This window comes from Pseudoalteromonas luteoviolacea, from assembly GCF_021654285.1.
Lineage (GTDB): Bacteria > Pseudomonadota > Gammaproteobacteria > Enterobacterales > Alteromonadaceae > Pseudoalteromonas > Pseudoalteromonas luteoviolacea_J.
The window spans coordinates 1-57671 of the sequence record NZ_JAKFZS010000031.1; the positions used below are offsets into that span (position 1 = coordinate 1).

Annotated in this window: 41 protein-coding genes (1 of these 41 running past the window's edge); 31 read left to right on the forward strand and 10 right to left on the reverse strand. The window is 39.8% G+C overall.

Translation table 11 applies throughout. From position 1 onward, the window contains the following. Both L1077_RS22255 and L1077_RS22260 read right to left on the reverse strand, forming a co-directional pair. Window positions 1–1288 (reverse strand): DUF5690 family protein (locus tag L1077_RS22255; RefSeq protein WP_237139058.1); only part of this gene is annotated, 1288 nt, incomplete at its 3' end. Between the two features lie 112 nt (window positions 1289–1400). After that, window positions 1401–2114: a UTRA domain-containing protein gene (locus L1077_RS22260; RefSeq protein ID WP_237139059.1), complete on the reverse strand. Its 714-nt coding sequence runs from the start codon at window positions 2112–2114 to the stop codon at window positions 1401–1403. 209 nt (window positions 2115–2323) lie between these two features. On the opposite strand from L1077_RS22260, the gene L1077_RS22265 reads away from it, so the two are divergent. The 9 genes from L1077_RS22265 to L1077_RS22305 all read left to right on the forward strand — a co-directional run bounded on the left by L1077_RS22265 (window position 2324) and on the right by L1077_RS22305 (window position 12599). Further along, complete coding sequence (locus tag L1077_RS22265; RefSeq protein ID WP_237139060.1) at window positions 2324–4675, forward strand: TonB-dependent receptor; 2352 nt, start codon at window positions 2324–2326, stop codon at window positions 4673–4675. Window positions 4676–5035: 360 nt separating this feature from the next. Then, complete coding sequence (locus L1077_RS22270; protein ID WP_237139061.1) at window positions 5036–6091, forward strand: alkaline phosphatase D family protein; 1056 nt, start codon at window positions 5036–5038, stop codon at window positions 6089–6091. Window positions 6092–6178: 87 nt separating this feature from the next. Next, complete coding sequence (locus L1077_RS22275) at window positions 6179–7735, forward strand: alkaline phosphatase (RefSeq protein WP_237139062.1); 1557 nt, start codon at window positions 6179–6181, stop codon at window positions 7733–7735. 110 nt (window positions 7736–7845) lie between these two features. Continuing rightward, on the forward strand, window positions 7846–8085 hold the full coding sequence (locus L1077_RS22280) for a hypothetical protein (protein WP_237139063.1): 240 nt from the start codon (window positions 7846–7848) through the stop codon (window positions 8083–8085). A 127-nt stretch (window positions 8086–8212) separates the two neighbouring features. Beyond that, window positions 8213–8806, forward strand: a complete 594-nt coding sequence (locus L1077_RS22285; RefSeq protein WP_237139064.1) for a pentapeptide repeat-containing protein — start codon at window positions 8213–8215, stop codon at window positions 8804–8806. Window positions 8807–9149: 343 nt separating this feature from the next. Beyond that, window positions 9150–10334 carry a S1 family peptidase gene (locus L1077_RS22290; protein ID WP_237139065.1) on the forward strand — a complete coding sequence of 395 codons (1185 nt, stop codon included), beginning with the start codon at window positions 9150–9152 and terminating at the stop codon, window positions 10332–10334. An 8-nt stretch (window positions 10335–10342) separates the two neighbouring features. Beyond that, entirely contained in the window at window positions 10343–10954 is a 612-nt protein-coding gene (locus L1077_RS22295) for a hypothetical protein (RefSeq protein ID WP_237139066.1), read from the forward strand. A gap of 323 nt (window positions 10955–11277) precedes the next feature. Further along, the gene (locus L1077_RS22300) at window positions 11278–11883 is read left to right on the forward strand and encodes a hypothetical protein (protein ID WP_237139067.1); all 606 of its coding nucleotides are present in this window, start codon (window positions 11278–11280) and stop codon (window positions 11881–11883) included. Between the two features lie 110 nt (window positions 11884–11993). After that, entirely contained in the window at window positions 11994–12599 is a 606-nt protein-coding gene (locus L1077_RS22305) for a hypothetical protein (RefSeq protein WP_237139068.1), read from the forward strand. Window positions 12600–12855: 256 nt separating this feature from the next. On the opposite strand, the gene L1077_RS22310 is transcribed toward L1077_RS22305, so the two are convergent. Together L1077_RS22310 and L1077_RS22315 are read right to left on the reverse strand one after the other, a co-directional pair. Continuing rightward, the gene (locus L1077_RS22310; RefSeq protein WP_237139069.1) at window positions 12856–16131 is read right to left on the reverse strand and encodes a TonB-dependent receptor; all 3276 of its coding nucleotides are present in this window, start codon (window positions 16129–16131) and stop codon (window positions 12856–12858) included. 1016 nt (window positions 16132–17147) lie between these two features. After that, on the reverse strand, window positions 17148–18725 hold the full coding sequence (locus L1077_RS22315) for a S8 family serine peptidase (RefSeq protein WP_237139070.1): 1578 nt from the start codon (window positions 18723–18725) through the stop codon (window positions 17148–17150). Between the two features lie 590 nt (window positions 18726–19315). On the opposite strand from L1077_RS22315, the gene L1077_RS22320 reads away from it, so the two are divergent. From L1077_RS22320 to L1077_RS22335, 4 genes are all read left to right on the forward strand, one after another. After that, window positions 19316–21355: an alpha/beta hydrolase family protein gene (locus L1077_RS22320; RefSeq protein ID WP_237139071.1), complete on the forward strand. Its 2040-nt coding sequence runs from the start codon at window positions 19316–19318 to the stop codon at window positions 21353–21355. Between the two features lie 883 nt (window positions 21356–22238). Next, window positions 22239–23294 carry an efflux RND transporter periplasmic adaptor subunit gene (locus tag L1077_RS22325; RefSeq protein ID WP_237139072.1) on the forward strand — a complete coding sequence of 352 codons (1056 nt, stop codon included), beginning with the start codon at window positions 22239–22241 and terminating at the stop codon, window positions 23292–23294. Next, window positions 23291–26365, forward strand: a complete 3075-nt coding sequence (locus tag L1077_RS22330) for an efflux RND transporter permease subunit (protein ID WP_237139073.1) — start codon at window positions 23291–23293, stop codon at window positions 26363–26365. Before L1077_RS22325 ends, L1077_RS22330 begins: the two co-directional genes overlap by 4 nt. 190 nt (window positions 26366–26555) lie before the next feature. Then, a complete protein-coding gene (locus L1077_RS22335) occupies window positions 26556–27629 on the forward strand; it encodes a S41 family peptidase (RefSeq protein WP_237139074.1) in 1074 nt (357 codons plus the stop codon). Between the two features lie 101 nt (window positions 27630–27730). Here the strand turns inward: L1077_RS22335 and L1077_RS22340 are convergent, their stop codons facing one another. After that, entirely contained in the window at window positions 27731–28105 is a 375-nt protein-coding gene (locus tag L1077_RS22340) for a hypothetical protein (protein WP_237139075.1), read from the reverse strand. Between the two features lie 912 nt (window positions 28106–29017). Here L1077_RS22340 and L1077_RS22345 point away from each other — a divergent pair. Further along, window positions 29018–29863: an alpha/beta hydrolase gene (locus L1077_RS22345; RefSeq protein WP_237139076.1), complete on the forward strand. Its 846-nt coding sequence runs from the start codon at window positions 29018–29020 to the stop codon at window positions 29861–29863. A gap of 52 nt (window positions 29864–29915) precedes the next feature. Here L1077_RS22345 and L1077_RS22350 read toward each other — a convergent pair whose 3' ends face one another. Beyond that, window positions 29916–30101, reverse strand: coding sequence for a hypothetical protein (locus L1077_RS22350; protein WP_237139077.1), 186 nt, complete (start codon window positions 30099–30101; stop codon window positions 29916–29918). Window positions 30102–30360: 259 nt separating this feature from the next. On the opposite strand from L1077_RS22350, the gene L1077_RS22355 reads away from it, so the two are divergent. Next, on the forward strand, window positions 30361–30876 hold the full coding sequence (locus L1077_RS22355; RefSeq protein WP_237139078.1) for a DUF2867 domain-containing protein: 516 nt from the start codon (window positions 30361–30363) through the stop codon (window positions 30874–30876). A gap of 62 nt (window positions 30877–30938) precedes the next feature. Here L1077_RS22355 and L1077_RS22360 read toward each other — a convergent pair whose 3' ends face one another. Further along, window positions 30939–32234 (reverse strand): alkaline phosphatase, encoded by a 1296-nt coding sequence (locus tag L1077_RS22360; RefSeq protein ID WP_237139079.1) that lies wholly within the window; start codon window positions 32232–32234, stop codon window positions 30939–30941. A gap of 128 nt (window positions 32235–32362) precedes the next feature. Here L1077_RS22360 and L1077_RS22365 point away from each other — a divergent pair, with 128 nt between their 5' ends. The 3 genes from L1077_RS22365 to rnd all read left to right on the forward strand — a co-directional run bounded on the left by L1077_RS22365 (window position 32363) and on the right by rnd (window position 36189). Beyond that, entirely contained in the window at window positions 32363–33238 is an 876-nt protein-coding gene (locus L1077_RS22365) for an alpha/beta fold hydrolase (protein WP_237139080.1), read from the forward strand. Window positions 33239–33356: 118 nt separating this feature from the next. Next, window positions 33357–35006, forward strand: coding sequence for a long-chain-fatty-acid--CoA ligase FadD (fadD, locus tag L1077_RS22370; protein WP_237139081.1), 1650 nt, complete (start codon window positions 33357–33359; stop codon window positions 35004–35006). A gap of 52 nt (window positions 35007–35058) precedes the next feature. Continuing rightward, entirely contained in the window at window positions 35059–36189 is a 1131-nt protein-coding gene (gene rnd, locus L1077_RS22375; protein ID WP_211037221.1) for a ribonuclease D, read from the forward strand. Between the two features lie 53 nt (window positions 36190–36242). On the opposite strand, the gene L1077_RS22380 is transcribed toward rnd, so the two are convergent. From L1077_RS22380 to L1077_RS22390, 3 genes are all read right to left on the reverse strand, one after another. Then, entirely contained in the window at window positions 36243–37337 is a 1095-nt protein-coding gene (locus tag L1077_RS22380) for an MBL fold metallo-hydrolase (protein WP_063361684.1), read from the reverse strand. A gap of 403 nt (window positions 37338–37740) precedes the next feature. Then, window positions 37741–38691 (reverse strand): carbohydrate kinase family protein, encoded by a 951-nt coding sequence (locus tag L1077_RS22385; protein ID WP_237139082.1) that lies wholly within the window; start codon window positions 38689–38691, stop codon window positions 37741–37743. Further along, on the reverse strand, window positions 38691–39881 hold the full coding sequence (locus L1077_RS22390; RefSeq protein WP_237139083.1) for an AGE family epimerase/isomerase: 1191 nt from the start codon (window positions 39879–39881) through the stop codon (window positions 38691–38693). The genes L1077_RS22385 and L1077_RS22390 overlap by 1 nt, the downstream gene beginning before the upstream one ends. A gap of 235 nt (window positions 39882–40116) precedes the next feature. On the opposite strand from L1077_RS22390, the gene L1077_RS22395 reads away from it, so the two are divergent. The 13 genes from L1077_RS22395 to asd form a co-directional block, all read left to right on the forward strand. Beyond that, entirely contained in the window at window positions 40117–41388 is a 1272-nt protein-coding gene (locus L1077_RS22395; RefSeq protein WP_440589559.1) for a sugar MFS transporter, read from the forward strand. Window positions 41389–41573: 185 nt separating this feature from the next. Next, window positions 41574–43901 carry a GH92 family glycosyl hydrolase gene (locus tag L1077_RS22400; RefSeq protein ID WP_237139100.1) on the forward strand — a complete coding sequence of 776 codons (2328 nt, stop codon included), beginning with the start codon at window positions 41574–41576 and terminating at the stop codon, window positions 43899–43901. 2 nt (window positions 43902–43903) lie between these two features. Beyond that, window positions 43904–44665, forward strand: coding sequence for a basic secretory family protein (locus tag L1077_RS22405; RefSeq protein WP_237139084.1), 762 nt, complete (start codon window positions 43904–43906; stop codon window positions 44663–44665). Between the two features lie 177 nt (window positions 44666–44842). Next, on the forward strand, window positions 44843–46732 hold the full coding sequence (locus L1077_RS22410; protein WP_237139085.1) for a methyl-accepting chemotaxis protein: 1890 nt from the start codon (window positions 44843–44845) through the stop codon (window positions 46730–46732). Window positions 46733–46917: 185 nt separating this feature from the next. Next, window positions 46918–47670 (forward strand): DUF3450 domain-containing protein, encoded by a 753-nt coding sequence (locus tag L1077_RS22415; protein WP_237139086.1) that lies wholly within the window; start codon window positions 46918–46920, stop codon window positions 47668–47670. A 60-nt stretch (window positions 47671–47730) separates the two neighbouring features. Continuing rightward, window positions 47731–49050: a MotA/TolQ/ExbB proton channel family protein gene (locus tag L1077_RS22420; protein WP_440589560.1), complete on the forward strand. Its 1320-nt coding sequence runs from the start codon at window positions 47731–47733 to the stop codon at window positions 49048–49050. Between the two features lie 2 nt (window positions 49051–49052). Continuing rightward, window positions 49053–49580 (forward strand): MotA/TolQ/ExbB proton channel family protein, encoded by a 528-nt coding sequence (locus L1077_RS22425; protein WP_237139088.1) that lies wholly within the window; start codon window positions 49053–49055, stop codon window positions 49578–49580. Between the two features lie 18 nt (window positions 49581–49598). Further along, window positions 49599–50009 (forward strand): ExbD/TolR family protein, encoded by a 411-nt coding sequence (locus L1077_RS22430; RefSeq protein ID WP_039610430.1) that lies wholly within the window; start codon window positions 49599–49601, stop codon window positions 50007–50009. Window positions 50010–50018: 9 nt separating this feature from the next. Then, a complete protein-coding gene (locus tag L1077_RS22435; protein ID WP_063361694.1) occupies window positions 50019–50624 on the forward strand; it encodes an energy transducer TonB in 606 nt (201 codons plus the stop codon). Between the two features lie 17 nt (window positions 50625–50641). Further along, window positions 50642–51946: a tetratricopeptide repeat protein gene (locus L1077_RS22440; protein WP_237139089.1), complete on the forward strand. Its 1305-nt coding sequence runs from the start codon at window positions 50642–50644 to the stop codon at window positions 51944–51946. Window positions 51947–52120: 174 nt separating this feature from the next. After that, the gene (locus L1077_RS22445) at window positions 52121–53773 is read left to right on the forward strand and encodes a hypothetical protein (RefSeq protein WP_237139090.1); all 1653 of its coding nucleotides are present in this window, start codon (window positions 52121–52123) and stop codon (window positions 53771–53773) included. Window positions 53774–53853: 80 nt separating this feature from the next. Next, window positions 53854–56568: a TonB-dependent receptor plug domain-containing protein gene (locus L1077_RS22450; protein WP_237139091.1), complete on the forward strand. Its 2715-nt coding sequence runs from the start codon at window positions 53854–53856 to the stop codon at window positions 56566–56568. 672 nt (window positions 56569–57240) lie between these two features. Next, on the forward strand, window positions 57241–57671 hold the start of the coding sequence (gene asd / locus L1077_RS22455) for an aspartate-semialdehyde dehydrogenase (RefSeq protein WP_237139092.1). 679 nt of this gene lie beyond the right edge of the window; 431 of the gene's 1110 nt are visible here — the first part of the coding sequence; the start codon lies at window positions 57241–57243; its stop codon lies off the right edge, out of view.

A 57671-nucleotide genomic window follows, 5' to 3' on the forward strand; every position in this document is an offset into this window, starting at 1 on the left:
GACTTTGATTGTTTTTTCGCTCTTTATGTAGAAAAAAGCCGAGTGAGAGGAGCGTTAAAACAGTACCTACCATGCCAGTAAAATATCCTAAATCTCGCAAAAAGACATTCCAATTAATAGTGTGGTTATAAGTGCTTTGATAAACCATGACACCGACCGTACCTAAATAACCAAATGAATCAGCCAAATAGGTTAAAAACCCTACATTAGCAGGTCGATTAAATGTGGCGATGAGTCGTTCAAATAACGACGTTGTGAATGGTACGTAAGCTAGATAAAGACCTATGCCGTTAAATACTATCCAACTGATAGGGCCGATTTGATGGTGTTCGTACGCAGTTGAGCTTAGCAGCGTGATAACAAAACCAAGGCATATCAAAAAGTGATTAATTATCATGGCCGTATGGTTATTTTTTACAAGCTTTAGTAGTGCTATTATGACTAACACAACCACCGCGATTGGTAATTCTGTTAGCGTGAATAGTGCAGGTTCGCCGCTAAGTCCTGTCGCTTGCCAGACATCGGCTGCAAAGCTGTCGCGTAAATCGCGTAGAATAGTCAATAGGATATAGCCTAAAATGAGCATAGTGATCCCAAAGCCGAGTAACTTGAGCAGCTCTTTACGACTAGCTTTATTCATTGGCACACGTTTACAGCGTTGTTTAATATCGTCTTGATTTGGTGGCGGCAGCTGGTCCAGCATCCATACTGACACACACAAAAAGGGTAAGAACATGGATGCAGTAACAAATGGCATCCATATTTCACTCACGTTAAAGTCAAGCAGTAAGATGCTGGCCACTGTTTTAACTAGGCCTGATGCAAGAATAAAGCTGGTACAAAGGCCTGCGGCGAGTATTTCTGTAACACGGCGCCCTTCTAAATAGTTGAACACTATGCCCCAAACCATACCCAAGGGAAGACCATTTAATAACATAAACACGGCGTTCCATGGAGAAGGGGTAACGGCAAACCCTAAAAGTGCGAACCATGCAAACAATACCAAAGCGAGGGTTGCTTTGGCACGGCCATGACTTTGTAGCTCTGATATAACTTTAATTCCGATAAATTTAGAGAGCGCATAACCTAAAATTTGTGCGGTTAAATACACGGTCTTTAAAGATAGGCCTAACCAAGTAATGTCTTGATAAAGACCAACTGCAACAGGCTTTCTAAAGCCATACATCAATGCATAGGTACTACATGCGGCAACAATGGCGTATATACAAAAAAGAAGGGTATTTGTACTAAGTCGGTTTTGGATTTGCTTGCCCAATCGGTAAAACATTTGACACTCATAGTGGAACGCGCATATTTGGTATGGACCAAATGACGGCTGTCTTGAATTTGTTTACAGTTTAATTGGGCTATATTGCAGTTATTTTACAATGTGTTTCAGTTTAAAAATGGAGCTTAGCTTTGTTTTCTATCATCAATGCGTCATGGCGCCAATATTCGCGGTCAAACTCGAAGGCTGTTCCCTCTAAATCTCTCACTATACGGGTTACTTTAAGCCCCAAAGCGCCGTCATATGTATTTAAATATTGAGCAATAGGATTGAATAAACAGCATGATTCAACGGCAATATCATATAGAACATTGTGATGGTGATACGTATTTTTAAGTAACACGCTAATAGATAAAGACAGGTCATGTTTATCAATGTTGGGCAGGTGTTTGTTACTAAAATTGAGCTCTTCGACGACAACGGTTCGACCGTCAACAGAACGGACGCGCAATATGCTTGTCAGGCTAGTTCTACCATCTAACTCGAGTGCGTTGGCTATTTCTTTGCACGGCTTTTGCTTTTTTTGCTCAACTAACTTTGTACTTGGTTGAAAGCCTTGAGCAGTTGTGTACTGCAAGAAAGAAGTGTGTTGCATTGGGTCATATTTGAGCTTGCGAGGGCAAACATACCAGCCGCTGCGGTTTTTTCTGTAGATCAGACCCATATGCTCAAGCTGGCCCAGCGCTTGCCTTAAAGTCGAACGTGCCACGTCGTACGTGGCACATAATTCGCGTTCAGAAGGCAGGTTGCCTGTTAATTTTTGCTCAGCAATTTGTTGGCTGATGGTTTCCCGAACTTGGGCATAGGCATAACTCGTGTCGCTCATAGGGGACTTATTCTTGGCAATATGTTGATGTTATTTATTGTTATCACATTACAACAAACTTCACAAAATGAAAACTTACCTTACTAAATTTTGGTCCATACCAATCAAATTAAAACTTAAATATTTCTGTAAAGTCCCTGTAATGATACGTAACTAAGATTTGCCCCGTTCGTAATTTTGGTATGTACCAATCACTTTCGGGAATTATAATGAAAACTTTATACTCTACAGGCTCTACAAAAATATCTATGCTGGCAATGGCGGTCGCTGCGGCTTTATCGGCACCAGCTTTTGCAGAGGATGATCAAGCAAAAGCGGACCAGCAAATCGAAGAGATCATGGTTGTTGGTAAAAGTGTTTCTTACGCAAATAATGCAACGTCTGAAGAAATGTTTAAGCAACAGTCATCAATGACCAGCGCGATGGCGATGATTGACAACTTACCGGGTGTGCTTATCAACGAGGGTGATACATTTGGCTCTGACGATTGGTCAACAACAGTGTCAATACGCGGCTTTCAACTGAGTTTAGATGAGCAGCAAGTTGGTATTACCATTGATGGGATCTCAAACGGTAACTCAAACTACGGTGGTGGCGCTAAAGCAAACCGTTATATTGATACAGAAAACTTAATGGCGGTCGAGGTATCTCAAGGTACAGCCGATATTGGCTCTCGTTCTAACGAAGCACTTGGCGGCACGTTAAATTTTACGACCATTGACCCAAGCACTGAACAAGGCATTGTCGCAAGTCTATCGTTAGCGAATTTTGATGCGCAGAAATACTATATGCGTATTGAAACTGGCGAGGTGATGGATGACACCTTTGGCTGGTTGAGCTATTCAAACTCAAGTAACAGCGATTGGATCACCGGTACAGCAGAAAATACCCGTGACCATTTTGCTGCTAAGTTTGTTAAAGGTATGGATAGTGATTTAGAGATCACTGCGTACTTATCATATGACGATGTACACGAAGACAACTACCAGCGTGTTTCATTAGAAAGTTTTAAGCAAAACCCTGAATCAGATGGCCTAACCGGTGAGTGGACAGGTATTCCTTATATTGACCAAGTTTATCGTCGCGGTTGGTCAACACTGCGTGAAAACTTATTTGGCTACATTGAAGTGGATACGATGGTTGGCGAAGTGGAAGTAACTGCAAATGCCTACTTCCATAAAAACCAAGGCCGTGGTGACTGGGTACCGCCTTATATCGTCGATGTGAATCACGATGGCGCTAAAGGCCATTCTGAACTTGTGTCTGGCACGACGTATCAAGGTGGTAGCTCTCTAGGTAAGATTTATTTTGTTGATGCAGATGGTAAATCACTTCAGCCAATGAAAGGCTGCGAAAGCTCAATTACTTTCCCATACGGCGGTGCAGATGCGGAGTATGATCCAAATTGCTATGAGTCAACAGCACGCCCAGTTGGTTCCTATCGTAACAGCCACTATGAAAAAGACCGCTTTGGTATCAATGCAGACCTGACATGGGAAACCAAGATTGGTGATTACAACAACATCTTACGTGGTGGTATTTGGTATGAAGATTACGAGCGTTCTGAGTACCGTGACTGGCACAAAATTATCGATTCGAAAAGCAGCTTTGACTTTGACCACAACCCATATTGGATCCAGTACGACCGCACATATCCAGTAGAAACAACCATGTTATATCTTGAAGACTCAATTGAGATGGATACGGTAACATTGCGTGCAGGTGTGAAAAAGTATTTGGTCGATTTAGACAGCCATGACAAGTTCACAAGCACGAATAAATCAGTTAATTCAGATTCAGATACGCTGCTATCAGCGGGTGCTGTATGGTACACGCCAGTTGAAGGCTTAGAAGTATTTGCAGGTTACGCTGAAAACTTTGCGGCAATTAAAGACCAAGTACTTGAAGCAGATGCATCGGCACTGGGTAACATTGAGCCTGAAACTGCAGAAAACATGGACTTTGGTATTCGTTATGACAACAACGATTTTGATGCGAGTGTTACTTTATATAGTATTGACTTTCAAAACCGCCTAACGTTTGTTGCACCTGAGTCTGCGTCTGGTAATGATTACTTGGTTGGTACGAGTGGCCAGTACATCAATACGGGTGGTATTGAATCATCAGGTGTTGAAGCGTCATTGACTTACTATCCAACTCAATCACTGTCTGTGTATATGTCATATACAAGCAATGACTCAGAGTACACAGATGGTACTGTTGATATCAAAGCGGGCAATACTGTATTTGGCTCAGTTGAAGACATGGCTGTGCTGTCGCTTGATTGGCAATCAGAAATTTACTCAGCGGGTCTATCGACTAAGTGGATTGGCGAGCGTTGGATGGACTCAGACAATTCTCAGCGTATTGACGCTTATGCAGTCAGCGATTTGTATGTTGCTGTCGATTTAGAAGAAGTTGGTGCACTAAAAGGTGCCTCAATTCGCCTAACAGTGAACAACCTATTTGATAAGAGTTATATCGGCAGTGTTGCAGGTGGTTGGGGTGGCTGGATCGGCGCACCGCGAACTGCAGCAATCAACTTCCAAACACGTTTTTAATCTTATCTTTGGCGAGCGATGAACTGCGTTCGCCATCAACTTTTGCCAAGTATTGCGGTAAAAATGGATATTGATAGTGGTTTATAGAGGGGTTGATTATGCGTTGCGCGCAAGCATGGAACAATAAGCATAATACACTCTAAAGCACTATGCCGTAAGAGCTGAGAGATCCCTTTCCCCTGATTACTTAGCTCTTTTTTCTGGCAAAAAGTAAATGCAAGAAATCTACTAAATAATTTTTACTATCTGCCTTTTACACGACCTGTGTTTAATAAAAACAAACTCGGTTCTAATGAGCGTTTGCTTAGTCAATATAAGTCTGTTTTACAGGTAGGTGGTCCAAAAAGAGAACATCAAATCATGAATGTTAAACGCCCCATACTAGCTACTTTATTTGTTCTAGGTTGTGTAGCAGCCAATGTGCAAGCGACAGGTTCTATTGATAAAATCTTATTTGGCTCATGCAGTCACCAAGATAAGGATATTCCAATTTTTGATGCAATTAACAAAGAGCAGTCAGATCTTTTTGTATTCCTTGGCGATAATGTCTATGGCGACACTGAGAATATGACTGAGCTAGCGGCTAAGTATCAAAAATTGGGTAGCAAAGAAGGGTTTAAAACGCTGCGCTCAACGACACCAACCATCGCTATTTGGGATGACCATGATTATGGTGAAAATGACGCGGGGAAAGAGTACCCATTCAAAGAGCAGTCTCGTCAAATCATGCTTGATTTTTGGCAAGAGCCGAAAAATAGTCCGAGACGCACGCGTCCGTCGGGTATTTATACATCTTACATGTATGGGGAGCAGCATCAAAATGTGCAAGTGATCTTGCCTGACTTACGTTGGAATCGTCCTGAACTGAACTCAGTTGGTGCATTGAGCTATTGGGTTGGCAGTTTCTTCAATAATAAAGGCCCGTATCGACCAGTTGATAACGATAGCTCTATGCTGGGAGAAGCACAGTGGCAGTGGCTTGAGAAAGAGCTTTTAAAACCAGCAAAAGTGAAAATAATTGCGTCAAGCTTGCAACTGATCCCAGATTTTACTGGATGGGAAAGTTGGGCTAACTTTCCAGCTGACAGGCAAAGGCTATTGGACTTTATCGAAAAGCACAAGATTGGCGGTGTGATAATGATCAGTGGCGACACGCATTGGGGTGAGTTATCTAGGTATGATACTCAACATGGTTATCCACTTTGGGAGGTAACAAGTTCAGGGTTAACGCAAAAGTGGAAAGACGTGAGTCCGAACCGCCATCGTATCGGTGATTACACTGCGCAAGTGAATTATGGCTTTGTTGAAATTGATTGGGAGCAAGCTGATCCGAAAATTCAATTTGGCCTCAAAGATATCCATGGAGATATCACGCACCAGCAAAGTATGACGCTTTCTTCACTGCAATTTAAATAGTCGTGGAGGGTATTTAGCATGTTGTTAAAATTTAAAAAACACTTGCCAATTTTCGCTGTTTTACTTTTAAGTCTATCGGGATGCAAAATGCTTGAAAGCAATGTTGATGATAAAACGGCTAAACCATCACGGATTAAAAATATAATCTTGTTGATTGGGGATGGTATGGGTCCCCAGCAAGTTGGTTTATTGGAGGAGTATGCGACGCGTTCACCCCAATCAATTTATCGAGGTGACAATAGCGCGATATCTAAACTGGCCAATTTAGGCGTGACAGGGCTATCTCTACATGGGCCAGCTGATAAGCTGGTAGTGGACTCCGCTTGCTCAGCAACGCAATTAGCGACAGGGGTTGCGTCTGGCAATGAGATGATAGGGTTAAGCCGTGCAGGGCATAAAGTGCCCACCATTTTGCAAAAAGCCAAAGCGTTGGGTAAGTCGACGGGATTAGTATCTGATACTCGTTTAACGCATGCGACACCAGCTGCTTTTGCAACGCACCAAATCCATCGTTCGATGGAAAACGCCATTGCGGAGCAAATGGTGTTAAGTAACGCTGTTGACGTTATGTTATCCGGTGGACTGCGCCACTTTATACCTAAAGCCTATGTGGTATCGGGCGAACAAGCGGGATTTGAGAAAAAACTCGCTGAGAGCCGCTTATCATTTAAGTCAAAACGCCGTGATAGCAAAAACCTATTGAGACAAGCTGAAAATCAAGGTTATGAGTTGGTGTTTAATAAGGGTCAACTGCAAGAGACGCAAAAAGCGCGTATTTTAGGCTTGTTTGCAAACAGCGCTATGGTAGATGGCATTGAAGCCTCAAATCTACGTTATGTGGGTCAGCCAAGTTTACGGGACATGACGCAAGTTGCTATCAGTAAATTATCACAAAACCCAGAAGGCTTCTTTTTGATGGTCGAAGGTGGGCAAATTGATTGGGCTGGGCACAATAATGACGCTGGCACTTTATTGCATGAGATGATCAAGTTCGATAGTGCAGTGGATTTTGTTTTACATTGGGCTAAGGACAGAGATGACACCCTAGTTGTTTTGACAGCCGATCATGAAACAGGCGGCTTTGGTTTTAGCTATAGCGGTGCGGATTTGCCTCAAGCAGAGCAGCTCAACAATTTTAATAATGATACATATAAACCTAATTATAATTTTGGTGAGCTTGAGATTTTAGACAAACTTTTTTTGCAAAAACGAAGTTATAGTGCGATGTGGAAAGCAGCTAAGCATGATCATAATAACCCCAGTGCCGCGAAATTAGTTCAAACAGTCAATTTAAACAGTGAATTTAAAATAAATGCTACAGATGCTAATGCTATTTTGGCAGAGCAGAAAAATGCCTTTTTTCAACGTGGGCACAAAAGTTTAGGTCTCAAGACTAGCAGTAAGATCCATGATTTTTCTCCTTTTTATGTTTACCTAAATGAACGACCGCTCAATCTTATTGGTAGGGCGCTATCAACAAAACAAAATATTGTTTGGTCAACAGGCACGCATACACACACCCCCGTTGGGGTTTTTGCTTTAGGTCCAAAGCATGTGACTAAACAGTTCAGTGGATTTTATAATCATGTAGACCTTGGCAAGAAAATGCAGCGCATTTTAACAGATAAGGTAGATGCTAATTAAATAAAGTCAGAATAAAAACAGTTTAGTTTACTGATTTGCAACATTTAACTTTACATTTGGACGTGTTAAGTATAAAAAATACTGGCTATTAAAAAAAAGGAGAATAATTAATGAAATTAGCATCCATGATCGCTGGCGCAATAATTGCGCTTAGTACTGCCACCTCAATGACTGTTTCAGCGAAATCAGTTGGAGATTTTGCGTATTACCATATTGGTTGTTATGGATCTGGAACAAATACAATGTTGTGGTACGAAATCGCAGAGTCTAGTGCACAGATCAGAAGTATAATCCAGCGTTGCACCTCGCAAGGTGGAGATTTTAGGATCCAAAAAATTTATACTAATTAGCAAGGCTTATCTCTAATTCAAAGCCTCTCTTTGGGGCTTTCACCGATGTCATATACATATAAAACGTAAACACTATTGTGTTATAAAGTGGAAAGTTTAAACACGCATAAGTTAATAAGGAAGTAAATTGAGTATTCATGAGCAAAGTGAATTGTGGTCAGTGACGTTTGAAGGTGAAGATCACTCTTCAGATGAGTTCATATCCAAAAGTTTTGAAAGCTGTACTTTTATCGGCTGTAACTTTTCAGAAGCCAGCTTTCGCAGCTGTAAATTTGTAGATTGCGAGTTTATAAAGTGCAATTTAAGTTTGACTAAAATTCACTACAGCGAATTTTCGGACGTCATCTTTCGTGATTCTAAAGTGATTGGCATTGATTGGACCAAAGCCGCTTGGCCAAGATTAATGCTTAGTGCACCTATCAAGTTTTACGATTGCATGTTAAACGACAGCTCTTTTTACGGCTTACACTTACAAGGTTTTGCACTAGAGCGATGTATCGTGCGTGGTGTCGATTTTAGAGATGGTGACTTTGCCAGAGCTAGCTTTAGAGATAGTGAGCTATCTGGGTCTATGTTTTCGAGCACTAACCTGTCGGCTGCTGATTTTTCCAACGCGACGGGGTTTGATATTGATATATTTAGCAATACTATTAATAAAGCGAAGTTTGATCGCTTTGAGGCAACGAGGCTACTGAATTGTTTGGAAGTAGAGTTAGTATGAGATGAAATACAATATACTTTAACTTGTATTTAAATTTGTTTTATATAACTTTAAATATGTTTTTTGATAACTTAGCTTTAGTTTTAAACTAGGCAGTAATTTTAGAATTCTAGCCTCACTATATGTACGTTTTTAATTTTCAAATTTTCCTGTATAATTTCGCACCGGTTGAGTGGGGCTTTATTGTCACTTGTAGTGAATAAGTTCATCCAAACCACTCATAGCATATCTAACTATCTAAAGTATAAGGCTAATTGGTAGTTTACTTTCACAGTGTTCTATAACGCACTAATCAGTTCGAGCACTGACTATTTAGCTCTTAACTAATGGAGAAGCACCATAAATGAGAATATTGGCATTAATGATAGTGTTTGTTGCACTTAGTGGCTGTGAAGCTACGCGTGTCAACAACGTAAATTCAATAAAAACAAAAGTTAAGCTTAACAATACACTATCATTACCTATTAACGCAGATGTCGCTTTTCATGTAGATCGCTCTGTACCAGAAGATAAGGTCAATTTTATTGGGCAGTTAGAGAGTGCCGCTGAACTGGTTACACAAGAAATGTTCAGTTCATCAAAAAAGCTAGATAGTGATGTAAAGTTTGATTACTTAATTAAATTAAAAGCAACAAGTGATTGGGATATCGTCTGGGGTGGTTGGGACTCAGATTTTACAATACAAATTTTTAGTGCAGATGGCGAACTTATCTTTGATAAAGCATCTATTGCGAAAGCAAGTGGAAGCGGTGGTGTTTATGATTTTAACGCTGTGTTCAACTCATTTGCTAAAGAAACAAAAACAGCCTTGATTAACTTTGTTAATACAAATGAAGCTCTTTTGATTAACCCTAAAAGGGTTAGTGCGCAGAGCAAGCCAGTAAAGTATTTTTTCAAAGATGCAGAGCCTGTTATGTCAGGTACTGGTTTTTTTATTAATAATAGAGGTGTCGCCGTTACTGCAGCACATGTTATTGATGAATGTATCTTTTATGAAACACAAGAAAAGGGAGTAAAGCGAGAGGTTGAACTGATTGCACAAAGTAATTTGTTAGATCTTGCTGTTATACAAGTTAAAGGCATTGATTCTGCGTCAGTAACAATTTTGGAAGAGCCGAATGTGACATTGGGCAAGCAAGTGTTCACAACAGGCTTTCCACTGTCAGGAATTTTGTCTGAATATCCATCTATGACTATGGGTAATATTAGTTCTTTAGGTGGGTTGAAGGGCGCTAAGGGCTTCTTTCAATTCTCAGCACCTATACAGCCCGGTAATAGTGGCGGTGCAATCTTAGACTATAAAGGAAATTTGGTCGGCGTTGTATCAAGTAGCCTTAACCAAAGCATTATGCTTAAAAAAAGCGGCACTGTTGCGCAGAATGTTAACTTTGGTGTTGATGTTGAGCTACTCAAAAAGTTTTTAACAAAGCAAGGCGTTACGTACAATCAAGGTAAAAGCGAAACTCCTTTTGAGCAATCTTCGGCGAATGCCGTTGAGTCGACTATTCAACTGTTATGCTATAAGTAGGTAGTAAAATGAAAACTTTTAATTATTCATATGTGCTTTTTAGCTCGATAATCCTGTTTTTCAGTGAAAGCCTACTTGCTAACTCAGATGGTAACAAAAGCAATCCGCAAGCAGTTGCAGAGTCTGTTTTTACTGGATATAAACATGAAGGTGTAGTTTACCCTCCTGTGTTATTTGTTACGAATATTGAAGATCGCAGCTTTACTGAAAATTTAGATGGATACAAAGCTTTTTCTAAACTAGACAAAGAAGCGGTAGGTTTGCCAATTGGCCTTAGGGTATTAAAACTTCACAGAACAAAGCAAGACGCCACTCAGTTTTCATCTCTAATGCTGTCTGCATCTACTCTTGGGATTATTCCTGTTGTATCAAATACAGAGTTTAAAGTTCGTTATGATATCTTTGTTCAAGGCAAGTCAATTGCACACTTTGAATACTCTATGGACTCAACGGATGTCGGAAATATGTGGACTCAAGCATATAACAAAAGAGAGACAAAACCCTCGGAAGTTCAGTTTTTAGCAGATACAATTCCCGCATTTTTAAATGAGTTGAGTCAGTCTAAAGAAGCAAAATCAGCATTTGCTGAATACGAAGAGTATTTTGGCGACTTACAGTAAAGCTTTGTAATTAAGTTTGGCGGTCAGTTCTAAACTTGACCGCTTATTTACCAAGTTTTAAGTTGAGTTTTTATATTCAGTTTTTATTTTGGCGATTAAGTATTAAACCTTCATTTAAATAACTCATAAATTTACATATTTAAAATGTCTAACTTCGTAGATTGAACGCGAATGTAAAAGTAGTTTGGTTGATTTTTGGACGTTTGAGGTTGGTTTGGCTGTGATTTGATATTAAACCTCTATCTAAACACTTATAATATCTACTTTTAAATCGCCTTACATCGCTAATTAAATGTAACGACTTATGACAGAAATAGAGCGCAATGAAAGTCAAACAATTTACAATTATTTTAATCGCATTTTTATTCCTTAGTGGCTGTGGCATGACCGAAGATTTAATGAAAGCGCGATACACGCTTAATAAGGCCCGTCACTCAGTACAAGTGGCTGGCGACCATCCTGCCCTTAATGAACACCGCCTTAAAAACTCTGCAGAAATTTGTTTAAGAGAAAATGATAAGCAGTGTTTAGCTCTTGCGTATGAACTTTATGGCCATTTATATCGCTCCAATATAATCAGGGCTGAACAGAAGCACTACGAAGAAAAAGGATTCGTAGAGCCGAATGTTACGTTTGAAAATAGGTTTGAGCATTCTGCTAAACATTTTGAAAAAGCCATTAGCTTTTGGGACCATGCTAAAGATCACAAAGAAATATCAGCTCTTTATATCCAGCTATCATTGAGTCATCACTTAATAGACGATACAGAAAAAGAGTGTCTAGCTTTAGAGAAAAGTTTAGAGTATCACTTTCAAGCGTACCCAGAAGACAACATGCCTGCTGATGAAATTCCAATGAATTTTGAACGTTTCAGTGACTATATTTTGCAGCTCCAGAGTCAAGCAGGGTGTGCAAGTAAACCAGAATAAAATATCCTCATAGTGCTTAATCACTCGATTAAGTATACCTTGATGGGCGGCTTTTCATTTTTTACTATCCGATAGTAATGTCGATTTTTAAGATCAGTTTCAGTGAGTTTATGAATATAAAAAGTACTATGTTGGCGGTTGGTGCGACCTTTGTTTTAACCGGGTGTGAAGTGACATATAAGCAAGAAGATGCAGATAGGGACTTTAATAAAGCAGTCAGATTTTTAAAGCAAAATAAAGCGCCTAAAGGGGTAGATAATCTGCTGAGTAATGTGCTGGAGTTTTGTAATGAAACTAAAAACCCAAAATGTTTGGTGTACACTCATTTGTATTATGGTGACTTTTATCTTTCATCTATGCTGACTAATCATAAAGGTACGTTTAACGTTTTTGGGTTTGCAGAAGCAGGTGTGACATATGAAAACAGGCACCAGCAAGGGGTTGCGCACTATTTAAAGGCGATCAGCTTTGTCGACCCAGATAATGATGAAGCATTTATAGCGAGTTTATATGAGAGACTTTCATTAGGTTATCGTACTACTGGTGAGCAGGAAAAAGAGTGTGAGGCATTGCAAAATGCGTTGTCATTTCAAGCTAAAGCTTATCCAGATGGGGATGAGCCCATAGAGCATTTCTCTGTAAATGTTAAATACTTCAGTGAGTATATCGCTTTTAAACAAAAGCGTGCTGGCTGTACTCAGTTCGAAATAAAGTAGTGTAATGTGTGCTGTTAAATTGAATTTATGTTAATTTAACATAATGTATAAGCTGGTTCGCTTTTTTCTGTATCGTGACAGGGGTATTTAGAGGGTAGTCAGGGTTTAAAGTTGATCTATGTGTTTTAAGCACATTGAGAAAGGCGCTTAGTTTATGTACTCGTTTATCTTGTATGTTTCTCGGCCAATTACACTTTCTGCTCAGTTAAAAAAGGCCAACATAAGTTGGCCTTAGAATTACTAAATAGTCACGCTATTAGAAAGAGTAGCGGATACCAATTTTAGCCTGCCATGCAGATGCACCTTTGGTGATCTGAGAGTAGTTACGAACATCGGCACCTTGGTAACGCGGCTCGATAACGAGTTTACCATCCTCTAAACCACCAAAATCATATAGTTTTTGGTCGCTGTAACCAAGTCTCTTCTCAACACCCCAGTCGCTGTTAAGTAGATTAGCGAAGTTTTCAATCATGAAGTAAACTTCACCTTTGTGCTCTTTGTAGATACCAGGAATTTCTTGAGTAAAGCTCACATCCATCGTTGTAACCCAAGGCTGAGTGCCTGTATTACGGTCAAGTAATTGGCCGCGCTCGGAAATCCCCGCTCTGTTTAGAAGCTTTTCTAAGTCTTTCCATTTTAACGTCGATTTTTCCCAATCAACTTTATTATCGTTTTCACCAGTCGGAATGTAAGCAAGGTAAGCTGATGTTCTGTCTAGACCACGTGTATCACCAAAGTCACCATCGTTGTATGAGCCCATCGTATAGCTAAATGGACGACCAGAACGGCGTTCGAAGAACATGTTGAACTTAGATGCATAACCTTCGAAGAACTCAGTCTGGTAACGTAAGTTAAGCTTAAAGCTGTGCTCAACTTCGTAGTGACCACGACCAACTAAGTCAACATTACGGCTGTGTGTTGTTGCATGTTTGTAGTTACCGTCAGCTTGTGATGCACTGCCTGGCGAGATGTCTTCAACATCTTGATGTGTATAGCTTGCAGACACGTATAGGCCGTTATCGAATTCTTTTGCGATTGCTGTCGAAATGATAATTGAACGTGCGTCTAAGTCAGAATTCGTCATCATGATGTCATGATTATCTGTAAGACCAGATTCTTCTGTGTAAATACTTTCATAAATTACACGCCCTGTCGCCGAAAGGTTTGGAGCATCTTCCTTCTGTTTAATAGCCGTATTGTGCCAAACCGCTTCGTCTTGCTTGTTTTGGTATGCAATTTCAGCAGACCATTTGAAGCCGTCACCTAATAGCTCAGAATCAAATTCATACTCAAAACCAACTTGTGCACGGATGCTTGAAGGCAGTTTAAAGTTTGGATCAGTGTAAGCTGTATGACCTGCACCTTCTTCCAAAGTAGACTTAATGCCTTCAGGCACACGTGTGATATCAACTTGCTCAATATTCGCAAAATAAGCGTTGATATCATCTTGCGATGCTTCAACTTGTGTTATGCCGTCTTTTTGGAATGGGTTGTTGAACCAAACGTTAGGAATACCGCCTTGGAAGCGACCAATACCACCGTTAATGGTTAATGCATCCGTTGCGTAGAACTTAAAGCCAATACGCGGAAGGATGATGTCTGCGCCATCTAGGTTTTCTTGGTTTGTGTAACCGTATTTTTGCTGGAAATTCTCGTTAAGATTAGGTTTATCATCTGATGATAGACGTTCATAACGAACACCAGCAGTAATTTCTAAATCATCAGTCAGGTAGAACTTATCTTCCACATAAAGTGCAAGTTGCTCACGTGTTGCGTCATACGCTAAGTCATTCACATTGTTTGAATTTGCATTCATGTATGAGAATTGGTAGTCATCCCATCTATTTTGGTATAGCTTTTTGCTTTCAAAATCATCTAGGCTACCAAACTTCCATGTTCCCATCGAATTTTGGGCAAATAGGTTGTATAGACGCTTACTTTCTAGTTGCGCACCAAAATTGATCTCATGGTCACCCATTAGGTAAGTTGCATCGAAAGTGAATGCGTAAGTCTCTGTTTCAGAAACGTTGCTGTGACGTACATCGTCACGACCGAACTGAATAGACTCACCACGGTCGCTATTATTTAGATAGACTTGAATTTGACCTAAATCAGAATTTGTTAAGCTGTCATTTGAAACATCTTTGTAAGCAAAGCCAATTTCAGTGGAGAAGTCATCAGACCAATCAGAGTATAGTTTTGTCGCAAAGTTGTTGAATTTAGTCACGTATTGGTAACGGCTAGATGCCATCGTGATGGTGTTGCCACCGGTTGCGAAGCCTTTATCGCTCTCTTCATCTTGCCACTGGTAAGTAAAGTCTGCGCGGTGAAGGTCACTGATGTTCCAGCTCAGTTTTACTAGCAGGCTGTCACTAGTATTTTCTGGATTGCCACCAAGCTCATCTTGTAAACCGTATGTATTACTTAGGATGCTATTGAATCGGTCGTAATCCTGCTTAGAAATATCAAATTCGTGTGATGTGCCAGAGCCATCAAAGCCATAATCCATTTCTCTCTCTTGTTTCCAAGAGTTGTAGTTCACGAAGAAAAATAGTTCATCTTTGATGATAGCGCCACCGGTGCTAAAGCCCATTCTTGCTTCAGTTTCAATTGGATCTGTGCTTGCAACTTCAAACGTTTTGTGGCCATCTTTATCGAGAACGTGGTCGCCTGCTCTGTACTCTTCGCCAGTCTCCGGATCAACGCCATCTTTTGTGTGTTTAGCTTCTGAAATGTTATCTACTTTACCAGCAAGGCTAGGTGTACTTGTCTCGTAAAAACCTGAGAACGTAAACTCGTTAGAACCTGACTTAGTTACGGCATTGATAGTACCGCCGCCAAAGTTACCTTTTTTCGCAGAGAATGGTGAGCTGTCTACAGAGATTTGCTCAATTGCATCTAGTGCTACTGGTGGTTGAGCTGTTGGGTAACCACCAAAGTTAAGACCGAAGTCATCGTTTTGGCCGATACCGTCTACAGTTAAACCGTTTGTTCTTGGATTATTACCAGCAATGGTTAATTCACCGTTACCGTTAATGCTTGCAAGTGGGTTAAGACGTGCAACGTCTTTGATATCGTTGTTAAAGCTAGGTACATTGTTAATGGTGTCTTCACCAAATACGCTGCTTGAACCTCCAGCTTGTTGTACTAGTTTATAACCGCTTACTTGAATTTTTTCAATTGCTTGTAATGGCTCTAGCTGTTTTGTAATACGGTGTGTGTCACCTAGCTGAAGTGAAATGTTGTTTAGCTCTGCGTCAGAGTATTTATCAGAGTCAATCACAACGCGGTAAGGACCGCCAACGCGAAGACCTTTTGCGATGAATGCACCAGAGTCATTAGTCGTAAATGTATTTACTGTGCCTGTTGGCTCGTGAATAACCGTAACTTTAACGTTAGCGGCAGCATCGCCAGCCGGAGTCGTGATTTTACCACGCATTGCTGATGAAGTGTCAGATGCAAATGCACTTGCTGACACACCAATAGCAAGTGCTAAGGCGCCGGCCACTTTTGATAAGCGAACGTTTCTCATTGTGTTGTTTCCCGTGTGTTTAGGTTGTTTCAATCTTAAATTAAAATATCTAACTATCTGACTTTAAAAGTTAAGTTCAGTAATTAGTCAAAAACTGTTTCATCCGCGCTATTTTTTCAAACCATAATCAAGTGAGCTTCCAAAAGGAGGCTTACTCAGTAATGAAGTTGGTATGAGAATTAATAGATAGGAATTACTGCTTATTATTTATAATTATTACCAAAGAGTGTTTGACCACGAAGATTACAAATAAGAATACGAAACTGAGCAGTCATCCAAAATGCGCGAGGCACTTTGAAAACAGTCGCTGTTTTAGTTTGTAATAACAAAATGTTTCGAGTTAACACGTTCTACTCTTTCTAGTCATCTATAAAGGTCTTGCCATTGTTATTGAATCAATAAATTTTGATTTACCGGACATTCATCCTGTGTATTCAATTCAATGTACTTTAAAGTCCGCCTCCCTTCATTTAAGTCAACTCGTAAAACGGCAGTTTTCGTTTACTTAAACACAAGAGAAAACCTTACACCCTTTGGTTTTGTGCAATTATGGGCGCGCATTATACCTCAAGGTTGATTAAGTTATCAAAGAACTTATTGCAAAAAAGAATAAAAAATACACATGTTTTACTTATATTTTTTAGTTGTTAATTTGATATTTTTGTGGGTTACTGTCTAAATGCACAGTAATTTGTTTGAAGTGTGTTCAACCTGATAGATGTTAATAATATTTTCTTATATGTTTGTATATTATGATAATTGTATTTATAAGTGTTCTAAGATTGAACATGATAAGCTTGGTTATGGACTCAAAATTACTAGCTTATCTATACAAATTTAATAAAGGAATAATTTAGTGTCTATTTGTTGAGGTTCTGGATTTTATAAAAGTTAATTTTTGTTTTTGTTATTTTTATATTGTTGTGTTTTTGTCACTTTATGGAAGGTGTGAGTTCAAGGCTAATCGGAGTTGTTTAATTAACCTTGAACGTAGATTTTAGGTATATTCCAGTTATTTATTTGTAAGCATAATTGAGTGTTACGCCACTGTAGTTAGTATAGCCAAATAAGCTAATGTGCCATGTACCAGAGTTCGGGTTGGTAAATGTACATTGCTCTTCGTTTCCGTCTTTCCATGGGCGGCAGGTATAGTTGTTTGAATCAGGTTGCGCGTTGTAACGTACATACAGATCAGCATCACCAGTGCCGCCTGTAATGTTCAAGCTCATTTCTTTTACCCCTTGAGGAATACTCCAAGTGTAATGTGTCCATCCGTTTTGCGTCCCTTGTAAATTTGGTAAAGAACCATTGACCGGCTTAACACCACCAGGATTGCCTGGATCACCACCGCCTTGACAACCGTTTGCTGATAAGTAGTCAGATGCGCTTTTCGCTTGTGCAATTCCATGACCATAGTAGATATCATATCCTGCTGCACCTTTGTCTTTAGCCGTTGCATTTATTGCTGCGCGTATTTCTTGGTTTGTACACTGCGTATGGTGGCTCCAAACTAACGCTGCAACACCGGCAACGTGAGGTGATGCCATAGAAGTACCGCTTAAACTCCTGTATGTGTTGGTTGGGTAGGTGGAGTTAACATTTGAACCTGGGCCAGATATTTCAATTTGATCATTGTATTGAGAGAACGAAGAGCGTGATTCATTTGATGTAACCGAAGCAACGGAAATCACTGAGTCATAAGAAGCTGGATATGACTTTGTGCCGTTACCATCATTACCCGCTGCTGCAACCAACATCATGCCGCCGTTAACAAAGTTCTGCATTGCGGTGTTTTCTGTATTTGAGTAGTTTCCGCCACCCAGACTCATATTTACGACATCTGAGCCTGCATCTTTACATTGTTGTATCGCGTTAATGAGGTTTGATGCGTAAGTCCACTGACCATTGTCATCGAAAATCTTTACAATATGCAGATCTACACCTGGATAAACACCGACAACACCTTGATTGTTATTCTCAGCAGCAATTGTGCCAGCTACGTGTGTACCGTGTCCGTTTCCATCATTGTTCCATCTACCAACCGCATTGTTGTTAGCAACGCCAGTCACATTACCATAAGGTAAATCTGGGTGGCCTAAATTGTAACCTGTGTCAATGACACACACTTTTCTCGCTGAGGTGTTAGTTTGTGACAGTTGGTTTCCCTGTACCATGTTTATGCCATAAGGTGTACTTTGCGCATAGGGTGCAATAGAGTCCTGAGAGGCTGGTTTTGACAAGTAACGCTTAGGGTCAATTTCAATTGATTCAACAGATGACATCTTACGCAATGTTCTAAGGCTAAAATCATCTAGTTCAGCGATCATGGCTTGCTCATCATTCAGTGCAAATAATGGTTCAGCACCCGCTGTGAACAAGTAATTTAGTGCAATAAAATCGTTGAATGCTCTTTTTTCACCTAGTTTTTCTTTCTTAAATTTTACAATGTATCGGTTACTCTCAACCGTTTTTGCATTTAGCTTATGGTCTGAGCTATGGCCTTCGAAGACTGGCTCACTCGCTAAAGTGGGTAAGCTCACTGCGGCTGCCATTAGGGTTGTAAGTGCAGAAAGTTTAAATCGCTTGATACTCATGTTTGTTCCTTGTTGTTTAGGTTTTATGTTGCCTGTGACAAAACATCACTTATTCAGCCATATGCATTAGAATGTTACTATCCATAAGCATTAGGGTGTGTCCGTCATAAGCTGTAAACATCTCAGCAACACGTTGTGTTCTTTTAAATAACATAATACTTGGAACGGTCTAATGGCAATATTATTTGAGAATTTAAATTACAAACCATTACTTTTTGGGTTATTTATTGAGCAGAAATTGTTGTTATATATAAATATATAAAACAACTTGAAAAATATTAATAATGAGTTTGTGGCTTGAATAATGGGTACAAAGTGCGTCGCGGACAGCAAATATTTCGACCTAGAAACGCTGTATCTGTCGTTTGATCTTTGTCTATTCAATGTAAAGTTTGGAAAGTTGCGGCTAGTATTCAATAGCCTTTTAACAAAGGCTCGTTTATTTAAGAGAGTTGGCAAAGAGTTCAGACTCAACCTATTCATGTTAAGTAAACATTCTTATAAGGGGGTTTATCCCAAATTGTATGAATCATTTGATGCTTAGTGGTATTTTGCATCTTTATATTAATAGATAAAGGTATTACAAGCCGATGAGAAATCGAATATTTTTATTGGTTGTGTTGTTGGTTGGATGGACGTTTAATGTACATGCAATATCTTCACAATCCGACACAGCTCTAAACATAGAGCGTTTATGGCAGCTCGAGCGATTAGGTTCTCCAGTTGTTTCTTCAGATGGAAATTTTATCGTTGCCCCAGTGACTAAGTTTGATGTTGCAAAAGATAAAGGCGACACGCAACTATGGCTGTTCGATGCCAAAGGGAAACCTGCGAGAGCGTTAACATCTGCTAAGTTAAGGGCGAGTGGTCCTGTATTTTCTCCTGATTCCAGTCAACTTGCGTTTATTAGTAAGCGTGCGGGGGATAAGGCTGGCCAAATCTATATTTTGCCTTTAACTGAACCAGGTGAAGCAAAAAGATTGACGAATGTCCCAACTGGTGTGAAAGGTATTAAGTGGGTAGGTAAGCATCTTTACTTTATTAGTTCGGTTTGGCCGCAAAAAACTTGGACTGAAATGGAAGGCCTTCTAAAAGAACAGAAAGATACCAAAGTATCTGCTCGTCAATGGAACGCTTTGCCATATTCTTCTTTTGACCATTTCATCAATGAAGATAGACAAGCACATGTTTTTCGTATTTCTGCAAATGGCGGTCAGGTTGAGCCTATTACAGAGCCAATGGGAAAACAGTTGGTCCGTTCAAGTCAATCAGGACTGAGCTATGACATTGATTCAACGGAGACATACATTGCGTTTAATTCTAATGGCTGGGAAAACCAAGTTGACACTAAGACAGATATTTTTGTTGGTAAAATCGGTTCTAAGAAAGCTGTCAACATTACGCCAGATAATAATGCGCCAGATTTTTCGCCAAAGTTTAATCAAAACGGTAAAACCTTAGCGTATTTAAGCCGCAGCATTCTCGGTTTTTACGCTGACACTGCAGTCATAAAGCTATACGACGTAAGAGCTAAAAAAACAAAAGTAATTAAACTAGATAAAGATCGTTCAGTTACAAATATTACATGGGCTGATAATGGCCGTGATTTTTACAGTTCGATTGATGATGCTGGAACAAGGCGTATTTACCATATAAATGGGAAAAGCGGTAAAACACGTGCCATTACAAAAAATACTAATTTTGGTGCGCCTACATTACTTGGCTCACGTAAGCTAGTAACAACCAACGAGAGCTTTTTATATCCAAAACGTTTAGTCGTAGTCAATACGCGTAATGGTAAAATAAGTCGCATAGATAGCTTGAATGAAACTGTCATGTCTGAAGTTGAGTTAGGTACTTATGAGTCTGTCACATACAAAGGCGCTGATGGGCAGGACATACAGATGTGGGTTCATTATCCGCCAGGGTTTGATAAATCCAAAAAATATCCATTGATGATGCTGATCCATGGTGGTCCGCATAATGCTATTACTGATGGATTTCACTATCGTTGGAACGCACAAACTTTTGCTTCTTGGGGTTATGTAACTGCTTGGCCTAACTTCCATGGTTCAAGTGGCTTTGGACAAGATTTTGCTGATGCTATTAACCCCGATTGGCGTACCAAGCCGCTTAAAGATGTTCAATTGGCAACAGAATGGTTTGAGCAAAAATCATGGATCGATGCTGAACGTATGGTCGCGGCAGGCGCAAGTTATGGCGGGTTTTTAAGCTCGACTTTACTTGGCGATAAGCATTCGTTTAAAGCATTTCTAATTCATGCTGCTGTATATAATATGTATTCTCAAATGTCAGCTGACTTTGCTGTGCACTCGCCTCGCTTTGGCAGCTATTGGGAACAGCCGGAAATTTATAAAACAATTTCCCCTCATTTTTATGCTGAAAACTTTGATACACCGACATTGATAGTTCATGGTCAGTTGGACTACCGTGTGCCTGTAGGTCAGGGCTTTGAGTTATTCCGTACTTTGCAGACCAAAGGGGTAGAGTCACGTATGATCTACTTCCCAGATGAAAATCATTGGATCATGAAGCCCAATAATTCAATTTATTGGTACAACGAAGTTGAGAAGTGGATGACAAAATTTGCTGAACCAGGTGGCAAATAAACCAATGTAATGGGTGTAGCAAACAGCTACGCCCTAAAATTGTAACTTTCTGGCTTATTTGTGTATTTATACAGGTGTAATAAGCAGAATTTATTCCTTATTTTTATTTTTAAACCCAATTTATGAAATTGGTGATCTCTACCCCTACTACAAGAATAAGCAACATTGCATCTCACCATTTCAATATCGCTTGAGCCTTTATAAATCGGCATATATCTTCATTTGATTAGGCAACTCCTTAAAAATAAAATTTCAATTTATAGGAAGCTATGTTTGGTCTATTACCAAAAGCGTGTGTCAATGAACTCAGCTGAGCTATGATATGAGAACGAAAGGGAGTTACAGCTATCTCCATATTTATCAGTGCATTATGACAGTGGACTACAAAGCAGATGTTTAATTTTTAACTTTGCTATTCTCACTAGAATATCGAACCATATGCAGTTAGCGTATATTTATAGCGGTTTATTCACTGTTAAAAAGTAATAAAATGCAGTTTGGTATAACTCGTAAAATAAACAAATAAAAATAAAGTTTTATATGATTGTTAGCGTCTGTTCATTCTTATTTAAGATTAAAGTATGGACTTAAATTTTAAATTATACAGGGCTGTTGAACATTATGGCCCGATTTCTGCTCTATCTTCATCAAAGATCCGAATTTGATAAAAATGAGTCCGGGAACGGACTGATTTTTATCGAATAAATCTAATAAATTAAAAATGTTTAATAAAACAATGCTTTAAATTTAGCACTGAAATTTGCTAATTTGTTCACTCACTCAAAATAAATAGGAAGTAGTATCAAGGTTGGCAGGGCAATTTTTGCAAATGCAAAATGAGACCGGCTTTGAATGTATAAAAATAATAAGGGAGTTTATTTTAGTGCCTAATTCTATAAGACATTTTATTTTAGCTAATATTGTCATTGGCTCTTCATTCTTATCAATTAACGCAAATTCAACACCAGCTGTTAGAGTTGGCGAAGCTCAGCCATGGCAAAAAGGTATACAACAACCATTGTACTGTCATGCTGATGTACCATTTCGTCAGCAAATTTCAAGTCATGTATCCGCTGAGTTAACTTGGTTATTGCCTGCGGGGAGTCAGGTTAAAAAAGGTGAATTATTAGCAAAACAAAATGACTTTTATCTGAAACGTCAACTTGCGCAATTAGATGCAAACGCAAAAGCTGCGCATGCAAATTACATCTACTCATTCAATGAGTATGAACGGCTAAGTAAGCTTGATGAAGGCGGGGTTGTTTCTAGCTCTGAATTACAGCAACATAAAAGGGATTATCAAACCGCACTAGAACAAAATAAAATATATGCTGAGCAATTTCGTGTAGTTGAACACCAGCTAAATAATCTAACACATTGGGCGCCTGCTGATGGCGTTGTTCTGTCTTTATCAGGCCAGCCGGGACAGTGGGTTGGAGAAGGTGAAAGTATCTTAGAGTTTTTGCCTGCTGAACATCATGAAATGACATGTCGAGTTGCATTAGATTTGTATCAGGAGTTCAATCACTTCAAAGATGTTGAGTTGGCTGTGTCAGATGGTACAGAGCTCGTTTTAGACCGCCATGCTGGTTTGGTTAGTAGTGAAGACCAGACAATCAATTTACATTTAAAGTTTAAAAATACTCCCCCAGAAAAGTTTTTAATCGGCCAACGTTACGTGGTTTATGCATCGATGGCTGCCAGCAATTTGACTAAGGTGCCGTATGATGCGTTGACCATAAACAACAGTGAATATTACGTTTGGCGTGTAAGTTCAGGCAACCAAGTCAGTAAAGTGGTTGTAGAAATAATTGATTCTGAAAAAAATTACTCAGTAATTCAGGGAGGTATACAAGTTGGTGACAAACTAGTGGTTAAAGGGAAAGTTGCACTCAAAGAAGATACAATAGTCACCATTAATGATCAGGGTAAATTATGAGATTAGTTGAAAAGTATGGCTCTATTATTATCGCTTTCTCTTTTTTACTTGTTCTATTAGGCGTTTTTGCTGGTTTAAAACTGCCTAATGCGCTTTTACCTAAAATTGATAGAGCACAGATTGCTGTGGTCACATCATGGCCCGGTAAAACGGCGGCAGAAATTGAGCAAAGCTTAATTTCACCGCTTGAACGTCAATTGGCTGGCTTAGGTCAGTTAAAAAACATGCAAACCAATATTTCAAACGGTCAAGCCTGGACAACTTTAAACTTTCATTATCAAGCTGACATGGAAAAAGTATATATGGAGGTTCTGGCACGCATAAATCAAGTACCAGATTGGCCTTCTCAAGTTGCTAAACCCCGAGTGATTGACTTTAGCAATGGTGCGGGCTCAACTTTGGCTTCTTTGTTTTTGTACTCTGAGACAGAGAAGTCACAAGAAGATTTTATGCATGCTTATCGTGCTTATGTTGAACCTGCAATGACAGATATTCCAGGTATTACCAACATTAACATGGATAATAATCGACTGGCGCAAAGAGTAGATATTGAGTTTGACCCGCAAAAATTGACGCAATTTTCACTGACCATTGATCAAGTCACTCGTAAGCTTCAAGGCTTGATTGACCGTTCTGGTGACAGCTTAATGTTGGGCTCAAAAGAGTATGATTTGCACTTTAAAGGTCAAATGGCATTGAATGAATTACGGAGTTTACCAGTTGCAGTTACTGGCATTCGTGTTGTGCGCTTAGGAGAGGTTGCCACTGTACACAAACGATTTGTATATGATTGGTCATACTCATCATTTAAAGGCAATCAATCAATATATTTTTTCCTACAGCCAGATAAGGATATTAATGTATTAGAAACAATAGATCTCATTAAAGCGACTTTAGCAGAGTTAAATGAGGGGCCTTTGTCGTCGCTTGATTTAAAAGTTGTCATGAGCCGAGACAATTCAATACCTATCAAACAAGCACTATTACTGGTTTATGGCAACTTGTTGTTAGGTGTACTGCTTGCTTGCGGGTTCTTGTATTATTTTATACGTAATCTGCGCGTTGTGTTTTTGATTTTTGTCAGTATTCCTGTGTGTTTGTCTTTAGTTCTGCTAGGGATGCAACTTGGTGGGCGGAGCTTGAATTTAATTTCTTTGGCGGGGATGGCGTTGTCTGTTGGACTCTTACTTGATGCATCCATCATCATTGTTGAAAACATCCAGCGCTTGAGAAGTACTGGGCTATCGCTTTTGCAAAGCTGCCGACAGGGAGTATTACAAGTACGAGCAGCGCTCATTTCTTCTACTCTTTCCAGTATTGTTATTTTTGTACCTATTGTTTTAATGCATTCTGAAGTTAGCCAGTTATTTGGTGATCTCGCATTTACGATTTCCAGTGCGTTAGTTGCTTCGATTTTGGTCGCGCTGTTCTTATTACCAGCGTTATCACGGCAGCTTTTGCCTAATAAGCAAGTTTCATCAGGTAAGCAGCTATCAAAAAAGTGGACTACGTTTGTTACCGCGCCTTCTCGTTCTAAGCTTCAAGGCGCAGTATGGTTGATAATAGCAATTCCCGGAGCTTTGTTAATTAGCTGGTGGATGAAACCTGAGTTAGATTTACTGCCGAACCCGAAAGAAAACATTGTGTTGGTGTACACGGCTTTTGATGAACCGCTTTCAGTTAATGCTGCAAAATTACAGATAGGGGATGTTATGGAGCAGCGCATTGCAGCGCAAAAAGAGCTTGGTAACAATCCTACTTTTGACATTCATGGTGCTTTTTGCCGACCTGCTAATTGCCTGTTGTATTTTTATCCCGAAGGGGATTGGGACTTTCCTGCATTCAAAAAGTGGGTGGAATCTGAAATAGTCAAGGATTTACCTGATGCCAGAACTTACGTTTACCAGGGGACCTTACTTAGATTAGCACTGCCTGATGCGCGTACCAGCCAATTGGATTTAAAAGGCTTAAGGATGCCAGAGCTACAAAAAGCTGGGCAAGCATTACTTAACCATTTAGTCGAAACTTTTCCTGACGCTCGGATCACCGAAGTCATTCCAATGAGGGATACAGTGGCAAGAATTGAGTTTACGCCTAAAGTCGACACGCTTGCTTTTATGGGGATGTCTCAATCTGAATTAAATCAGATCTTGGTGACATTAACCGATGGCGCCTATCTTGGTCAGTTTTATGCAGATAGTGATACTTTGCCTTTCTACTTAAAAGGGAAAACGCCTGAGCACCTTGAGCAATTATTGCAAACAGAAGTGATGATACCCAATCATGGACTGCATCCAATACGCTCTTTGGTCGACACACAGTTAAACTTGGCACCAAGTGCTATATATCGCACTGATCGAGAAGTCAGTATGTCAATTAATTTAGTACCTGCCAGTGGTCAGCCTGTGGGTCCGTTTATTTCGCAAGTAAAAGCTGAAGTTGATGCTTTTTTAGCGAAGAGACAAGAGCAGGGGCTATATATCAATTACCGTGGTAGCGCAGATCAATTAAGTGGGTTTTTAACTGAGTTCTTCCAGATGTTTCTTGTATCTTTATTAATCTTATTTTTATTGATACGGGTTGCACTTAGCTCTTGGTCGTTAGCTATTGCTGTTATGTTATCGATGCCGTTGGCACTACTAGGTGGCATGCTCTGCTTGAAGCTAGTTGATTACTTTGCTCCGCAAAATTTAGACATTGTTACGATGATCGGCTTTATCATTTTAATGGGGTTAGTGATAAATAATGCCATTTTGCTTGCAAGCCAATATCGTTCGGCGATGGCGGCTGGCCAAACACAGCAGCAAGCGATTATACAGTCGACGGGTTATCGTATGCGCGCCATTTATATGAGCACAGGCACAAGTATTTTTGGCATGTTACCGTTAATGCTCAGCCCTGGGGATGGTTCAGAAATATATCGTGGTTTAGCTGCTGTTATTGTTGGAGGTATGACGTTCAGTGCTTTGTTTAGTTTGGGCTTTATGTCGGCTTTACTGTCACTGCCGATATTTAATATGCAGCCTCAGTTGAAAGATAACCCTGAAAATGAGCCTGTGTTAGAAAGTTAACGACAATGTGGCTTCTTTTGCGACTTCTCTTTTATTGAGCAGGTAAGCAGTTGAAGCCATTACGACTCATTGTAGGTGTAAGTTTTTAGGTACGATATAAATGGAAGGTCGCAAGCTATGCGACAGACATTAATGTGAGCCTTTGCTTTGTGCAATTAGGTTCATGCGGTTAAAGGGATAGTTAGATTTTATGATTGCGAGATTTTTATTGTGTTTGAGTTTGTGTGTTTTGGGTGTAAACACACTACAGGCTAGGGCTGAGGTAATTAGCCCTGCTCAGCAATTACAACCAACACAGGCAAAGAAAATAGTCGAAGAGTTTGCTCAATCTATTGAGCAAAATTATGTTTTTACCGATATAGCAAAAAAAATAGCAGCTCAGCTACGTGGGCTAACTTTTCAAGGTGTGCAATCTCGACATGGCTTGTCCAAACAAATTACAGACTTAGTGAGCCAATACGATAAACATTTAGCATTAGTTACCCGTGTTGATAATAATGGCAAACACAGTAATGGTGCGCGAGAGCCTTGGTTTACCGAATTAAAACGCAAGAACTCTGGAGTACGCCAAGTAGAAGTACTTGCAGGAAATATTGGTTATTTGGAGATGTGGGGTTTTGATACTGTCTCTCAACAAGCCAATGAGGCGATTGCCGCGTCGATGACTTTATTGCAGAGGACCGACGCACTTATTCTAGATTTTAGTCAAAATGGTGGTGGCGATGGTTTTATGGTTTCTCACCTTGCTAGTTATTTCTTAAAAAAGCCCACTTTATTGCATACTTACCTATTTCGAAATGGCAGTCGTTATCCTTTTAGAAGCGGCCAACCTATGGGCGCTAGCCAATTTCGTGATATGCCTTTGTATATATTAATTGGTCCAGATACGTTCTCTGCTGGAGAGGCATTTGCATACGCGATGAAGCACCTAGGACGAGCGACTTTGATTGGTGAGCCATCAAAGGGTGGTGCAAACCCCATCAATCAATTTAAATTATCACATGATTTTATTGCATTTGTAGCAATCGGAACGAGTGTCAGCCCTATAACTGGGGAAAACTGGGAAGGGAAAGGCGTAATACCAGAAATCAAAGCTGAGGTTGAAATTGCAAAGTCAAAAGCCCATTTGCTGGCATTGCAGGATCTAGCTGATAAAAGTTCTAACCCTTACTTAATGAAAGAAAGAGTGGAAAAAATTCGGCAGTTAGCCACACAGCTTGATGTTTTTAATCATGAAAATAGTAGTAACAATAAATCTAGATAAATTGAGCGATTTATATCATGAGCCTTTAAATAAAAATCTGTGTGTAATTTATAAAACGCCTAAGATTTATTTAGGCGTTTTTAAATTATAGCTGGTAACTATTAGTGACCAGTTTCGTATGATGCTCTAGCTGTGTTTGTTTGCTCCCAAGTACCGTCTTTGTATAGGATCAATGCAGAAGCTGTTGTAGAAGAGTAAGCTCTTACTGTTACGCCGCAGCTTGTGCTAGATTTGCCACATCGTGCTGCACCGCTCCAACGAACTTCTTGGATAGGCTTTGTTACGTTTTTAAGATAAAAACGACCTGAAGTTGAGCTGCCGAATGAAAAATCAAAGCCGAAGCAGCTCTTGGTGCCATTGCCCCAAGCATTACCATTCCCTTTTGGGTATACATCACACACAAGGTCTGCTGAGAATGCAGAACCAGCAAAAAGGGTACCTGCTACAAGTGTGAGAGCTTTTAAAGTAGTTTTCATTTTTAAATTCCTGTTTATTGATGTTTTATTATTGAACGCGATTTCGCATTAACAAGATAATAAAATATTTAAGGTTTCGTCAACAGTGTTTTTTAAAAATCAAACTATAGGTGTGAATAGGTGGCTTGTGGGTTATTTCTATAAATAATTGAAATATAAAATAAAGAATTTCATGTTGTTTTTGTGGTGTTTTTAATGTCTATGTTTTTATTGGATATTTTTTATTTAACAACTAAGTGATTTTTATGTTAATTACCTTTTTCTCTTGATGTTTTTCGAACGAGTTTTGAACAGTTACTCTTCAGTTTTTCTATTTTTTGATGAAGGATGTACTTATTCTATGCCCAAGCAGTTCAAATTATTTATTTGTCTTTGTTAAATTTCGGTTTTGATCTTTAAAGGGCAAGCTTGATGTGTTTGGGGTCTATTCATTTTCACTAATACACTCACAGAACAAAGTTAAAGGTTAGCTATTACAATTTTTTATTTAATTAGGCTAAAAATCCTCTGATCAAACGGTTAGAAAAGATTTGATATGCGAGGTCACATTAATGAGTATTTGAAATTAACGACCAGATTAAGTTGTTATTTAGTTTTTTATATTTTATTAATACGTGTTTTTTGAATCATATAATCGTCAAAGTGTTATTTTAATTTGGTTTCTAATTGTGATGAATGGATTGTAACTAGTTGATTTTATTGCGTGCGTATCAGGTATGGAGTAATGAGTTGTTATTGGTTTTTATATGGTTCCATTTCTATGATCGAGCGCTGAGTTTTTAAGTGTCAACCACCATAATCGCATTGCCCTTTAGTTGAACTTTGTGGTTACAAAATATGTTTATTTCACATTTAACAAATGTTCTCTGATACATTGGAAGGTACAATTTATTTAACAATAAGGAAATCACAATGAAGAAGTACGTGATTGTGTTAGCTTGTTTCGTGCTTAATGGTTGCTCTGTAGCGATAGATGAGTCTAACTTTATTAGCCAATCAGAGTCGGTAAAACCATATGAATCTCAATTTATTAAAAGTCTTGATCGGGCGACGAAGCAGCATGTTGTCAAAGAACTTAAAATATCCACAGGTGAAGGCGCAGTTCAATTACATGGCCTGCATTTAGATTCTTTGGATACAGATAACACAATATTATTTATACCGGGTAACGGAATGACAGTTGAAAGCCCGGAAACTAAAAAAGCATTGTTGCACTTAGCTAACTATAAATTTGATATTGTTGTGTTTGACCGCAGGGGCTTAGGCGCAAGCAATGGCAAAGCCACAATCTCGAACTTGGTTGAAGATGCGAAAATGAGCTTTGAATATGTTAAAAACCAACTTAATGCTGATAAGGTGCTAGTACATGGCTTTTCTCTAGGTAGTTTCTTGGCAGCTCAAGTAGCCAGCGAAAAGCCAATTGATGGTTTGGTAATGGAAGGATCAGCCACTAATGTTCAAGAGTGGATAGATGAAGCAATTCCTTGGTACAAAAAAATGATAGTTGATGTACAAGTCGATGACGTCTTTTATTCTGTAGATAACAAGCAAGTGTTAGGGAAGGTGTATACAGGTCCATTATTGGTTATAGGTGGTGGGGAAGATAAGCAAACTCCTGTTTCACTCTCACATGCACTGTATAAGTCGAGTAAAAGTCAGAATAAGCGAATTGTAATTTCTGAAGAAGCTGACCACTATCAAATGTTTGAAAATGAAAAAGTGCGCCGTGCCTATGCTGATTTTGTTGTGAGTCTTTAGAGAATAATTTCAATGGGCTAGCATTATGTCTTTGCTAGCCCGTTTACTCGCATCAGCAGGGTGATGTTGGACAACCGCATTCAGAGTACCAAGTCGGATTACGAGGCACTGATGGGCCGCAATTATCTGAATATTGATCAGTGTGATCACCCCCAGCAATGTGAGGTGTCATATCTAATGGCAGCTTCATCTTGTCTTTAGACAAACTTTTTAATGTTTTTTTATTTAGTTTTTTCATTCTTCTTTTTCCTTAAGTGATACTTGGTTCTAATTAACGTATATCAATAACAAACAAATGTAAATGTTATGTTTCGTTAGTGTTTTTTTATTTGGGTTTGTATTTAGGTTATAGTCACTTAGTGATGACGGTTCCCGAGGACGATAAGAACAAACGGCTTATAATTTTATGAGATTAATTATATAAAGTTATTGGCGCTTGAATATGAAAGGTGACATTGATAATTTCTATTTAAACACCTAAATACAATGGCCCTTTTATGAATGAAATTCCAAGCTCATCTCTTATTAAGTCATATGTAGGTGATGCAGATTTTTATGATTGCTTTTCGTCTGATATCGATTGTTACCAAGGTGAAGCAGCACTTGAGCTATTTATAGAGTTAGTGGCACGCTCACCTGTGTGGTTCAACTTTTTGATGAGTTTGCGTAATAAGATCGTCTCAAGCTTTGGTTTGAAAGATCTTGGAGCGATTGATGATGTTAATCATCAGAAAAATTTAGAAAGCATAAAAGTTGGCGACAGGGTCGGGATTTTTACTCTTTATAAAAATACTCAACACGAAGTCATATTAGAGGATAAAGATAAACACTTAAACGTTAAAGTATCATTTTTTGTGACACCAAATGACTCTGGAGCCAAACTCCATGCAACGACAATTGTCCATTTGAATAATACATTTGGAAAATGGTATATGTTTTTTATTAAACCAGTCCATAAGTTGATAGTGCCAACGCTTTTACAGCGACTTCGCAAGCTTAATGAACAAAGGTGAATAGGTTGTACATTGATAGGTTGGTTGTTTCAAGCCACAACCAACCAATGCTAAATGAGCATCTAGCGTTCAATAAATGAAATTAATTTCTCAGCAATTTGAGTATTGTTTTGCGAGCCAATGAAATCTTCACGGCCTTTACCATGTGCAAATACCTGGACATCGATGGCAGTGTGACCCCCAGTTGTCCAACCGGTGTAACTGGCTTCATTTATTTGCTCGTTTATCGCTTTAAAAAGTGCTCTATCACCTTCGGATTTTGCTTCTTTAAGTTCTTCAGCGACTTCAGACGTATATTCTAGACCGGTAAGTGCAACCCAGTCCTTTTCTAGGCTTTTACTGTCTTTCAGTTTTTGGGTAATGGTTTTGACTGAGGCTTTAACATTTGCAACGACGTCACGTTCCCATTTGTAGTCGCCGTCTGCCCCCAGCGTTAGTCCACCGGTAGAGTGATCCGCTGTAATAACTAAAAGTGTATCAGGGTTTCTGTCGACATAGGCCTTGGCTAGTTCAATCGACTTAGCAAAGTCATCCATTTCCTTCATGGCACACGCAATGTCGTTAGCATGTCCACACCAATCAATTTGACTGCCTTCGATCATGACAAAAAAGCCTTCTTTGTTTTTGTCTTTATCAAGTAGATCGAGTGCTTTATTGGTCATATCCGTAAGGCGAAGAGGGCTTTCATCAATAGCATGTGGCATGCCTTTTTTGGCAAAAAGTCCGATTGCAGGCACTGATTTAAGCGAGTTTAGGTCATTTAAATCGTCAATGTATTGATATCCTGCTTGCTTGAACTCAGACACAATATTTCTATCTTCTCGGATGAAGTATTGTGTACCACCGCCTAGCATTAAATCGACAGGTAATTTTCCTGCTATTTTAACGTCTACATAATCGTTGGCGATTTCATCGTAATTGCGTCTCGACTCATTATGCGCAGCAAAGCTTGCTGGTGTTGCGTGGTTAATTTGTGATGTTGCAACCAACGCCGTAGTCATGCCTTTTTCTTTTGCCATTTGCAGCATTGTTTTAAGTGGCTTTTTAGCTGTGTCTACAGCGATTGCGCCATTGTAACTCTTGTTTGCCGTACTTAACGCCGTTGCACCGGCTGCACTGTCTGTAACAACTGTGTTATCGTCAGGATATGTATGCGCCATACCAACTAAAATTGAGTCAAACACTGTAGGCTCAACTACTTTGGTTGTTTTGTCATCTTTGTAGTATCTGTATGCCGTGGTATATGCTGGACCCATGCCGTCACCAATCATGTAAATGATGTTTTTTGGTGCAGCGTAAACTTGGCTACTCGCCAATAATGAAATTGCCGCTGCAACTGCCGAAATTTTGCGTGACATAGTTTTTCCTTTGAATTCCCGTGTTTGATTTAAGGTCTGATGCAATAACTGAATTAATTATTTCTATAGCTGTATAGATTTTATCGCGTATGATCTTAACTAAATGTGTTTGTGAAGAATATCAATAAATGCTGATTAATAAAAAAAATGAGATGAAAGACAATTTTAAAGATGGCTTTTCTTGGCAACAGGCTGGTAATGGGTCCGATGCTGTTGTTTGTTTACATGGGTGGTTAGATAACAGTAACAGCTTTAAACCGATAGCGGAGCTACTCACGGAAGATCAGAAAAAGAAATACACTTGGTATTTTTTGGATTTACCAGGACATGGCAAATCAGATTGGAAATCTGATGATGCACAGTATTATTTTGTTGAGTATGTGTATGATGTAATGCGCTTTATGCAAACAGCGAACATAAATAGCGCGCACTTTGTGGGCCACTCTATGGGGGCGCTTATCGCTAATCTACTTGCTAGCACTTTTCCTGATTATGTACGGTCATTGAACTTAATTGATGGCATTGGGCTCATATATCAAGGTAATCAATACGCTAAAACCAACTTAGTAAAGGCATTTGAAGAAAGACAAAAGCTAACTACTCAAGGTAACCGTTGGTTTGATGACAGGTCATCAATGATTAAGGCAAGGGCTAAGGTTGGCGGTTTTAATGAGCAAATCGCAGAGGTTTTAATGGAAAGAACGATTCTTGCCGAGTGTGGTAAATACAGATTGAGTTCAGACCCGAAACTTAAACTGCCTTCGACAATTAGGTTAAATCAGGAACAAGCGCTGAGTTTATTAGATAAAATTTCAGTAGACACTATGCTTATCTTACCTGAAGAAGGATATGCTCAAATGCGTGATAACATGAAAAAATTTCTTTCGTGTTTTGATAAACTTAGCGTTTCTAAGGTCTCTGGAGGTCATCATTGCCATATGCAACACCCTCAAGATATCTTAAATGAGATTGTTGGACATATCGAAAAGCAGGTGCTTTGCTGATTGTAACTTTGCTTTAAATATGGGAATATCCATCAGTTAGAGTATTTACTCAATTGTTTAAGTGCCTTATTTGCTTTAAGGTTAATGTAAAAAAAGAACGAGAACACAGGAGCTAAGAGTGGAAAAAATCTGGCTAAAGCGCTATCCAGAAGGCATGCCGGCAACGATTGATCCAGAACACTACAACTCGCTGCTAGAATTAATAGACGAATGTTTCACCAATTATGCTCAGTTACCCGCTTACTCAAACATGGGTAAAACACTGACATACAAAGAGATTGATGAAGCGACTAAATCGGTTGCAAGTTATATTCAAAATACGCTTAAACTTGGTAAAGGTGATAAAGTTGCGGTAATGATGCCAAACTTATTGCAAACACCAATCACGATTTTAGGTGTACTTAGAGCCGGTTGTACGGTTGTTAATGTCAACCCGCTTTACACTGTAAGGGAATTAGAGCATCAATTAAATGATTCTGAGGCCAAAGCTATCTTTATTCTAGCAAACTTTGCAAGTACGTTAGAAAAAGCGCTTCCTTCAACACCGGTTAAGCATATTGTTTTAACTCAGATTGGTGATTTACTTGGTGGCGTGAAAAAGCATTTAGTGAACTTTGTCGTCAAAAAAGTCAAAAAGATGGTACCAGCTTATAATTTGCCATCGGCGGTTCCTTTTGCAAATGCAATGAGTGCTGATCCTAATAGCTATAAAAAGCCTGATGTTAATCAAAACGATCTTGCATTTTTGCAATACACCGGTGGTACGACAGGCGTGTCAAAAGGTGCGATGTTAACGCACGGCAATATGGTTGCTAATTTAGAACAAGTATCTGGGTGTTTAGACAAAGTACTAAATAAAGGGAAGGAAGTTGTGATCACGGCGCTGCCGCTCTATCACATTTTTGCACTTACCGCGAACTGTCTGACTTTCATGAAATATGGCGGTCATAATATTTTGATCACAAACCCGCGTGACATGGCGGGTTTTGTTAAAGACCTAGCTAAGTATCCGTTTACTGTGATTACGGGTGTAAACACGCTATTCAACGGTTTACTCAATACTGATGGCTTTGCGCAGTTAGACTTTTCGAACCTAAAAGTGTCTTTAGGTGGAGGTATGGCGGTTCAAAGACCTGTCGCTGAAAGATGGCAGTCAGTCACCAACTCACGTTTACTTGAAGGCTATGGTTTAACCGAGTGTGCGCCGCTTGTGACTATTTGTCCGTTAGACCTAGAAGGCTATAACGGGTCAATTGGTTTGCCAGCACCAAGCACAGATTTAAAAATAGTGCTAGAAAATGGTGAAGAAGCGCCTAAAGGTGAACCAGGTGAGTTATTAGTCAAAGGCCCTCAAGTAATGGCTGGATATTATAACCGTCCAGATGCAACAGCTGAGTGTCTGCAAGATGGCTGGTTTGCAACAGGTGATATTGCAACTTATGACGATGAAGGCTTCTTTTACATTGTTGACCGTAAAAAAGATATGATCTTAGTATCTGGTTTCAACGTGTTCCCTAATGAGATTGAAGAGGTTGTTGCAAGCCACGATGGCGTGCTTGAAGTTGCTGCTATTGGTGTCCCTCACGAGGTCAGTGGTGAGCAAGTTAAAGTTTTTGTTGTCAGAAAAGACCAATCTTTGTCAGAAAAAGATATAATAGCGCATTGTCGTGAAAACCTAACAAACTACAAAGTTCCAAAAATGGTTGAGTTTAGAGATGAACTGCCAAAAACGAACGTAGGTAAGATATTACGTAGGGCGTTAAAATAACAAGAAACCGGCTTATGCCGGTTTTTTTTTCGCAAGAAGCGAAGGAGTCAATGTGCAGTATCAGTTTATTCAAACTCAAGCGGAGTTAGATAAATTTATTAACCTCATTTGTGAAAGTAAAATTTTAGCAATTGATACCGAGTTTATGCGTCGTAGAACGCTGTATCCTGAAAGTGCTTTATTCCAAGTGTATGACGGTACACATCTAGCTTTAATTGACCCATTGATTGATATGGACTTTTCAGCTTTGTGGGCACTTTTTACTTCACAAGATGTGATAAAAGTAATTCATTCTCCCTCTGAAGACATTGAAGTATTCCAAAAATTTGGTGGTATCGTGCCTTCTCCTTTATTTGATACTCAATTTGCGTTGCAGTTGTTGGGCGAGGGGAATTGCGTTGGTTTTGCAAACATGGTTAAAAACCTTTTGGATGTTGAAATCGATAAGAGCATGTCGCGCACAGATTGGCTTAAAAGACCATTATCAGATAAACAGTTGGAATATGCCGCAGCTGATGTTTACTACCTTCTTCCTTGTTTTGAAAAACTAATAAAGAAAATAGAAGAAAAGCAGTTATTTGATATCGTGATATCAGAGAGTGAATTGATTGCTCAAAAGCGTGCTTTTAGAACGCCGGATGAATACCTTTACTTAAACATTAAAAATGTTTGGCAGTTAAGAGGGCGTGATCTTGCTGTATTGAGAGAACTGGCGGCTTGGCGTATGAATAAAGCTGAAAAGAAAAATATCTCGGTGAATTTCATACTTAAAGAGCTCAATATGGTTGAGATTGCTAAGCGGCGTCCTAGTTCACTTTCGAGTATGCGCAATATTCCAGAAGTAGACGCCATGGAAGTGAATCGATCTGGTAAAGAAATATTAGCGTGTATCGAGAAAGGTAAAGCCGTACCAGAAGATACTTTACCTGCAAAAGTAAAAAGACTCATTGACTTTGCACAGTACAAAAGAGCGGCGAAAGAAATTAAGTCAGACATTATGGATGTTGCTAAGAAGAGTAACTTACCTGTTGATGTCATTGCATCTAAAAAGCAAATTAATCAAGTGATCAGCTGGAATTGGAAGCTCAGTGCCAAAGAGCGCGAAGTAATGATAAAACCAGATTTATTCCAGGGCTGGCGTAAGCAACTCATTGGAGATGCGCTTAAAAAGTGGGAAGTATAACTGTTGTTTTAGTTTCTTCGAGCGAAGTAGTGTACTTCGCTCGAACTATCTAATCAGAATTTAACTTGCTCACCTTCATTTAAAATATACAGTGGGGAGCGGCTTTTCAGCTCACCCTTCATATGTAACAGACGAAACAGGGCTGAGTGTGATGTATGATCGCCCATTTTCCAGCTCATATTTCCGTGTCCCCAAGGGATCATAACACCGCAATTTAGCTCATCAGCTGCAATGAGCGCATCTTCTGGCGTTAAATGGACATTTCTATACCACTTTCCATGTTTCTCATGGTGGTAAGATGCAATTGGGATAAGACAGACATCCATATCACCATACTGTTGGTGAATATCTTTAAAGTGCCCAGAGTACCCCGTATCTCCGGCAAAAAACAATTTCCTGCCTTTACTTTCGAATACCCAGCCCCCCCAGAGTGTCTCATCATCATCACTTGTGATCATGGGCACAACAATACGACTACTAAAATGGTGTGCAGGGACAAAATGGACTTTTGTGTCACCGATATCATATTTTGAGAACCAAGGCATTTCGACAATATTATACCCACCAGTAGGAAAGTAATCTGCAAAGTTTAAAGGGGTTAGGTAGGTTGGATGATTACCTATGTTTTCAATATCTGATTTATTGAAGTGGTCATAATGGATATGCGAATAGACGACTGCCTGAGTATCTTCAAGTGTTTGTTTACTGTATGCACTGGGCTCGGTTCGATAAAAACCACCTGCCAAGTGAACAAATGCCCAATCTACAGGCCAGTCAAATTGACCTGTGACAGGGTCAATCAGTATGGTTTCTCCCGAAGGTGTCGTTACGGCAAAGCTAGCGTGACCTAACCATCTAACATTAAAAGCGTTTTCTGTAGTAATGGAAAGCACAGGGTTTTGACCAACATACTGGCAGCGTTCCATGTCATTTTCGCACTGAATATCTTGGCTTTTAGGGTAGCAATTTTCTTTACAAGTATAAGGATAATCTTCGGGCATCTTGTATGTATTGGCAAATTGATGGGTATAGCCTTCAGTCACTTTGTATTTAATGTCTTTGGTCGGTTCCAAGCGATTTACATTATTTTGTGAAGCACAACTTGCTAGTAATATGCAAAGTGGAAGAGGGAAGTATTTGTTTATCATGGGTGTAAAATTTCTTATTGTAATTATCCGAGTCTGTCTCTATCCTAAAATTGCTTAACATTTAGAGTGTTAACCAATTTAATTCACTATGGGAGTGTTATGGAACGAGTTTCAGACGAAACCTGGTACGCAGTTTTAATATTCTTTTCGTTGATAATAGTACCTTTTTTAATAGGGCTCGCAATATTTAAAGTGTATCGAAAAGTGTTTCCATACACACATTCTGAGCATGACTCTATTGTAGAGACGTTAAACGCAAAGCGACTGGGTTTTTTTCGACCTTTTTTAATCGGTTGGATTGTGTGCGGACCAATTGTATATTGGTTTTATAGAGAATATTTGCAATATGTGTAGTGGTTAAATAGGCTCATCCTTGAGCCTGTCTCACACTTAGGAAATTTTATTATTCAATATCATGGTTGCTTGGAAGAGAAACAAAAGAGCCAAACCTTGTGACGGCATACGCCCCACATTTCGCTGAGAAATTGACCAAGTCGAGCACTTGTGCCTCACTACTGACTATTTCTTCAAATGGGGTTTGAGGTAATTTTCGTGTTAGCTCAGCAAGTAAGCCTCCCACAAATGCATCTCCACCCGCGGTTGTATCAACTGCTTTTACATTCGGCGGCGTGATGTATCCAGAAAACTGCTCAGTAAAATAACGAATGTCATTAGCACCGTCAGTGATGACAAGCAATTTAACTTTACTAGATAATATTGCCTCAATGGTGTTTTGCTCATCTTTAGAAGGGTGGGCATGTGTATTTAAAAATACCAACTCTTCTTTAGACAACTTAACCACATCAGATTGAGACATAATGTGCCAAATTCTGTCGAGGCAATGATTCATCGAAGGCCAAAGGTTTTCACGCAAATTCATATCAAAGCTTTTGATAAGGCCATATTGCTTAGCTTTTTCCATTGCTGTGACAGTGCTTAGATAAATGTTTTTCTCTGTCAGACTGTTAGAGCACACATGTAAAATGGTTCCCTGCTCAAACATACTTTCTTCGAAATCTTCTTCACGAAATAGCAAATCCGCTGCTGGTGGTCGATAAAAGCTAAAGCTCCTGTCTCCATCACTATCTAAAGACACAAAGGCCAACGCTGTTTTTGCTTGAGCGGTAAATTTTACAAACTCGGTATTTACTTGTTGACTGGAGAGTTCATCTTTTAAAAAGTGACCAAACATATCATCACCGAGCATACCGCAAAATGTGCTATTTATGCCTTGTTTGGCTACGGCAACAGAGACATTTGCTGGCGCGCCACCAGCATATTTAGTAAAGGATTCCGGTGTGCCACCATCAGATAAAAAGTCTATTAGCGCTTCACCAAAGCAAATAACGCTCATTAACTTCTCTCACTTAAATTGTAGGCTCTCAAGACTTCGTAACAGGCACCCATTGTGTGGTAATCGGTTTTACCAGCAGGGCTCTTTTCATCGCTGTAACTGCGGTTGTCTTGGGTCAGAATTCGATACCAAGCGCCGTATTTATGATCGATCATATTATCCCAGCTGTATTGCCAGATTTTTTCATACCATTGCCAATACTGCTCATCGTTTGTTTCAATTGCTAACAGGGCAGCGGCTGCAAAGCTTTCTGCTTGAACCCAAAAATATTTGTCGCCATCACAAATGCTTTTATCTGGTGCAAAACCGTAGCAAATACCACCATGCTCTTCATCCCACGCATGTTCAAGGGCTTGATCGAATAAGAATTTAGCCTTGTCTACCATCCAAGATTCTGGTTTATGTCTATTTAGGATCAAGAGTAGTTTGGTCCATTCTGTTTGGTGGCCTGGCTGGAAACCCCAAGGTCTAAATAAGTGCTTAGGATTGTCTTTATTGTAATCCCAATCTATTTCCCAATCGCTGTTGTAATGCTCCCAAACTAGACCATCAGCTAAGCTTGCTTGTTTCACTGTCATATTGTGTGCAAGTGTGTAGGCGCGGTCTAAAAACTTGTTATCATTGGTGGCTTCAAAACACATAAGCAGTGCTTCACACATATGCATGTTCGCGTTTTGACCGCGATATTTGTCTGCATTAGTAAAGTTTGCATCAAATTCATCAAGATATAACCCGAACTCAGTGTCATAGTATTTTTGTTCTAATAGTGACCAGACTTGCTCGATAGTATCTTTTGCTGAAGTGATACCTGCTTTTACAGCCATGGCGTTTGCAAGTAATACAAATGCAAGGCCGTAACAATGATTGGTTAGGTCGCTCGCCACACCATTTTCGATAAGCCAAGCGTATCCGCCACTTTCTTGCTTATGGACCTTTTCTAAGTAATCTAGGCCATGTTGCACTAACTCCAAATATTCAGCGTTGTCTGTATTGATATATGCCATGGCATAGTTGAAAACAAATCGCGTACTCGATACTAGATGACGCGTGCTGTCATCATAAATGTCACCGTTATCCTTGAAAAACTGATAAAATCCACCCTTGTTGTCTACGCACCTCGGATGATAGAACGCCATCGTTTTATCAATATGTTGCTGTAAAAAATCTCTACTCTTAAAATCTAGCGACATTATTTGTGCTCCACTCTCAAATCGCGTAGCGGTCAATGTATGTAAGCGCATTTTAAACTGCGATATATACAATAAAAATCTGAACTTGGTCTATTCAGTATATTGACCGTGTTTTCTCATTTATTCATTTACTGTAGCATCTTAAAAAAAATAATGGAACGATCCAATAAAACATTTGTGATTTTCTTGTAACAATGTGTAGAATCATTACATCCTTTAACATGGAGTAATCCGAGTGAGTGAAATCAACATGAATCAAAGCATTGCTGCAGGCACCCAGAACAACGAAAAAAACTACTTTTTTCCGCTTGCTGCGATGACAACCCTGTTCTTTTTATGGGGTTTTATTACTGTATTTAACGATGTTTTAATTCCAAGGTTAAAAAGCGTTTTTGACTTAAACTACACAGAAGCGATGTTAATTCAATTCTGTTTCTTCATTGCCTACTTTGTTGTCTCTCTACCTGCCGGTAATCTAGTTAAGCGACTAGGTTATCAAAAAGGCATTATTATCGGCCTTGTTGTCGCTGCTGCTGGGTGTTTACTATTTTATCCTGCGGTGATAGTGCACCAGTACTGGGTTTTCTTAACTGCTTTATTTGTGATGGCATCAGGTATCGTTATTTTACAGGTTTCTGCTAACCCGTATGTTGCAGCACTGGGTACGCCAAAAACAGCTTCAAGCCGTTTAAACTTAGCGCAAGCACTTAACTCATTGGGCACAACTCTAGGTCCAATCGCTGGTGGTATGTTGTTATTTGGTGCAGGCAGCGCAGCGGTGGTCGAAGCTGCGAATGCTGATTCGGTCAAAGTGCCTTACTTGGTTATTGCAGGTTGCTTGCTCGCAATCGCGGTTGTGTTTGCGTTTTTGAAGCTACCAACAATCGAAGCGCATATTGAAACTGAAGACTGTAAAGTCAAAGACAAAAACTTAAAAGAAGCGCCGCATTTAATGATGGGGGTTGTCGCTATATTTTGTTACGTAGGTGCGGAGGTCTCAATAGGTAGCTTTATCGTAAACTATTTTGCTGAAGAACATATTGGTGGCTTAGATGCGCCAACCGCAGCAAAACTGCTTGGTTATTATTGGGGCGGGGCGATGGTTGGTCGTTTTATTGGTTCCCAAGCACTTAAATACGTAGCGCCTTCGAAAGCATTGGTATTCAACTCAGTATTTGTCATGTTGTTGTTGGCAATGACCATGTTTACAGAAGGTAATATTGCGATGGTGTCTGTGTTGGCGATAGGTTTGTTTAACTCAATCATGTTCCCAACTATTTTTACAACTGCAATTGAAGGCCTAGGTTCACTGACAAGTAAAGGTTCAGGTTGGTTGTGTTTGGCCATTGTTGGTGGTGCTATTATCCCTTTATTACAAGGGGTTGTAGCAGACACGATGCATATTCAAATCAGTTTCATTGTACCGCTTGTTTGCTATATTTTCATTGCTTGGTACGGCTTAAATGTTGTCAAACTATCAAAGCAATGGCATGACAAAATAGCGTAACGCTAAAACTTCTTTCCAATAAGGCAAGTGTTCACTTGCCTTTTTTAACTTAAATTTATAAATTTCTATCTCATAAGTATTGAATACGTATTCATAGACGTTGTATATTAAACCTAGTTGGAACGATCCAATCATAATTTAGAATAAAGGAGAGGCACATGCATCGCTCTATTTGGGCTGCAGCTATGTTGTCACTTACCTCAATTTCTTCGGTAAGTGTGGCAAGCGAATCAAACACGCAGTGGGTTGATACATTCATTGGTACTGGCGGAGATGGTCACACATTCCCCGGTGCAGTTGTTCCATTCGGTATGGTCCAATTGAGTCCTGATACTGATAACCCTATGCGCGGCGTTTCACCACAACCAGAAATATACAAGCGCTGTGCAGGCTATCACTATGATGATCATACGATAGTAGGTTTCTCTCATACGCATTTCTCAGGCACTGGTCATTCTGATTTAGGTGACTTATTGGTTATGCCAATCACTGGCGATGTAAAACTAACGGCAGGTACTGCAGAAAAGCCAGATACTGGCTATCGTTCGCGCTTTTCTCACGATAAAGAGTGGTCAGAGCCGGGTTATTATGGCGTTGAATTACAAGACTACGATGTGACTGCTGAGCTAACAGCAACAACTCGTGTGGGTATGCACAAGTATACCTTTAATAGCCATGATGACGGCCATGTTCTATTTGATTTAACTAGTTCAATTTATAACTTCGAGAACAAGGTTATTTGGAGTGACATTCGTAAGGTAGATGACAGAACGCTAGTTGCTTACCGTGCGACTAATGGTTGGGCGCGCAATAGACAAATGTACTTTGCAATTCAATTCTCGCAGCCTATCGATGACTATGAGTTTATCAACGAAGACAACATGCGTTACAGATGTATGAATTGTCTGAATACCAAGCAAAAGCACTCAACGATTGAAAACAAAGCAGTTAAAATGACTGCGGGTAAAGCAGTTAAATTTGTTGCTTCATTCGATGGCCTAAAAGACAAACCGCTGTACGTTAAAGTTGGTTTGTCGGCGGTGAGCCGTTCAAATGCACTTGAAAACTTAAATGCAGAAATTCCGCATTGGGACTTTGATAAAGTGCGTGCTGAGTCAAAGCAGCTTTGGGCTAATTACTTAGATAAAGTTGATGTTGAAGGCACCGTATCTGAAAAGCGTCAATTTTACACTGCGCTATATCACGCATTACAAGCTCCAAGCATTTACCAAGACGTAAACGGTCAATACCGAGGTGTTGATGGTGAGATCCATGACGGTAAGGGCTTTGAACACTACACATTATTCTCTCTTTGGGATACTTATCGCGCACTGCACCCGTTACTGACGTACATCGACCCAGATCGCGTATCGGGCATGATCCAATCTATGTTAGTTCACTATCAACAAAGTTATGAAAAGATGCTGCCTATTTGGTCTTTCCATGCACATGAAACTTGGACAATGATTGGCTATCACGCTGTATCGGTCATTGCAGACGCTTATCTTAAAGGTATTCGTGATTATGACATTGATTTAGCGGTTGAAGCGATAACTAACACGGCAAATAACAAGGTGTATGACGCGATCCCAGAGTATAAAAAGTATGGCTATGTACCTATGGATGTATTGCCAGAGTCAGTATCTATTACGCTAGAGTATGCGTACGATGATTATGCTATTGCACGTATGTTTGAGGCGATGGGCAAAACAGAGCTGGCTAAAGATTACTATGCACGTGCAATGAGTTACAGAAACGTGTTTGATCCTGAAACTAAGTTCATGCGTGGTCGTGATACTAAAGGTAACTGGAACCCTGATTTCAATGCATATGAAGCGAAGTATATGGGCGCATTTACAGAAGGTAACTCGATGCAGTACAGCTTCTACGTACCGCACGATGTTGCAGGCCTAATTGACTTGATGGGCGGCGATGACGCATTTGAAAAGCGTTTAGATGACTTATTCGATACCCATTTATCTGCTGACATGATCAAAGAGCATGAAGATATCGCAGGTTTAATTGGTAACTATGCACACGGTAATGAGCCAAGCCACCATATTGCTTACCTTTATAACTATGCGGGTAAGCCATGGCGTACACAAGAGCGCATCCGTCAAATCATGGATACACTGAGCTCTGACAAGCCTGATGGTCTTGCGGGCAACGATGATGTTGGTCAGATGTCTGCGTGGTATATTTTCTCAGCGATGGGTTTCTACCCAGTAGCACCGGGTGATTTGTCATACGCAATTGGCGCGCCGCAAACACCTAAAGTCACCTTAAAGCTGGCAAATGGTAAAACATTCACAACGACTGCTAAAGGCTTAAGTAAAACACATAAGTATATTCAATCTGTGAGCTTAAATGGTAAGCCACTAAACCGTAACTACTTAACGCACGCAGATATTATGGCTGGTGGTGAGCTTAAGTATGTAATGAGTGATAAGCCGAACAAAGCATGGGGTAGCGAAATTAGCGCACGTCCACCGTCAATGTCGGAGTATAACTAAGCATGAAATTGAAAACTGCAATTTCTTCGCTTGCAGTGGCTATGGGCCTTATGGTCCATAGCGCATCAGCGTTAGATAAAATTGATACCGCAATTAAGCCAATCCAGTTTCAATCTGACATTGCTTGGCAGCAGTTTCCTCTGCCGAATGTACAAATTAGAAACTTCAGCAAAGAAAACGTACCCGTTTGGCAGCACGTCAATGTCAATTTGATAAAGCAGATCTCGTATAACGTTGCACGTATTCTTTACAGTGAAAAACAGCGTGCTCCAAAGCTACCATTATTAGAGATCATCATAAAAGATATGGATGGTGTTGCTTATAAAGAAGGTAACTTTGATGGTGCTAAAATTCATATCAGTGCACAATATCTCAATAAATTTGCACAAAACAACAGTGCACAAGCGCTGTATGATGAGTTAATCGGCGTGCTTTATCATGAAATAGCCCATGCGTATCAGCTAGATGATCATAATTACCAAGAGATTGGCCCGATTATCGAAGGTATCGCTGATGTTGTTCGGATGAAAGGCGGTTATGTCGATTTTGAACATCGTAAGGCGGGTGGTAATTACGACACAGGCTATAAAACCACTGCGTTTTTCTTGCATTGGTTAGAAGAAAATCACCACCCTAACTTGTTGGTAGAACTAAACGCCCAATTAGATCCTTCTGATAACAAAAAATGGAGCTGGAAGAGTTTTTCATCTGAGATGGAAATTAATCTCGACACAGCTTGGTCGAATTATCAAAGTAAACTCTAATTTTAGTTCTTTTTTACTATATCAAAGGCAAGTCTAACTTGCCTTTTTTATTGCCAATTAAAAATAATTCAATAAATTTATAATATAAAGATAAAAACTGCCGATAACAGGGGGACAAACCCGTAAAGATTTGATACAACCTACTTAGTAGTAGATAAGAACAACAACAGGATCTGCATGTTTAGCGCCTTTAAATTTACCACCAAAATCACACTTGCGGCCTCGGTCGTACTTGTTATCGTTTTAAGTCTATTTACAGTGAATAACTTTGTCTTGATGCGTTCTCAAACACAAGACCAGTTAACACTTGTATTACAAGAAATTTCTCAATCAGTGTCACAAAATATTGCTAATTGGTTAAATGACCGTTTAGATATTGTTCAGGCCGTGGCAAATGGCCACTTAAAATCTGATGGTAAAGAAGATGTACGCCGAAGATTGCAAACAGCTGCCGCAGCGGGTCATTTCAAAAATACCTTCATTGGTACACCCGACGGTCAATTCGTGTTAAATGATGCGTCTATCGTGTTACCAAGCGATTTTGATGCCACGACTCGGCCTTGGTATCAACTCGCGATGCAAAAGCGTGACACAGCTTTTACAACACCTTATACAGATGCAACAACCAATGAGCTGACAATTACAGCGGTTGTGCCCGTCTACAGCAATGGGGTGCTGTCTGGTGCTGCGGGCGGTGACATTGATATGGCAACCATCACAGAAATCATCAATGAAATAGATTTTCTTGGTTTTGGTTATGGCTTTTTGCTCGACGGTGAAGGGCGTATATTAAGCCATCCTAATACGCAGATGAATGACAAAAACATGCGTCAACTATTCGGTCAGCAACTTAATTTACAACAAGAGTTTGTAGAGCTTGAGATTGATGGCAAAGAAAAGCTAGTGTCTTTTGTCAAAATGCATGGCATTAAAAACGTTGATTGGTTTTTAGGCGTAGTGATCGACAAAGAGATAGCGTACTCCTCTATTTCTTCGTTTAGAAATATGGCGTTGATCTATATGTTGTTAGGTGTAGTGGTTATTGTTGTGATGATGCAATTGCTACTTAAGTATCTAATGAGGCCAATGACACATCTAAACGAAGCGATAAAGGACATTGCACAAGGTGAAGGTGACTTAACCAGACGGCTTGTTGTTGAAAACAACGATGAGTTTGGAGAGCTTTCTAATTACTTCAACTTGTTTGTAGAGAAAATTCACCAAAGTATTTCTAAAGTAAAAAGCACCACAGATGCACTTGAAAATGTGATGGAAGGGTTGCAAAAGCAAACCCAAGAAGCGCTTGATATTTATACTGAGCAAACAAAGCGTACGGACAATGTTGCTACAGCTATTAACGAGCTGTCTTCAAGTGCGATTGAAATTTCGAATAATGCCAAGCATGCATCGGAATTAGCAACGGGTGCCAATAATTTATCTGATCAAAGTCAATCTGCATTAAATTCAAATATTGAAGAAATCGGTGCTCTGAGCTCTAAAATGCAAGAAGCTCAGTCAACTATTGACGGACTTGATAGATTGACCGCAAGTATCGGTCAGGTATTGGAAGTGATTAAAGGGGTGAGTGAGCAGACAAACTTACTAGCACTAAACGCGGCGATAGAAGCTGCACGTGCCGGCGAAGCGGGTCGTGGTTTTGCGGTTGTTGCAGACGAAGTAAGACAACTTGCACAGCGTACTCAGGAGTCTACACAAGAGATTGAAAATACCATTGGTGAATTGCAGCAAGGCTCTGCCTCGGCGGTAGCGGTGATGAAACTGAGTATTGAAGACTCTAGTGCAAGTGCAGAGCAGGCACAGTCAGCGGGAACTAAAATGCAAGAAGTCTCTCACGCTATAGAATCAATCGATGGTATGAACCATGCGGTTGCTAATGCAACACAAGAGCAAAACACCGTAATACAGTCCTTAGATGGGGACATTCACGGCATTAGCGACTTATGTGTTCAAGGGAGCGCAAGCTTGCAACAAACGTTGGATGAATGCAAAACCTTAAAATTGCAATTTGATGAATTAGAACACATGATGAATAAATTTAAGGTATAACAATTATAGGGCTGCATAATGCAGCCCTTTTTAATATTGAATTAATTAGTATAAATCCATTCTTTAAACTTATATTACACCTGTCACAGTAATGTATTAATTGCGCAACACGGTTGTCATTTTTCATATTTAAACTGCACACACTTCAAAATTGGAACAAGCAAATATTATAAAAGGTGTGTGAGATGAAGTGCGTTAACCAATTGCTTTTAGCGGGCGCGTTTGCAGTAGCAAGCAGTGCGCAGGCAAATGATCTCAATCAAGTAATAGACTCTAGCTCTGTCATTAATAAATCAGCGCTAACTTCTCAAAATAAAATCGATGCGATTTCAGATAATATGCAGTCTCGTCTGCAGCAATTTAGAACGCTTAATAAGGAAATTGAAGGTCTTGTTGTTTATAACAGCCAACTAGAAAAGCAAATTAATAACCAGCTTGAGGAAATGGCAGCCATTAATGCGTCGATGGATCAGGTCTCTGTTATTGAGCGTCAGATCACGCCATTGATGCTGCGAATGATTGCAGGTCTTGAACAGTTTGTCGCGTTAGATGTGCCTTTCTTGTCAGAAGAGCGTGCAAATCGTATAGCGACGCTTAAAACAATGATGGATAGAGCCGACATCACTTCAAGTGAAAAATTCCGCCGTGTGTTAGAAGCGTATCAAGTAGAAGTTGAATACGGTCGCACAATTGAAGCTTATTCAACACTTATTACCATTGATGGACAAGAGCGCGAAGTAGACATGCTGCGCATTGGTCGTCTAGAGCTGTTGTATGTCACTAAAGACGCAGCAAAAGCTGGTAGTTGGAATAAAGAGTCAAAGCAATTTGTCGCTTTGCCTAACACCAACATTAGCCAAATCAATAAGGGTGTTCGCATTGCTCGCAAGCAATTAGCCCCTGATATGTTAACACTGCCAGTCCAAGCTGCTCAATAAGAGGTATAACTAATGAGCTTTTTAAAATCATTCAGCCGCAAAGCATTACTTGTATCCTCAATGGCACTAAGTGCATCTGCATTTGCAAATGAAGCGATGGATTTAGATGCGCTACTTAAAACGTTAGAATCAGGACAAGTTGCGCAATCTCAACAAAATAAACAGCGTGAAGCTGAGTTCAAATCGCGTGAAGATCAGCAAGTGAGAATGTTGAACGCACTTGTATCAGATCGTAACAATCAGTTAAATCGCTCTGAGCGCATGGAAACCCAGTTTGAAGAAAATGAAATTAAACTAGGCAACCTAAGCGATACGCTATCTAAGCGTATGGGTTCTTTAAAAGAGTTATTTGGTGTTTTACAGCAAGCGTCAGGTGATGCAAGCTCAAAATTCAGAACCTCTGTTGTCTCTGCCGAAATTCAAAATCGCAGTGATGTGATGGATGAGATGGCTAAAAAAATGGGCTCTACATCTAAGCTTGCATCGATAGAAGACATCGAAAAAGTATGGTTTGAGCTTCAGCGTGAAATGACCGAGCAGGGCAAGGTGACTCGTTATAATACCGATGTCATTGTTGCCGGTGGCCAAAAGGTTAATAAAGAGGTTATGCGTGTTGGTGCGTTTAACCTAATCGCAGATGGTAAATACCTAACTTTTACGCATGAAACAAACACAATTTCAGAATTAACTCGTCAGCCTGTATCTCGCTTCCAACAAAGTGCAGCAGACTTGCAAGGTATTAGCTCAGGTAGTGCCGACTTTGCGTTAGACCCAACGGGCGGTTCAATATTAGGGTTATTAGTTCAAGCACCAAATAGAAAAGAACAAGTAGAGCAAGGGGGTGTTGTTGGCTACGTTATTTTGGCTGTCGGCGCACTTGCTTTATTAATCGCACTTGAGCGTTTTGTATCGCTTATGTTGATTGGCGCTAAGATCAAACGCCAGCTTAAATCCGATGTTGCAAAAGACGACAATCCGCTTGGTCGTGTAATGAAAGTCAAAGATCAATATCCTGATGTTGCCTATGACACATTAGAGCTTAAATTAAGCGAAGCAATATTACGTGAAATGCCAAAAATTACACGTAACTTAACGTTAATTAAGATCATCTCAGTGGTTGCGCCTTTACTTGGTCTACTTGGTACGGTGACCGGTATGATCAATACCTTCCAAGCAATTACTTTGTTTGGTACAGGTGACCCTAAGCTTATGGCTGGTGGTATTTCGACAGCACTTGTAACAACGGTACTTGGTCTTGTCGTCGCTATCCCGACGGTATTCTTGTACACAGTATTGAATACACGTTCACGCAACCTGCTTCTTATCCTTCAAGAGCAAAGCGCAGGCATTATCGCAGAGCGAAGTGAAAAGGGAGCGTAATCATGGTGCTACTAGTAGATGCAATTACCGCACTACAAGAGTTCCTTGATACGGGTGGCCAGGTTCTCCTGGTCATCGCAGTAGTCACCTTTGCTATGTGGTTACTTATCCTGGAGCGTTTTATGTACTTTTTTGGAAAGTACAGAGGCTATAAAAAGCAGACGGTAAAAACTTGGCAAGATAGAGCTGAAAGAAATAGCTGGAATGCAGAGCAAATCCGCCAAGCCATGATCTCTAAAGCAGGTATTTCACTAAACAGTAACTTGCCATTCATCAATGTGATGGTAGCGCTTTGTCCTTTACTTGGCCTACTCGGTACAGTTACAGGCATGATTGAAGTATTTAACGTCATGGCAATTACAGGTTCAGGCAGCGCACGTTCAATGGCTGCGGGTGTATCAAAAGCCACCATACCGACAATGGCCGGAATGGTAGCTGCTTTGTCAGGAGTATTCGCGTCTACATATTTACAGCGTAAAGCGAAACGAGAAGTTGAGCTTTTAGAAGATAAATTGCTGTTAGATCACTAAAGAATTTGAGGTATAAAAATGAGAGCCCCTCTAGCAAAAGTTTTCCAAGAAGAAGAAACCGAAGAAATTAACATGACGCCGATGTTGGACGTTGTATTCATCATGCTTATCTTCTTCATTGTGACCGCTTCATTCGTTAAGGAAGCAGGGATAGATGTTAACCGACCAGAAGCTGCAACAGCCGTGAAAAAGCAACGAGCCAATATTCTGGTTGCGATTTCAGACAAAGGGGAAATCTGGATTAATAAACGTCAAATCGATATTCGAGCTGTTCAAGCAAATATCGAGCGTTTAAAAGCAGAAAACCCGCAGGGCAGTGTTGTCATTCAAGCTGATAAAAAGGCAACGACTGAAATACTAATTAAGGTAATGGACGCGTCAAGAGCGGCAGGTGCGTTTGATGTATCTATTGCTGCACAAGAGTCCTAAGGGAAGAAAATGCGTTACATAATTGCATTATTAGTTGCGGGTGTCGTTACATTCTTCTTATTTCTAGGTATGCAGGCTTTGATTAACGGCGGTCAAGGTACTGCTACTGAGCCTGTTAAAGGCAATGTCCTTGACTTTGTTAGATTGAAAAAAGAAGAAACGATTGAAAAGAAAGAGCGCAAGCCTGAAAAGCCTCCAACGCCTAAAGAGCCGCCTCCCCCCATGGATGCGCCACAAATGCAGGCGAATAATCTAGATGCAGCGGGTGCAAATTTTGATTTCTCTGCAAATGTAGATGCTGATGTAGATTTAGCAGGTGGCTTAGCACTTGAGTCCAGTGATGGAGAGTACTTACCAATTGTAAAAGTTGCACCAGTATATCCAAGGCGTGCACTTTCAAGAGGAATTGAAGGGTTTGTCATTGTTGAGTTTGTGGTTACTAAACAAGGCACAGTGCGAGATCCTGTGGTTGTGCAAGCTGAGCCTGAAAATATTTTCAACCGTGCCGCAATGGATGCTGCCCTCAAGTTTAAGTACAAACCGCGTGTAGTTAACGGTGAAGCAGTTGAAGTTGGCGGCGTACAAAACAAAATCACCTTCCAAATTAATGGGTAGAGTTAGGAGTTTGTATTATGACATTAATCAAAAATATACTGGTTCTTAGTGCGACGGCTCTAGCCATTAACGCGGCTATTAGCTTTGTGTCTTTAGTGCCTGAAGTGTCACTTTCAAGTGCGTATGCTGCGACTAAAACAAAACGTGTTCCGGCGCTCAGAGAAAAGGTATATAGCCAACTTGCCAGGGCACAGAAGCTTGCAGATGATGGTAATGTTCAAGAAGGTCTTGAGGTTTTAGATTCAATTAAAGCGCGCTCATCGAGTATGAACTCCTATGAAGTTGCTATGATGCATAACTTTTATGGTTTTATTTATTACAACGAAAACCAGCTAGATAAAGCGATTGAATCTTTTGAGCTCGTAGTGGCTGAAGAGGCAATTCCAGAGTCATTAAAACTATCAACGACATTCAGTTTAGCGCAACTTGCCATGGCCAATGGCGATTATGCTAAAACAGTCTCGTATTTAGATGATTGGAAAGCATTAAATACTCAGCCAGTAAAAGAAAATTATTATACATTGAAGGCCCAAGCTTTATATCAGAATAAATCGTATAAAGCGGCACTTGAAAATATTAATATTGCAATTGCACTTGCTGAGTCTAAAAATGAAGTACCAAAAGAGAACTGGTTAGTACTTCAACGTGCTTTATACTATTCGTTAAATCAACCTACGGATGTGGTAAATACCTTAGAAAAGATGGTTAAGCTTTTTGATAAGCCGCAGTATTGGATCCAACTTGGAGGAATGTATGGTGAAGTTGGAGCTGAAGAAAAGCAGCTTGCCATTTTAGAAACTGCCAAACAGCGTGGATTTATTAAAACAAAATCTGAAGTACTCCAACTTTCTCAAGTTTATTTATACAATGGCTTGCCATTTAAAGCTGCGCAGACTTTGCAAGAAGGTATAAAGAATAAGGTAATCGAAAATACCGAAAAGAATTTATCATTTATTGCAGAGGCCTACGTACAAGCGCGTGATGAGAAAAAATCAATCGAGTTTTTCAAATCTGCTGATAATCTGGTGTCTCATGGTAAATTTCAGCAGCGACTAGCGGAAGTATATATTAATCTAGAGCACTTTGACGAAGCAGCAGACGCTGCAAGGGCTGCGCTTGAAAAAGGTGGGTTGACTTTTGAGTCAAATGCGTATGTTGCGCTTGGTATGGCGCAGTATAATTTAGAAAATTTCGACGCATCTATACTGGCATTTGAACAAGCTGAAAAGCATAAAAAGTCAGCAGCGTTAGCGCGTCAATGGATTAAGTACGTAAAAAATGAAAAGCTTCATAAACAGAGTTTAAAAGAAACGTTAATGTAAAGTATAATAATTATTCGCAACACCAAAGCCGCCTTCGGGTGGCTTTTTTATTTTAAATAAAATTATCCTTGTCATCTTAAGTTATAAAATCTGTCACCCATTTGTAACACGGAATACCTATTCTAACTCCATTAAATAAATACGGTTATAACAATTATATCTTTGGAGACCAACATGAACCTTTCTGGTTTATTTAAAGTAAGCTTAATTTCTTCTGCTCTTGTACTAGCTGGTTGCGGTGGCGGCGACATCAATATCACTCCTACAAATAATGACAATCACGTAGACAACTCAGTTGAAAATCCGGTCGTTATTCCAGATACAGGCACTGGTGGTGATAACAATGGCGGTGGTGATGATAACGACGGTGATAAAGTTGTAGGACCTACATGTGCAAGTTACACAATTGGCGGTTCTACATTTGAAGGTGACGTAGAAGGTATTAATTGTAAGTACCCTCAATCATTTGCTAGCCGTGGCAAGAGCATCTCATCTTCATTCTTACTAGAAGCATTACCAAATGGCGGCTCGCACATTTTTGAAGGTGCACTTTTCATCGGTGATGATGTTGATACTTCTAAAGGCGGCACAATTGACCTTGATGGTCCAATTTTAACAATTGAAGCCGGTGCGACGATTGCATTTACTAAAGCTGATAGCTTTGTGCGTATCGGCCGTGGTTCTAAAATCCATGCGGTTGGTGAGCTTGACAAGCCAATTACATTCACCTCTATCAAAGAAATCGACGGTGATGCATCAACAGTACCTGCCATGCAGGACTGGGGTGGTATCCAGATTAATGGTTTAGCGACAACCGTAGAGTGTACTAAAACTGAAGCTGAATCAGGCATGTGTAATGTACCTGCTGAAGGCGTAGTGTCTTATTACGGTGGTAACAACGATGCTGACAACAGTGGCTCATTAGAGCATGTTGTTGTTAAATTTGCAGGCAACGGTGTAGAAGGTGATGAGCTTAACTCTATTACATTAAATGCGGTTGGTTCAGGTACTACAGTTGAATATATCCACATCCACCAAGGTTACGACGATGGTATTGAGCTATTTGGTGGCCAAGTTAACATCAAGCATATTGTTGTAACAGACACTGCTGATGACGGTATTGACTGGGATACAGGTTGGAAAGGTAACGGTCAGTTCATCCTAGTTCAAACGCTTAACCAAGGTAACCATGGTTTTGAAACCGATGGTGGCAAAAAAGACCCGACGACTGATGCTGGCGCAGACAGAGCGACAACGGTTTCTAACCCAACAATTGCGAATGCGACAGTAGTGAGCAACGGTATTAAAGGTCCTCGCGGTCACGGTGCGGGTATGGAAATGAAAGAGTGGGGTAAAGCTCAACTTCATAATATGCTGTTCGTAAGTAAAGGTACTGAAGCAGGTTCTGCATGTTTTGACCTGTATGACAAAAATGAAGGTTCTGGTCCGGTAGGCGTTCACGCAAATGCAAAAGCTGGTGACATTAAGTTCCACAACTCAATTTTTGCTTGTGCATATAACTTTGAACCAGAAAATATCGTGTTAGACGGTGATTTGGCTGATTTTGATATCGCACAGTGGTTCACAGAAGATGGTAACCAACTAGTTGGTTTCAGCGCGTTTGAAAACGTACTTGGTGCAGATTTAGCGACTACTAACGGTACTATCAAAGATAAAGATGGTAACAATGTAAGCGTTGAGTCATCAAAGCTTAGCGACGAGAATTCATTCTTTACTGACGTAACATATGTTGGTGCATTAGGTGAAGATGAGACGGACACAAACTGGGCAAAATTCGTAGCACAGTCAATCGAACGTACAAAATAATCTAAGCCATAAAAGAAAAACTTGAAGGGCGCTTTAATGCGCCCTTTGTGAATCGAAATTTTGGTTTAGAGGAATTACAAATGAAACCAATCAAAGTGTTTAAAACAAATTTGATAACGATTTCTTTGCTTTCTCTTTTAAGTCCTTTGTCTGCACAGGTTATGGCGCAAGAGACTGCACAAGAAATTGAAGAAGTTGTCGCGGTAGGAAGCCGCTTAAAGGGCAGTGCAAGTGCTGTCATTGAAGAGCGTAAGAACCAAGCCTTTGTTGCTGATATCATGGGCGCTGAGCAAATTTCTCGTACAGGTGACAGTGACGCAGCATCAGCACTACGCCGTGTTACAGGTCTGAGTCTAGTAAATGACAAATTTATTTATGTACGAGGCCTTGGTGAACGTTACTCAAGTGTTCGTCTAAACGGTGCGCAGGTACCAAGTCCAGATTTAACACGTAATGTTATCCCATTGGATATCTTCCCATCCAGCATCATTGAGTCATTGGCTGTTCAAAAGGCGTATTCACCGAATATGCCAGCAGCGTTTGGTGGTGGTGATGTAAATATTCGTACCAAGAGCATCCCGAACGATCGCATAATAAAGCTAGAAGTTGGTTTAACGCACAAAGATACGAACAGTACTGGTTTTGTATATAACGGCAGCGACGACGATTGGTTAGGCGAAGACGACGGACTACGCGCAATGCCAAGTACAATGAATGCGGCGCTTAACAAATATATCAACGGCATTTCTGACATTTCAGTTTTAAATATTCGTGATATTGAATCTAAAGAGCGTGGCGAGGCTGTTTCTCAAGATGAAGCGATCGCAATCAACAAGTCTTTGACTAAATCACTGCACCGCGATTTTGGTATGGTTGAAAAAGACTTGGACCCGGACTTTGGCGCAAAGCTCGTTTATGGTGATAAGTTTGATGACGTTTTTGGCTTGGGTGGCGCATTTGGGTTCTTATTCTCAGCGGCTTATGATCATGAGTGGTCTCATAGCAAAGGATATTCAGCGGTTCTGTCGTCTGTTGATGTAAAACCGGAAGATTGTGGTAAGTCTGAATTAGAGTGTTACTCTGCGAGAACAGACAAAGAATCAACTAAGAAAAACGTTAAGTTAAATACATCCCTTAACCTGGGTTATAAACTTGATGGCCATGACTTAAATGCGTCTTATATGATGCTCAGAGATACAGAAGATGAGGCGTCAGTTTCCCTTTATCAAGAGCCTTCAAAGTCGTTAAGTATCGAAAGTGGTGAAATACAACGTAAAAACCTAACCTCGTTCGAGCAACGTGAATTAGAAGTGATTCAATTCCGTGGTACGCATAATATCGAATATGACTTCATCAAAGGCGTCGGGTTCGATTGGCAGTATACGGACTCAACTGCAACGACTGATATTCCAAGTGAACTTGAAATCACTGCCAGAGATCGTTATACAGATGGCGTTTACACAGACACGTATACGAGCGGTCCTTTAGGTGGTGATCCCTTCCTATATCGTTTTGTAGATATGGAAGACAAGGTTGAAAACTACGGGTGGAATTTGTCAAAAGCATTCTATTTTGACTCTTCTGAAGTTGAGCTCAAAGGCGGTGCATATTACGTAGATAAAACACGTGAATATAAAACAGACTTCTTTAAATATCGCTTTGGTCCAACAGAAAATATCGTTCTAGCGACTAATGCAAATGAGGCATTGGGTATAGGCAGTATTTTCCGTGATGACGAGCGAGTTGATAATACAGAAGTAGAGCTTCTTTTCCAGGAGCCAACTGCCGATGATTACATAGCAGCACAAAAAACTGATGCGTATTATGGTAGTTTTGACTATGTGTATGCGAATGATTGGCGCTTTTCTGGCGGTTTAAGATATGAAGACTTCAGGCAGGTTGCACTTGCATTCTCACGCTCTGTATTTGATTCGGCCTTATTAAGCGAACAATTAAGTGGTGAAGCAATCCAGCAAGCCTCAGTAATGGAAGATGAGACTTTTGCTTCATTATCTATGACATATAGCCAGCCTACATATCAGATAAGAGCTGGTTGGGGTCAAACGATTGTAAGACCGGACCTACGTGAATTAACACCTGTTCAGTATCAAGACCCACTCACAGATTACAGAACACTGGGTAACCCAACGTTACAATCAAGTAATTTAGATAACTTTGATGTGCGTGTGGAGTTTTACTTTGAAAGCGGTGATAACTTCTCAGTTGGTGCCTTCTATAAAGATATCGAAAAACCTATCGAAGCCCAGCTTAACGAGCGAGATGGGCGTTTTACTTTAGAGTTTGAAAACGCTGATACGGCATACGTATACGGTCTTGAAGCTGAATGGCTGGTGGAATTATCATCTGATTTCTTAGGTGGCGCGTTCTTTACTTCTGGAAACTTAACAGTAAGTGATTCAGAAGTTGAAATTCTAGAGAGTGCAAGAGGGGACTTAACGAACCTTCAACGTCGCATGACTGGTCACTCTAAGTATGTTGCAAACTTACAGTTGAACTATGATTCTCACGATGGTAATCATCAGGGCTCGGTTATTTATAACGTCTTCGGAGATCGTATCTTAGCAGCTGGTGTAAACGGTTTTGATGATGCTTACGAGCAACCAATTAACTCTTTGGATGTCGTGTATAGCTATTACCCGACCTTCAGCACGACAGTTACCTTTAAAGTGAAGAACTTGCTTGGTCAAGACTTTGAGGTTGAACAAAATGGTGCGTTGATCCGCTCTAAAGAAACAGCGCAACAAGTAAGCTTAGATTTCGCAATCGAATTTTAAGTCAACTTATTAAGATTAAGGGTCACTCAAAGAGTGGCCCTTTTTTATATTTGATAATATTAAAATAATTATAGATTAAGAGTAGTATATTTATTTTAATTTCTATTAAATGTGTACCGCTTTTTATCGTCTTGATATCGTAATTAGAGATTGTTGTTTGTAATTAATAACTTTCACGTGAGAAATATTACATTTACGTAAGCGTAAACATATATTAGATTTGGATTTTTTTTATAATCTAGATCAATATTAAGACTGATTTTTACTTGATAATAGTACTAATTTGACTCATAATAGCTAACACAAAAGGGTTATCGCATATCCTTACCATATTCAGGTATTTTGTTTACATAAAATAAACATATTACCAAAACAGAGTTCTAGTTTGATGCGCAGCATCAAGCTTGGACGCAACCTTTACATGTTGTATCCAAACCCCGCATTGCGGGGTTTTTTTATATCTGAAGGTAAGCTTATCTTTACTTCCAGCGTATTAATCGTCTAATCACCAGCCTATTTGGGCGACTGTCATTTTATTTCAAATGCTTTGATATGAGTTATTTTTTAGTTGGCTTAAAAAGTACTAGAGCTGATTGATTAATTTTGATAGGTTAGACGTCTAGACGTACCCCTCACGCAATGAGTAATTTTAAATAAATAAAGGGTAATGTAATGAATAGTGTAGGATTTATCGGCTGGCGCGGCATGGTTGGCTCAGTGTTGATGGAGCGTATGCAACAAGAAGGTGATTTTGCTCACCTTGATGCGCATTTTTTTACTACCTCCCAGTCAGGCCAATTAGGCCCAGACTTTGCGGGTGAAGCCAAGCCGCTCAATAACGCATATGACATACCTGCTTTAAAAGAAATGGACATTATTGTGTCTTGCCAAGGTGGTGACTATACAAAAGAAGTGTATCAACCCCTGAGAGATGCTGGGTGGGAAGGTTATTGGATTGATGCTGCATCAGCATTAAGAATGTCTAGTGATAGTATCATTGTACTTGACCCGGTAAACAATGATGTTATTCAGCAGGGGCTAGAGCAGGGCGTTAAGACGTTTGTTGGCGGTAACTGTACAGTTTCTCTAATGCTGCTGGCGCT

What these genes read in the sequence shown, in the direction of transcription:
- L1077_RS22435 (WP_063361694.1), top strand. Translation starts at nt 50,019, where the DNA reads ATGCGTTACATAATTGCATTATTAGTTGCGGGTGTCGTTACATTCTTC.
- L1077_RS22295 (WP_237139066.1), top strand. Translation starts at nt 10,343, where the DNA reads ATGAAAACTTTTAATTATTCATATGTGCTTTTTAGCTCGATAATCCTG.
- L1077_RS22290 (WP_237139065.1), top strand. Translation starts at nt 9,150, where the DNA reads ATGAGAATATTGGCATTAATGATAGTGTTTGTTGCACTTAGTGGCTGT.
- L1077_RS22300 (WP_237139067.1), top strand. Translation starts at nt 11,278, where the DNA reads ATGAAAGTCAAACAATTTACAATTATTTTAATCGCATTTTTATTCCTT.
- L1077_RS22365 (WP_237139080.1), top strand. Translation starts at nt 32,363, where the DNA reads ATGCTGATTAATAAAAAAAATGAGATGAAAGACAATTTTAAAGATGGC.
- L1077_RS22335 (WP_237139074.1), top strand. Translation starts at nt 26,556, where the DNA reads ATGATTGCGAGATTTTTATTGTGTTTGAGTTTGTGTGTTTTGGGTGTA.
- L1077_RS22355 (WP_237139078.1), top strand. Translation starts at nt 30,361, where the DNA reads ATGAATGAAATTCCAAGCTCATCTCTTATTAAGTCATATGTAGGTGAT.
- L1077_RS22345 (WP_237139076.1), top strand. Translation starts at nt 29,018, where the DNA reads ATGAAGAAGTACGTGATTGTGTTAGCTTGTTTCGTGCTTAATGGTTGC.
- L1077_RS22430 (WP_039610430.1), top strand. Translation starts at nt 49,599, where the DNA reads ATGAGAGCCCCTCTAGCAAAAGTTTTCCAAGAAGAAGAAACCGAAGAA.
- L1077_RS22350 (WP_237139077.1), bottom strand. Translation starts at nt 30,101, where the DNA reads ATGAAAAAACTAAATAAAAAAACATTAAAAAGTTTGTCTAAAGACAAG.
- L1077_RS22420 (WP_440589560.1), top strand. Translation starts at nt 47,731, where the DNA reads ATGGCACTAAGTGCATCTGCATTTGCAAATGAAGCGATGGATTTAGAT.
- L1077_RS22400 (WP_237139100.1), top strand. Translation starts at nt 41,574, where the DNA reads ATGTTGTCACTTACCTCAATTTCTTCGGTAAGTGTGGCAAGCGAATCA.
- L1077_RS22275 (WP_237139062.1), top strand. Translation starts at nt 6,179, where the DNA reads ATGCTTGAAAGCAATGTTGATGATAAAACGGCTAAACCATCACGGATT.
- L1077_RS22360 (WP_237139079.1), bottom strand. Translation starts at nt 32,234, where the DNA reads ATGTCACGCAAAATTTCGGCAGTTGCAGCGGCAATTTCATTATTGGCG.
- L1077_RS22425 (WP_237139088.1), top strand. Translation starts at nt 49,053, where the DNA reads ATGGTGCTACTAGTAGATGCAATTACCGCACTACAAGAGTTCCTTGAT.
- L1077_RS22405 (WP_237139084.1), top strand. Translation starts at nt 43,904, where the DNA reads ATGAAATTGAAAACTGCAATTTCTTCGCTTGCAGTGGCTATGGGCCTT.
- L1077_RS22445 (WP_237139090.1), top strand. Translation starts at nt 52,121, where the DNA reads ATGAACCTTTCTGGTTTATTTAAAGTAAGCTTAATTTCTTCTGCTCTT.
- L1077_RS22270 (WP_237139061.1), top strand. Translation starts at nt 5,036, where the DNA reads ATGAATGTTAAACGCCCCATACTAGCTACTTTATTTGTTCTAGGTTGT.
- L1077_RS22260 (WP_237139059.1), bottom strand. Translation starts at nt 2,114, where the DNA reads ATGAGCGACACGAGTTATGCCTATGCCCAAGTTCGGGAAACCATCAGC.
- L1077_RS22385 (WP_237139082.1), bottom strand. Translation starts at nt 38,691, where the DNA reads ATGAGCGTTATTTGCTTTGGTGAAGCGCTAATAGACTTTTTATCTGAT.
- L1077_RS22415 (WP_237139086.1), top strand. Translation starts at nt 46,918, where the DNA reads ATGAAGTGCGTTAACCAATTGCTTTTAGCGGGCGCGTTTGCAGTAGCA.
- L1077_RS22440 (WP_237139089.1), top strand. Translation starts at nt 50,642, where the DNA reads ATGACATTAATCAAAAATATACTGGTTCTTAGTGCGACGGCTCTAGCC.
- L1077_RS22265 (WP_237139060.1), top strand. Translation starts at nt 2,324, where the DNA reads ATGAAAACTTTATACTCTACAGGCTCTACAAAAATATCTATGCTGGCA.
- L1077_RS22380 (WP_063361684.1), bottom strand. Translation starts at nt 37,337, where the DNA reads ATGATAAACAAATACTTCCCTCTTCCACTTTGCATATTACTAGCAAGT.
- L1077_RS22450 (WP_237139091.1), top strand. Translation starts at nt 53,854, where the DNA reads ATGAAACCAATCAAAGTGTTTAAAACAAATTTGATAACGATTTCTTTG.
- L1077_RS22315 (WP_237139070.1), bottom strand. Translation starts at nt 18,725, where the DNA reads ATGAGTATCAAGCGATTTAAACTTTCTGCACTTACAACCCTAATGGCA.
- L1077_RS22410 (WP_237139085.1), top strand. Translation starts at nt 44,843, where the DNA reads ATGTTTAGCGCCTTTAAATTTACCACCAAAATCACACTTGCGGCCTCG.
- L1077_RS22330 (WP_237139073.1), top strand. Translation starts at nt 23,291, where the DNA reads ATGAGATTAGTTGAAAAGTATGGCTCTATTATTATCGCTTTCTCTTTT.
- L1077_RS22305 (WP_237139068.1), top strand. Translation starts at nt 11,994, where the DNA reads ATGAATATAAAAAGTACTATGTTGGCGGTTGGTGCGACCTTTGTTTTA.
- L1077_RS22320 (WP_237139071.1), top strand. Translation starts at nt 19,316, where the DNA reads ATGAGAAATCGAATATTTTTATTGGTTGTGTTGTTGGTTGGATGGACG.
- L1077_RS22390 (WP_237139083.1), bottom strand. Translation starts at nt 39,881, where the DNA reads ATGTCGCTAGATTTTAAGAGTAGAGATTTTTTACAGCAACATATTGAT.
- L1077_RS22280 (WP_237139063.1), top strand. Translation starts at nt 7,846, where the DNA reads ATGAAATTAGCATCCATGATCGCTGGCGCAATAATTGCGCTTAGTACT.
- L1077_RS22340 (WP_237139075.1), bottom strand. Translation starts at nt 28,105, where the DNA reads ATGAAAACTACTTTAAAAGCTCTCACACTTGTAGCAGGTACCCTTTTT.
- L1077_RS22310 (WP_237139069.1), bottom strand. Translation starts at nt 16,131, where the DNA reads ATGAGAAACGTTCGCTTATCAAAAGTGGCCGGCGCCTTAGCACTTGCT.